Origin of the sequence: uncultured Dokdonia sp., from assembly GCF_937910895.1 — a bacterium.
In the GTDB taxonomy this organism is placed as follows: Bacteria; Bacteroidota; Bacteroidia; order Flavobacteriales; family Flavobacteriaceae; genus Dokdonia.
Genome location: NZ_CALEMI010000138.1, coordinates 1 through 57,671 on the forward strand (window position 1 = coordinate 1; position 57,671 = coordinate 57,671).

Sequence of the window (57,671 nt, forward strand, 5' to 3'; positions counted from 1 at the left end):
AGAGACACCACGGTTAATACGTTAGGATTTCCCGCAAAAGCTCCTCCTCCTATAGTAGTAACTTGAGCAGGAATGGTAACAGTTTCCAATTGATTAAATCTAAAAGTATTATTGCCGATAGTGGTTACATTATTTCCAATAGAGAGGGTTGTTATATTATTTTCTGCAAAAGAACCGTTACCTATACTGGTGACACTACTAGGAATACTAACCGCTGTTATAGTATTTTCTCTAAAAGCACCGTTACCTATGTGGGTTACCCCATCTGGAATCACAATACTGGTTACAGTATCGTCGCGAAAGGCACCATCACCTATTTCGGTTACAGTATACGTAATACCACCTTCACCTTCATTATCAGTCACTTGAGATGGAATGGTAATAGCACCACTATTTATATTGCCCGTAATTTTTACAGTATTGTTGTTGTTATCTAAGGAGGTTACTTGATAACTAATGCCCTCTATGGTAAATGCATCAATTGCTCCATTTATAGATTTAAAACCTGTCCAGCTTGCATTTAAATACGCCTGTGTAGTACCCGTAGGTACCGTTAACTCTATTTGATCAACTTCACCAAAACTTCCAACGACATCGGGTGTATCCTGGACTATTGATGGAGGTGTGGTAGCCAGAGACACCACGGTTAATACGTTAGGATTTCCCGCAAAAGCTCCTCCTCCTATAGTAGTAACTTGAGCAGGAATGGTGACGGTTTCCAATTGATTACCCCTAAAAGCATTATCTCCAATAGTGGCTACATTATTTCCAATGATAATGCTTGTTAAACTATTTTCTCTAAAAGCATTGTTACCTATACTAGTTACACTAGTAGGAATACTAAGGTCTGTCAGATTATTTTGTCTAAAAGCACCAGTGCCTATACTTGTTACACTAGTAGGAATTACAAGACTCGTTAACTCATTATCATGAAAAGCTTCTCCTCTTATTTGAGTCACACTAGTAGGTATACTGACGCTTGTGATACCATCTCCTTCAAAAGCTTCAACACCTATTTCGGTTACAGAAAATGTAAAGCCAAGATGTTCAATTTGAGATGGAATAACAATAGCACCACTATTTGTATTACCTCTAACTTTCACCTCGTTTGGAGTATTAGAGCCTACCTCATAGGTGATTCCATCTATTTTAAATCTTTTACCAATAGTAGCTACCCCATTTACAGAAAAAAAAGCAGTCCAACCCGCATCTAAATAGGCTTGTACAGTTCCTACAGGAACTGTAAGATTTTTTTTTATATTATTGTTTCCCCCAAAAACAGTAGTTCCTAAAGTGGGCGGTGTCGTATTAATAGAAGTAACCGATACTAAATCGTCAGTCTCTATAAAAGCCTTATTACCAATACTAGTTACATTTTTGGGAATAATTAATACTGGGAGTCTTCTGTTTCTTTCAAAAGCCCTTGATCCTATAGTTACTAACGTATTAGGAAGTGTTAAATTCCTCAATCCTTTTGCAGGTAAGGCATCTTCTCCTATTGCCGTAACTGTATACGTAATTTCATCATTTATTACCGTAGACGGGATTATTAAACCTGTAGTTACATCTCCATCTGTAACTTCCACTTCATTGGTGTCTGTATCGATTACAGTATACGTTAAACCATCTACGGTAAAGGTTTGGGCAAAACTTACTGTCATAAAAAACAGTGTGAGTGTTGTAGCAATAAAAAACTTCTTCATTCGTATTAATTTTAAGAATTGATATGTGTTCAAAACCTCTTCTGAAAATAGGTCTTCTTTTGAATTCAAAACTACTTGGGATTCTCTTTTTTACCTAAAAAAATGGGGTATCAAAACCCCCTCTTAATTTACAAATTACTGATTTACAAATATTTACATTTGTGTTGATTAAAAAACTCAAATACGCAGTGTGAAAAATGAGACCTGAAGCTGAAAAACGCACGCTATCTAAAAGAGAGTTTTTAATTTGACGACTATAAATCAATGTGTATTTGAGCAAAAACGTCAACGATGCGCAGTACGCTTAGGAAATGTTACTCGTATTTGGCATCAATAATAGCTTTAGAAAAGAGAATAGTACGCCTCAAGAAATGAATTTGGGATACGCTTTACCGCTTCGCTCTCCCGTTGGTCGTGGACCTACCTGCAAGTAAGTCTCGCAAGCTCGATTTTGTAAACCTGCCTGTCGGCAGACAGGAGCGCATATCTATTAAACCTACAATATGTAATAGATTTTCTTCACCTCTACCTAAAATACTAATGTAAAGGACATCCAGGGTTTATTTATTAAAAACGTTTACAATACTTGCTATAGTATAGTGCTAATAGATGTGTATTAATTTTAATCGGACACTAGTGATTTTTCAAACAGAAAGTAATGAGAATAGTACGAATTTAAGGTAGTATGTGTTTGTCAACTAACCTTTGTAGTTTTCATAGCGCTATTGCATACTAAGTACTAGAAGAAAGGTCCCTATACTTTCTTTTCGATGTATTCAATAATATCTGTATTGGGGTCAATATTTAGTTTTTTACGGATACGGTATCTTGTGGACTTCACAGATGGAATTGAGGTGTTTAATACTTTACTAATTTCATTGGACGTAAGTCCTAATTTTAAAAGACATACCAATTCTTTTTCCTTAGCACTAAATTGTTGAAAGTTTTGATCTAAATGTATTTTAAAATCTATCTCTACTTTATCTAGATACGATTGTAGACTTGATGTAGAAGTATGTCTGGTTTTCTCTGAAATTAAGGATAATGATAAGGATCTCAGGGCCTTCTTGCGTTCAATTTCATCTTGAAAGGTGACAATTTCTTTTATGTCATCTAGTGTTTTATTCAGGACTTCTTCTGTAATAGAATGTTCTATCACTACTTTCTTTAACTCATTCTCTCGATTAGCCAGCACTAAATCTGACTTTATTTTTTCCATCTCTTTAAGCTCTACAGCATTTTCGGCTAAGGCAATTTTTTGTTTTTTACCTTTTAGAATAAAATATATGGATACTAACGCTAGTAATGCTACTACAAAAAGTAATATGAAATACAAACGCTTCTTTGAAGTTTCATTTTCCAATTGACTTGCCGTAAGCTCCCTTTCATTTTTATACTGATAGGAAAATTCCAGATCTGCAAAACGTTTTGTAGTATCTTCTTGTACTATAGAATCCTTATATTTATCTTGGATTAAAAAAGCTTCATAAGATTCTGTAAATTTTTTGTCATTATGGGCTATTCCAACTTTAGCGTGGTACGCAGCTTGTATTAAAAACAAGGCGTTAATCTTTTCTGCAAAGAAAATAGCACTATCTACATGTGCATTTGCTTTGCTATGCTCTTTATATTTGTCATATATTCTCGCTAGACTTAAATGGTTCTGTGCTCTGACATTATACGCAGTTGGATCTAACAGTTGTAAATTTTCTAGATAGATGCTAGCAGCTAGATCGTATTTTTCTGCTTTTGCATAGACACCCGCTAAGTTTCCCTTTATCTGTAGTCTATGCGTTTTAGAGGTATCAACTTCTATTGCCATTTTGTAGTAATATGCAGCAGAATCCATCATTTTCTGTCTACTAAATACTCTTCCTATTCGATTTAAAGTAAGTGCTTGTCCATACGTTGAGTTTGCCTTTTTTTGGATTGCTAATGCACGTTTATGAAATTGTTTTGCTTTCTCAAAATCCATTTGTCTTGAGTAAATATTACCCAGGTTACTTATAGATCTACCTATAATCATATCATACTCAATCTCTGTAGCAATAGCTAATGCCTCACGTGCATACTTCAAGGCTTCTGCAGTATCCTGCAGGTTTAAGGATACACTTGACAGACTATACAATAATTCTGCTTCTAGCTTTTGATAATGATCACTCTTATAGCCTTTATCTTTAATAATTTTTTGAACATCTAGAAAGATTTCTTTAGCAATATTCCCATCAAAATACGATAATTGACCTGCTAGTTCTGTTCTAAGAGGCAACTTTAAAGAATCTGAGTCTGCCTTCTCGATTTCTAATTTTATCTTCTCTATTCTTTGTACTCGCACATCTGGCTTTTTACCTTGTAATTGAGCATGGGCAGGACAAATTTTTATATAAAAGAATAAGGAGATTAAAAACGTTTTAATACTACAGGGGGCGAAGTGTCTCAAATGGTTAAATTAAAATAAGTGAATACATTAATTTGTAATTCGTAATTCAAGATAAAGATACTAAGATTTTGTAAAGAAGTGCTATTTACTATTTTTAACGTATGCGTATTTAACACTTTCGCGAAAGCACAACCAGAAACTTTACAATTCATAGCTCCCGCTAGATACTGAAACGAGTTCAGCAAACAGCCGGATTCCCGCCTGCCGGATGGACAGGAGTTCAACTACCTATTTTGTATGCGTCTTTCAGACTTTACAAAACAGCGTTTCACTAATCAAACTGCTGCACCGTACCAGAATTTGCAAGCACCAGTAGTTGTATATCACTGTTCAATATAAAGCCATTCATATCTGCATCTGCATTGGAGTAGCTTTCTCCTCCTCCAGCAAGGCTTAAGGCTTCTGTAATATCTGTATTGAGAATCTGGCTACTGCCGTCTGCGTCACCGGCAATCATGGCAAAGGTGCCATTGACTTGGGTAAGGGCGAGGTTTTCCCCTTTCGCGAAAGCGGCATCTTGTGTAAAATCTAAGCTAATCACCGTGCTACTCAATGAAACAGGTACAGCTGCCATCACACCAATATGATTGCGGTGTCTAATGGCTATGAAATAGTCTCCATTTTCTTCTGTAAAAGTGATCGTTGATGTTCCATCTAGTCCTACAATATCGCCGTCACGTTGTAGGAATGCAGACGTACTGTTTACAACAGTCGTATTTTCATTATCAGCTCCAGTGCGCAGTTCAACCAGTATCCAATCTACAATGGCATTGGCGCCCGTAGTAGTAAAAACAGTTGGGTCTACGGTTGCGCCATCACCATAGGGGGAAATTGTTAGGAGTACATTATTTGCCCGTAAATCATCGCGCATTAAGTCTTCTTCTCCAGTAATAGGATTTGTCGCAGCGCCTTGTAAGAACACTTTGGGAGCTACGGTAATGTTTACATCTATTTCTATAATGGAATTAAAATTAATCCAACCTCTTTCTAGATAATCTTGTGTAGTTCCTGTGGGTATCGTTAAATCTATATTTGATCGATTGCTAAACGTATCGTTATTTCCTGTTGTGATACTAGCTGGTGAACTGCCTAGTGCCGTAACTTCGGATAATGGATTTCCTTCAAAAGCACGAAAAGCTATATGAGTAACATTGGCTGGAATTGTAATACTTGTTAATTGGTTATTACGAAAGCCTTGCCCACCTATAGACACCAAATTATTGGGTAATATAACACTCGTTAATTGGTTATTGCGAAAACTACTTGCTCCAATACTCACTATCGTATTAGGAAGGATCACACTTGTTAAATCGCTAGCATCAAACGCGCTACCTCCTATTGCGGTGACTGTAAAATCTGAATCACCACTACTAACCATAGCATCAATAACAAGGTCCTGAGGAACAGCGATTCCTCCTGTAATCGTCACTTCATTAGGGGATATTGATGAAACCGTGTAGTTCAAATTATTTTCAGTAAAGATGTCTCCCTCTTCAAAATTAATCACTCCATTTACCGAATTAAAATTTACCCAACCCACAGCTTCATAAGCTGCTTCTGTGCCTTCTGGGACTGTTAAGTCTATGTTATTTTCGTTACTAAAAGAATCGTTACTAGTTCCTAAAACAACACTAGGTGGTGTTGGATTTAAAGAGTTAATACTATTTAAAGTCGAATTATTAAAAGCAAGTTGACCAATACTTACTACATTTTCTGGCAGTAGAAGACTTGCCAATTCATTATTTTCGAAAGACCTAAAACCTATTGTTTCCAAGCTACTTGGAAATGTAACACTCGTTAAATCATTGCTGGAAAAACACCTGTTAGGTACGTCTGTAACCCCTTCTGGTATAACTACAGAAGTAAGTGCATTAAATCGAAATGCCTCAGTACCTATAGCGCGGATCGTAGTAGGAAAAGTTACACTTGTCAAACCAGAAGATTCAAAAGCTCCATCGCCAATACCCACGACAGTAAAGCTAACATCTTGGATTAATACGGCTTCAGGAATTATTAAATTGGTTGGTATGGTAGTTCCTCCCGCTGCTTCAACTTCTGTAGGATCTAAGGCTGTAACCGTGTAGGAAAATCCACCAACCTCTAATGTATTTCCTACTTCTAGTGGTAATTCTCCATTGATCGTTGCAAATCCTGTCCATCCATTATTAAGATAGTCTAGTTGTGTGCCTGATGGTATGGTTAAATCGATATTACTTCGTACCCCAAAAGAATCGGTAGTTACGTCTGTCGTGATATTTGCAGGAGTGCTTCCCAAAGCAGTAACCGCAACGAGCGGATTACCTAGAAATGCTCGAAAAGCGACAAGGCTTACATTCTCTGGAATAGTAATACTCGTTAATTGATTATTACGAAATGCCTGCCCTTCTATCGTTGTGATTGTATTAGGCAACGAAACACTTGTTAAACCATTAGAAATAAACGCACTACTTCCTACAGCAGTAACTACAAAATCTGATCCTCCGTTGCTCACAGTTTCATTGATTGTGAGATTTTGAGGAACTGAATTCCCCCCTGTAACGCTCACTTCATTAGGAGATAATGAGGTTACCGTGTAATTCAAATTATTTTCGATAAAGGTATCACCTACTTCAAAGTTAACCACTCCATTCACTGAATTAAAACCTACCCAACCTGCTGCTTCATAAGCCGCTTCTGTGCTATCTGGTACAGTTAAATCTATATTTCCTTCATTAGCAAAAGAGTCATTGCTTCCTCCTATAGCAATACTTGGCGGCATAGGATTTAAAGAGTTAATAGCATTTAATGGAGAACTTTTAAAAGCTAATTGTGAAATGTTCGTAATATTTTCTGGTAAAACAAGATTTGTAAGGTCATTATTTTCAAAAGATCTAAAACCAATCGTTTCAAGGCTATTAGGTAAGGTAACACTTGTTAAATCATTATTAGAGAAACAACGTTGTGGGATATCAGTTATTCCCTCTGGTATAACCACTGTCGTTAAAGCGTTAAAACGAAATGTTACTTGACCCAAATCCCGTAGTGTACTGGGAAAGCTCACACTCGTTAAGCCTACGCTTTCAAAGGCAGCATTTGCTATAGCTACTACCGTAAAAGTATCTACCCCATCTGATACGGTTGCAGGTATGATTAAACTGGAAATAGCAGTAGTACTTCCTGTGAGTGTTACCTCGTTAGGGTTGATAGCTATTACCTCGTAGTTTAACCCATCTGCTGTAAAGGTGGTTTGCGCAAAACTCGTTGCAGCTACTAAAAAAAAAACGAAATTTAATAAGTGTTGTTTCATGTTATAATGCTTTGTTATGTATGTGATGCAATACTAAGGTCTAGGTGCTTTTATATAAAAAAAATATAACTGAAGATGAAAAAACGACCCTAAACAGGAATATTAGAACTTGGCAATTCTTCTTCTTGATTGTATCTATTTAATGTGTGTTAAAACAGGGGTAAAAATACTTTTAGCTACGATATAAGGCTGTCACAATACCGCACAATGCTAGTACAAAACCGACATATTACATACAGTTTTGCATTTTTAATACGTTTGTATCTGTGTGTACTTTTTAAGAATATGTATTAGGAAATAGCGATGCCTGTTGGCGTAAAGCCAAACTCTTTTTTAAAGCATTTTGTGAAATAGGAAGGGCTAGAAAATCCACATAAAAATGCGATTTCAGCTACTGTATACCTATGATGTGTCAATGCCTCTTTGGCTTTACTCAAACGTGTACACGTAATCAGTTGTCCTGGTGATTTGCCTGTTGCTTCTTTTACCTTGCGCTGTAACTGGCGCTCACTCATCCCAAGACTTTTCGTGAGCATTTCTACACCAAAAGAAGAATTATCAATGTGCTGATGTATAATCGTGATGAGGTCTTCTAAGAACGAATCATATTTAGAAAAACTACTTGAGTGTGCTAACAATGATACATTCTCAACGCTATCTGTATTACTTACTTGGTAGAGCTTACACAAGGCTCCAAAAGTATAGTGTAATATAGACGTTTCTTCTGTAAAGTGAAATTTTGATCCCGATAGCAAGTGCTTAATGGTTTGTGTTATGATGAGGTTATGAGATACAGAATGAGGAAGTATTGTGTTATACATATACACATCCCTCCTATCTATACTGTATCCATCTGCTAAACAGTCTTCTTTAGCATAGAGTCCTAAATTTAAGTAGTTATTTTCATGTTGAAAACTATCTAGTATATCGAGACCACTCTGTACGGCTTTTCCCGGAACCTTAAAACCTGCGATAAAACGTTCATCATCTATATCTAATAGGATCCCAGAATGTTTAGCAATACATTGTTTTATAGCTGTAGATTTTGTTCTTCCCAATGAGGTAGCGATCACTTTACCAAATAGTATCGTGATGAGTCCTTTTTTAGGTGTTGCACTGGGTGTTAGTCCTTTAATAAAATCTTTTAGTTCATCCAACACTTCTCGTGTATTTCCTGCCCAAAAAAGGTGGTCATTCCCATCAAACTCCACAAATTTTGCCCCTTTAATATGTTTTGCAATAAACCGACCTTCTTCAATTTTTACATCAATGTCATGGGTGCGTTGCATGAGAAGGGTAGGTACTTTTATATACTCTAAAATATCGATGATATTTACTTGTGTATTCATCTTGGTAAGCTGCATCGCTGCTTGAGGGCTTGCGCCAGATCTAAAATAACTCGCTAACCAACCCATAAATTGTGGGTCATTGGCTTTAGAAGGTGCTAGCGTTTCTAGATTCATTTGACCACTCCCCCAACTATTCTCAATCATGTCATATACTTTCTGACGCTCGGCATCTGTGGGTGCCCAAGGGTAGTCTGCAGAATAGCGTCGCTTCGCAAAAATTCCAAAAGCTGTCAATGCCAAGACCCGATTAGGATAGGTAGCACTAAATAAGGCAGACACACTCCCGCCTTCAGAGTGTCCAAATAGCACAGCTTTTTCAGATCTTGTAGCATCCATGACTGCCTTGATATCTTCCATGCGTTCTTCTAAGGTAGAGATCTCCACAACACGATCTGAAAGTCCCGTACCTCGCTTATCAAAAAGGATCACTCTGGCTACCTTCCCTAATTCTTGGAAAAAATTGACTAACTCAGGACACGCCCACATCCAATCAATATTAGAAACCCATCCTGGGATATACACCAAATCGATAGGTCCTGAACCAAAAACTTGGTAGGCAATATTAATGTTTCCGCTTTTTGTGTATTGTATAGAGGGTTTCATAAAAGTGCCTTTTGCTCGTTTGTGCCCCTTATTTTATTCTTCTACATCCATTAAAAATAAATGTAAAATATAAGTGTTTCGGACTTTTTTAAGACAATAACAAAGTAACTGTAGTTGAGCTTACAAGTCAAACAAACTAGGGTAGCAAAAAGGTAGCAACATCTTTAAATCGCTTATAACCAGCGGTATATAACTATTCAGTCCAATCGCAATATAAAAACCTTGCTATAGGTATTCAGGTTTGGTGCGCTTTCGCGAAAGCGTATAAAAACACTATTCTCTTAAGATCATTAAGAAGTAGCGTCTTGATGATCAGAAAATAATCCTCGAGGCAAGTCCATGAGGCATTCAATAGAATATTTTTTTTAGTTTCCGAAGCATGCTTCAAAGTATTAGATCCCTCTATTTACTGAAACAAGTTCAGTAAATAGAGGGATCAGTTCAACGAGCCATTTTAAATTTGTTGCTTCACAACTTTTTAAAACGGCGTCTCACTAATAAAAGCAATAATATCTTGCTTAGAATCTAACCCGATTTTTTTACGAATACGATATCTAGAAGACTTTATAGCGGCTATCGTATTATTTTGAAGTTTACTAATTTCTGTTGTATTCAGTCCCATTTTCATCAAACACAACAATTCTTTTTCATTCGCTTTTAACTGTGGAAAATGCGTATCTAATACTACTTTAAAGTCGATACTTATCTCATCGAGATACGCTTGAAGTGTAGAGGATGTTTTTTGAGATACTTTCTCTGAAAGTAGTGAGGCAGACAGGGACCGTAATGTTGCCTGGCGTTCTTTCTCATTTTCTAACGAGATCACCTGTTTGATCTCATCCAATGTATTTTTTATAATTTCTTCGCGTACAGAATTTTCTACCACCACTTTTTTTAGCTCACGTTCCCGATTTACTAGGGCAAGATCTGCTTTTAATTTTTCGACTCCTGCCTCTTATGTCTCATTTGCGGCGGGATTCTAATAGAATCTGAACTAGCTTATTGTACTTGTAACTTAAATGCAATGGCGATACTATCGTTTTCCTGTGTAGATGCAGAAAAAGAAATGATAAAAAATACGATGATTATGATACGCTTTACTAGCTTTTAAATACCTTATTCTTACTTTTTATAACCTATGTATAGCTATTCTTATTAGCTATAAAAGTATTAAAGCCATTTTCTCTTTTTAAAATAAAATAACATGGCTAAGGTTAGGAAAAACATCACTCCCCACATGACAAAATAGCTGTATTTATATTTTAATTCTGGAACAAAATCAAAGTTGGTTCCATAAATACCTGCAATAAAGGTTAATGGTATAAAAATTACAGAAAATACCGTCAATAATTTCATGACATCATTCAGCTTAGAGCTTATGGTTGTATGATAAATATTTAATTGATCCGAAAGAATTTCTCGGTAACTATCTGAAGATTCTATCGCTTGATCAATATTTCCTACAAGCTCTTTAAAATGTACTAAACTTGCTTCATTTATAAAATCGGACTCTATCTTAGAAAGCGCTAATATCATTTCCTTAGCAGGATTAATATTCTTTCTTAAAAAGTTAAGTTCTTTTTTTAACGAATTAATATTTTCTAATATATCTCGGCTAGGATTGTCTAATAACTCATCTTCTAAGTCTTCTATTTTCTCCCCAAGATTACTGATAATAAAGATGTAGTTGTCTATTACTATATCTAATAAAGCATACATTAAATAATCTGTTCCAGATTTTCTAATACGTCTTTTTTCATTTCTAATGCGCTCTCTTACAGGATCAAATACATCTCCATCACGCTCTTGAAATGATAATAATACTGATTTTGTAAGAATGATACTTAAGTTTTCTACTGTAATTTCATAGGATGTCTCATCTTGTCTGAGCATTTTTATAGATAATGCTACGCAATTATCATAATTATGCACTTTGGGACGTGCTTGCGTATCCATTACATCTGCTAGAATTAAATTATCTAACTTGAAGGTCATCGCAATATTCTTTAGGGCATCTGCATTGTGTAACCCATCAATATTAAACCAAGTAACTGAATTACTATCTCTATATTTAATAACTTCTTTGGTTTTTGATAATTTTACCTCTTCATAGTTACTAGCGTCAAAATCAATGATTTTTAATCTTACACTAGCTATTTTCTTTTCTCCACGAAAGAATAACTCATCAGGGGGTCTTCCTATTTCGTCTCTTTTCTTTTTTGTAAATCTTGCCATTAACTATTTATTATTTTGTTTCTGTTCTTCTACAAGATAATTTGTTTTATGAAACTATTCAAAACTGTTGGTAGAAAAGTAATTAAAAGTAACTATGTAAAAGAAAAATTACACATTAAAAAAGCTGAACAATATGATCATTATTCAGCTTTAATATAAAGTTTGCTATTTAGAATTTACAACAAAAATAGGTTATAATTGTTTTAAAGATATAATCGTGTTTACACTTGTAAGGATGTCTTCATCATCTTCATCTGGTACGTTTTCTGTAGAAAAAGTAAGCTCAAATGTTTTACCTACCAAAGCTTTTGTTGTAAGATCATACATCTTTTTTACTTCATCAGTTATTTTATCAAAGGTCATTTTATCTTCCACTCCGTCTTCATCCTTGTAGCTAAATGTATATACATCACCTACCATACCTAAATAAACGGCTTTTACAGTAGTAAGTGAGCTTTCTTCTTCAAATTCGTCATCGTCTTCTTGAGCTACAGCGCTGTAGTTACAAAATAAGAATGCAATTAAAAATAACGGTACTAATTTTAATGTTTTCATGATGTATAGGTATTTATGTTATTTTATTTTTCTTCCCAAAATCGTCTATTGCTATTGGGCTACATTTTTAAGACACTAAAAGTAGTATAAGGTCACATTTTTTTTTTGCTTTCGCGAAAGCGTACCCAGCATAAACCCCAAATCATCTAGTGATACTCGTAAACCTATTTTCATAGGATTACTTATAACAACCATACTCTAGGATGTTTTTGCTTTATACTTTTTGTTAGCTTTTTATTTTGAGCGCCTTTTTCTTGTTATTCAATTGAAGACACTTTTCTGTAATAACAATCCAGAAAGGACTAATGACGAGTGTAAGCGATATCAAACTAATCGTAAACTTATAGCCATAATCAGCAATGATACCTAAACTTAACGCTGTAGAGCTTAATAAAAAACTAAGTTCTCCTATCTGAGCTAGTAAAGCACCTCCTAACAAGGCTTCTTCCCAAGTACAGGAAAAGAAGCGTAAAATGACAGAATTCAAAAAATGGTTTGTTACATACACAACCACTAAGACGAGTAAAATTGTAGACAAATGCTCTTCTAGAAAAACAAGGTCAATTTGTAAGCCTACACTTATAAAAAAGAAGGATACAAATAATACTCTAAAGGAATGTAATGTATCATGAATCCAATCTGTTTCTTTTGCCGCATTGATAATCATACCTCCTACAAAAGCACCAAGCGCTCCAGACAAGCCAAAGAGTAACGTGAATAAAGCACCTCCAAAACAGAGAAAAATTGCCATAAACACCTGTAGCTCATAATCACTTTCAATATGCTTTGCAAATGGAATATGCAGGCGTCCTTTTACATATATATAAATAAGCGTTGCCACAACCATAGTTGCCCCAATAATCATCAAAACAAGACTTTGAGTAGACTGTTCTTTTCCTCCCAATTGAGAGATGATAATTAACAAGGGGACTAAAGCTACATCTTGAGCTAATAAAATGCTCAATACGTTTTTACCTACTTTAGTCGTAATAAGCTGTTTGTCTTGAAGCAGTTTTATAACTACAGCAGAGCTGCTTAAGGCGATTACAAAACCTAGCACTATAGAACGTGCATAGGTCCAATCTATAAAATAACCGATAGTTAAAACGATAATGACACTAAAAGATATTTGTGCTAATGTGCCTAAGACAGCAACCCTCCATCGTTTTACAAAATCAATAATATTAATTTCCATCCCTATAAAAAAGAGAAGGAGTATAATACCTAGTTCGCCTAATAAGTAAATAGATTCTTTATCTTCTATAAAACCAGCTCCATGCTCACCTAAAAGTACTCCTGTAATTATATACCCTATAATGTAGGTTTGATTGAATTTACGCAACACCATACTTAAACCAATAACGACTAACGCAAGGATAGATACCAAAATGATAATCCCATCAATAGCAGTAGAAGAAGTTAAAAGTGTTAAGAAGTATAAATTCATTGGTTTTTAAAATAGTATCTTTTTTGAGATTTGGCTATTAAAAAGCTATAGATCTAACTTAAATATAATTAATCAATACTAATTTCATCTTTATGTGTTGTCGCCTCAAAAGATTCAATAAATTTTAAATCATGAAACCAGTATAAAGATGAAATGACTTCAAAAGTGATCGTATTGCCTTCTGATCCTATTTTTCTGATTTGCCAGATAATGTCTTTTGCCTCTGTAAATGTTTCTCCCTCTAACTCCTCTTTAAAAAGTCGATGAATAAGAGTGTTTACTGGCATCCCTTTAATAAGCAATCTTAAGATAGCCGCTTCATTTTCTCCTTCAAAAACAGCTAATTCATTGGCGTTTTTTGCTGTAATAGTTACTTGAAATTGTACAGCTTCTGGATGAGGAAATTTCCCATTATATGCTTGATATAGAAACTGTCCAACATTAAAGAATTCTTCATGCATGGAAAGGTCTGCGTATTCTTCCCAGATTTTTTCTTCAATCATCTCGTGAGAGAGATTGTTCTTTTGCCCCTCATTTAATCGATCACCAAAAACATAGTCTAGCATTATTTTTGCAGCTTCATCTGGCTCATTATCTGTGAGCGCCATCATGCACATTTCTTTTAAATCTGATGGTGCAATTTCTGAAGTATCACCATATTCCATTTGATCTAGAAGAGCTATATACTTCTGGTCCGTCCAAGCATTTTGTAGTTCATGAATGGTTTTAAATTTAGTGATATCGACGTTAAATAGTGTTTTCATTTTCTATAATACTATAAATAGGTTACTGATTGTTATGACACATCACTTTTAGAAAAGTCACAATGGGATAGTTTCTATAATTTTAAAATACAATTTACTCTTGAAGTAGTGAAAGCTGTGTACGATCCTACCTGCTGGCAGACAGGAGCGCGAAATCGAACTTGTGAGATTCACGACTATAGGGAGAACGAAGCGTTAAAGCGTATAAATAATTTTTGGAAAAAGCTGACTAGGTATTCAACCAAATATATGTTCTTAATCTCCAAAGCAAGTGATATAGGAGATGCTAATTTAAAATCCTTAAAAACCTTCGCGCCCACTGAATCGCAAGATTCATTCAACTAGCTATATTGAATTTATTACTTCGTAACGCTTTCGCGAAAGCGCACTATGAAAAATACGCATACGATTATGGGGTATCTTTTGATATATGTATGATCGCATCTCCTTGATTTACAATTGGATATTGATTAATACATATCACATAACCCGCATAAAGTGCTTTCACAGGTTTTTCAAAATCTCCAAAAGGGTCTGAAATACTACCTAGTTTATCGCCTTTATGAATGTGTGCACCTAGCTGCACGTGAGAATGAAACATTCCAGAATATTTTGCTCTGATCCAAGAAGAATGATTAATTATGGTAGGCTTTATGGTTGGACTTTCCATTGTCTCTAACTCCTTTGTAAAATCTCTCATTCCGAGATGTTGCATCACTCTAAGTGCTCCAGAAACTCCTGATTTTGTAACGTCGTCATCTAAAAACAACGTTTTCCCTCCTTCAAATAACAATACTTTTTTACCTAATTTACGTAGAGTTTCTCTGAAGGATTTTTCTTTATTTTTTGATTGTAATATAAAAGGACATCCAAATACTTCTGCCAATTTCATACTCTCATCATCTCCTTGACTTACTCTTATTTGAGGAGCGTTAAAACGGCTATCTCCTCCAGTATGATAATCAATACAATACTCGGCTAATGGAGATATTTCTTTAATGATATGATAAGCAAACCTACTTGCTAGTGAACCACGCAGACTGCCTGGAAAGACTCTGTTTAAATCACGTCCATCTGGAAACTCACGTGTTTTATTGAGAAAACCAAAAATATTGACCACAGGAATACAGATAACCATGCCTCGCTGAGGTTTATTATATCCTTTGGACACCAGCTGCCTAACGATCTCGATACCATTTACCTCATTGCCGTGAATCCCTCCTGTTATTAATAAGGTAGGCCCATCTTCCTTTGCCCTCTCTACAATAATGGGCACTTCGATCTTGGTGCGTGTGTGCAACTTTGCAATATCAAGATTTATTTGTACTCCCTTTCCATTAGATATGGCACGGCCTAATATTTCGATTTTTTTATTCTGCATTTCTTTCGACATATTTAATAATTTGCCCAGCGATATCTTTACCTGTAGCAGCTTCAATACCTTCTAATCCTGGTGATGAGTTCACCTCCAATATTAAAGGACCGCGCTCAGATTGTAACATATCTACCCCTGCGATACCCAGTCCCAATACTTTTGCTGCTTTTAATGCTGCATTCTCTTCTTCATCTGTAAGTGTTATAATATCGGCAGAACCTCCACGATGCAGGTTGGATCTAAACTCCCCTTCTTTTCCTTGTCGCTTCATAGCTCCTACTACAACCCCATCTACAACAAATACTCTTAAATCTGCTCCTTTTGCTTCTTTGATAAATTCTTGAACAATTACACGGGCTTGAAGACCATTAAAAGCTTCTAGCATAGACTCCGCAGAATTTTGATTATCGGCTAATACGACCCCAATCCCTTGGGTACCTTCCAACAGCTTTATGACTAGAGGCGCACCGCCTACTTTAGCGACAACACTGCCCACATCTTTTGAATAATTACTAAAGACTGTTTTGGGTAAATCCAAACCTGCTCTTGATAATATTTGCAAGCTTCTAAGTTTATCTCTAGATCTTACCAACGCTTGTGACTCGGTAGCACTAAAAACTTTCATCATCTCAAACTGTCTTACTACGGCGGTTCCAAAAAACGTAACAGAAGCACCTATTCTAGGAATTACTCCATCAATACCTGTAATTTCAGTTCCTCTATAAATGATTCCTGGCTTCTTTTTTTCGATAACTAAATCACACTTTGTATGATCAATGACCAACATTTCATGACCTTTTTTTTCGCCAGCTTCCACCAACCTCTTAGTTGAATATAGATTTGGATTTGCAGACAGTATTACTAATTTCATATTTTAAATTATTTAAACATTAAAAACGCTCTTGGAGATGTATGGTAAAAACCACAAAAGACTTCCAAATAAAATCAATCCAGAACTATTAAAGTCGATGAAGTATATTCGATTTTGATAAACCTCTATATAGTAGCGCGTGTTTAGCACTATTACAGACACTCAGAAAATAGAAAAGTCACTCATTTTAGATCGTATTACAAAATTACTGCTATTTAAAATAAAATGTGACCTAATCATAATTTAGTGTCTCAACTATTGAATAAAACGATAATACCAAACATATATACTCAAAAAGAGATTTTCTTAAACACCATAGTATAATCCCATGATAAAAACATTAAAAATAGGAGTCCTCGCCTTTATTTGCATGGCTTTTACGCTTCCTGTAAATGATACGGTCTATCCAATAGACGGGTATCAATATTCAGGAATCAAACGTTTAAAGCATTTACAGCTTAGTATTTCTGGCGATCTGCCTGATGCTAAATTGCCTGCTGGTGCTTATAAAAGCATTAATGATATCAAGCTAAATTTGCTTTCGCGAAAGCAAAATACAACAGAAAGTATTTTAGTAGAAGATGCCGCATTACAAAAGAAAATCGATGCACTTTTCCCTCGTTTAGACAATAGCTACTCGGTGACTGTATTGGATATTTCTAAGCCTGACAGTTTACGATATGCACAGCAAAATGAGAGCAGAGGATATCAGCCTGGGAGCGTTGGCAAATTAGTAGTAGTGACCGCTTTGTTTGATCAATTAGCAAAAATATATCCTACTGATTATGACAAACGTGTATCTCTTTTAAAAACGAAAATAGTAAAAGGTGGAAACTGGGTGTTAACAGATGAGCATACCATTCCAGTATTTAATATAGAAACCAATAAATTGGTAAAACGTCAAGCTGTAGCTAGTGACGTTTTTTCACTCTTTGAATGGGCAGATCACGCGCTATCTGTAAGTAATAATGGGGCAGCAAGTGTGGTATGGAGAGAGGCTTTATTAATGGCTGCTTTTGGAGATAAATATCCAACTATGACTCAAGAAGATGCTGATGCATACTTTAAAGCAGGACCTAAAAATGAGATTACAGACCTAGCCGTTTCTATTGTAAACCAACCCTTAAGAGATTTGGGTATTACAGAAGAGGAGTGGCGTTTAGGAACTTTTTTTACAAGAGGCGTAAACCCGTACGTGGGTAGTAAAGGAGGAAGCATAGGCTCTCCATTAGGTCTCATGAAATGGATGCTGCAACTAGAACAAGGCAAGATTGTAGACGAAAAATCAAGTCTTGAAATAAAGCGTTTAATGTATATGACCGATAGAAGAATACGCTATGCACAAGCCCCAGAATTGCGTGATGCTGCTGTCTATTTTAAATCAGGGAGTTTGTATAAATGTGATAAAACTAAGGGCGAGGGGTGTGGTAAATACAAAGGAAATGTTTTTAACTATATGAACTCTGTTGCCATTATAGAGCATACAGATGGTTCAAAATACATGGTCTGCTTAATGACTAACGTATTGCGTAAAAACTCAGCGGGAGATCACTTAGCATTAGCGAGTAGAATAGATAAAGTTATACGAAATTAAAGCATGGTAGTATGGATCATTTTTATTAGCATTATTCTAGTATTTCTGGCATTAGATTTAGGAGTGTTTAATAAAGTTCCTCATGTAATTAGTACCAGAGAAGCTTCTATATGGACAGGTATTTGGGTAAGTATTGGATTACTTTTTTCATTTGTTATCTTTTTTATCTTTAAAAATAATTGGGTAGCAAATCCTAATCACTTAGCACCATGGGATGCATCTGTTACGTACGTGACAGGATATTTAGTAGAGTTATCTCTAAGTTTGGACAATATTTTTGTAATCTCTGTCATTTTTAGCTCTTTTAAAATTCCGCTAAAATTTCAGCATAGAGTTCTTTTTTGGGGAATTTTGGGAGCGCTGTTTTTTAGAGCACTCATGATATTTTTTGGGGTATTACTTATTCAAAAAATTAGTTGGATTACTTATATTTTTGGAGCTTTCTTGATTTTTACAGCATTGAAAATGCTTTTTTCTAAAGAAGAAAAAGAATATGATCCACAGCAATCTTTTGTTTTTAAAATGGTACGTAAAGTATTCCCGATAACTTCCGAAATTAAAGATGAACGCTTTTTTGTAAAGAAGAAATATCTGCGAGTGGCAACTCCTTTATTTTTAGTACTTATTATTGTTGAATTTACAGATGTGCTTTTTGCATTAGATAGTATTCCAGCTATTTTAGCGATTACATCAGATTCCTTTTTAGTGTTTACATCCAATATATTAGCCATCATGGGATTACGATCTATGTACTTTTTTCTAAGCAATATGACAACAAAATTTCATTACTTAAAATATAGTCTTGTAGCCATTTTAGTATTTGTGGGAATCAAACTAATAATGACTCATCTTTTTCATTTTCCTGAATGGGTATCTCTAAGTTTTATTATTTTATCCTTAAGTATAGGTGTTCTGGCATCTCTTAAATCAAAACAGGATATTTCTTAAGTAAGATAGAAAATGGAAGAAAAATATATTTTAATTGTCAATCAGGATATTATTGTTTCTTCTATAATGCAAAGATACTTGGTAGCTGATACCTTAACTTTTAGTTTAGCACAACGCTTTTTTGAAGTAGAGGAATTACTTAAAAAACAGAACGTTGATTTGGTAATTACAGATCTTATTATAGACGGCTTATCTACAAACGAATACATTGCTTTTTTAAATAAGAAGTTACCTAATGTGCCTATTATTGTGACATGTCACATGGATCATACATCTATAAAAGCAGAAATTGAATTATTAGGAGCAACCACGTCTATACCATTCCCTTTAAAGTTAAGCAAATTGAAGGCTACACTAAAACATTATTTATGATGCAGGAACAATTATTATACACTATAGCCTTAGGTTTAGTTATTTTCTTAGTTTTTTTATGGGTCGTAATTGGGTATTCTATTATTATCAGACAATCGAGATATGTAACTCGCTCCAAAATAGATGCATTCTTTATACAAAAACTATCCATGGAATACGCAGAAAGCAATGCACTGAACGTGCCAACGCACTTACATAATGATCAAACTATTGCTATCAAACTAAATAATGGGAGAAAACTACAATATGCATCAAGTATACTTATAAGAGTTCAGGATACATTTTATTCTGAAAATGACAACATGATCGAACAAGTTTGTAAAGAAAGTGGTATTTATAAAGAGATAAATAAAAAGATAAAAAAGCAGAATTGGTATCCAAAAGCGATGGCTATTTGGTTGTCTTATGAACTGGATTTGAAGAGCCATCTAACGTGTATCAAACCACTAATAAGCCATAAGAATGTTCTGGTACGACGAGAAGCTCAAATAGGATTGGTTCGGTTTTGGGGCTGGAAAAGCCTCAAAATACTACCACAATTAAAATATCCCATCTCTTTATGGCAACAAATACGCATTATTGAAAACCTAATGGATTATTTTCCTATTCCAGACCTAACGTATATGAATAAAGCGTTGGAAACTCAAAATCCGTTTGGTATTGAACTTTTAATACGTCTTATACGGCGATTTGAAATGCATGCATATAAAAATTATGTGATTGAACAATTAGCGCACCCTAATAAAAATGTATCAGAAACAGCTATAGAAGTACTTGAAACGTTTGATTTAAATGCAGACCAACTCTATAAAATAGAAAATCTATTAACATTACTACCAACAGCAAATCAACCCATAAGAATCTCACAATTGATAGCTTTGCAACAAGTACCTACAAATAAAGAAAAGCAGCATGGAAATAATTAAAAACGGGATTGACTATTTTTTTCTCGTATATGGAATCGCACTATTTATATGCTATTTCTTTTTAATTTTATTTGCAATAGCTGCCATTCATAAAAATAAGAAAAGAAGCTTATTTTTAAATGAAAATGATATGAAAGGAGCTATTGACTTACCTAGTATAAGTCTCATTGCACCTGCCTATAATGAAGGGAAATCCATTATTATTAACGTATACTCATTACTATCTATCCAATATCCCTATTATGAACTCATTATTGTAAATGATGGAAGTAAAGACGATTCATTACAACAACTTATCGCAGAGTTTAAACTTGAAATAGCCCCTTTTTATCAAAGTGACCAACATATTCAACACGCTACTGTTATTGGTATTTATAAAAGTACTGATCCGAAATACAAGCATCTTACCATTATAAATAAACAAAATGGGGGTCGAGCAGATGCTCTTAATTGTGGTATTGCTTACGCGAAAACGAACTTAGTCCTCTGTACAGATGCCGACTGTATTATTGAACAAGATGCCTTACTTAAAATGGTACGCCCTTATCTTGAAGAATTAGACAAAGAGATTATTGCCTGCGGAGGTGCCATAGGTATCGCTAATGATTCAATTATAGAAAATGGAATATTGAAAGAATTAAAAATACCTAAGAGTATTCTTGCCAGAATTCAAGTTGTAGAATATATAAGAGCCTTTTTATTAGGAAGAATGGCTTGGCATCACATAGATGGATTGATGCTGGTTTCTGGCGCTTTTGGATTATATCCTAGGTCAAGAGTTCTAGAAGTAGGTGGTTTCGATAAAAATACAGTAGGAGAAGATCTAGAACTATGCATCAGATTGCGTAGTCATATGGAACAATTACGTGAACCTTATGAAGTGGTTTACATTCCCGAAACACTATGTTGGACAGAAGCTCCTTCTACACGTAAAGTGTATATCACTCAACGGGATCGTTGGGCCCGAGGTTTGTGGGAAACTATCAAAAAACATCGTCAGCTCTTTTTTAATCCAAAATACCGTACTATGGGAATGCTTTTCTTTCCATATTGGGTCTTTTTTGAATTAGGTGCTCCCATTGTAGAGTTTTTGGGGCTTATTTGCTTGATTGTACTTACGGTATTCGGATTAATTAATTGGCCTGTTGCTATTGCGTTATTTGTAGTAGTATATTTAATAGGCTGTATATTTTCTACCGCAGCTATATTATTATATACCGTTAATTTTAAACATTATGCAAAAGGCTCCATGGTTATAAAATTACTTCTAGCAGCATATCTAGAATCTTTTATATCTCACCCTATAATGCTCTATGCAGAAATAAAGGGCTATTTTAAAAAGATATTTGGTATTAAATCTACTTGGGGAACAATGACAAGAAAAGGGTTCACAACTAAGTGATATAATTTTTGTTTGAGATTTGTTTAGTATTATGCTTTAAAATCTATAATTAATCCCAAGATTAAAAGCGATTTGATTGCCATTACGATTGTTTGATAGATCTTCCGTAAGATAACTTACACTTGTCTGAAAACTATATTTTTTTATACTCTTCTGTATTCCTAAAGAAGCATATCTAGCGGTAAGATCAGGGTTTGCTGCAATTTGTGTGAATCTGGTTCTATCATCAGGAGAAATCCCTACTCCTAATCTTACAAAAAGATAGTCTTCTGGATTCTCTAAATAATAGCGTATATTAAATTGATAATTCTGTATAAAGGTATCTTCTTTTTTTGGTCCTAAAAAAGCCCTCCCATTAAGGTAGAATTTGCCTGTATATTTTGTGACACCAATAACCATTGAGAAAAAATCATTTGTATCAAAATCAAAGTATCGAAATCCTCCTTCCCCCTCAAAACCCTTTCCTAATGCATGAAATGACGACATACTCACCCCGTAGTTTTGATAAAAATCAGTATTAGAAGCATTAAGATTTATAAAACCATACCATTTTTCAGAAAAAACAGGGTATGCTTCTAGTTCATAAAGCGCTCCTTCATTTGTAAATCTATCACTATAATTTATACGAGCAATCACTGCATGGTGTCCAAAATAATGCTGGTATTGAACACTTGTAGTATTCCAAGATTTTTGAACAGGATTATCTTTTAGAAAAGACAAGACCTCATGATTAACTCCTAGTTGATTAGAGTATGTTTTTTTAATCAATAATTGTAATCTGTATTTTTGGTCACTTGTTAGATTCTTTAAGTTCAAAATCTCACTGATAGTTTCTTTAGCGAGCTGTGTACTTTTCAACGTAATTAGTTGCTCAGCTTTAACGATTAAAAACGTTACATCATTCACAAAAAAAGGCTGTGTTAAATAGCTAAAGCGCTCGAGTTCTTTAGCATCATTTATAAGTGTTAGCTGCTCAAGAACTCGATTTTTTGAGTCTTGTAAACTATCTGTTTTTAAAAGTATAAGAATGTCCTCTTCTGCTTTTTTCAAATACCTTAACTGCTGTAGCACGCGAATTCTAAGTTGTCTTATTTCTACATACTCAGGAGCTATTAATAAGCTTTGATTTAGTCTATCTAAAGCGATGGTAAATTCTTCTTGATTATATAAATCACGAGCCTGTTTATAAAGTGCATCTACATCTACAGTACTAGTCTGAGCAGATATAGTAGCGCATCCTAAAGTAGCAATACTCAAAAAAACAATTACCTTTTTACGAATTCCTTTCATTACAAATGTATTATGATATTATCGCATGAAATGCGTTTTCAGCAAAACTTTTTATTTTTTCATTATCATCATCTAGTGATTTTTCTACAAGTAATAAGTAGGAGTTATCTGCCAATTGCTCAATTAAAAAAAGTACTGCTAGCTTAAGTTTTAAATCTCTACCTTTTAATATAGTTTCAAAACATTCAAATTCTGTATACCTATTTTTACTTATAGCTGCAATCACTTCCTCTGACGAGGTATCCAAGATGGTTAACTCTACGATAGGAATTAATCTATTTTTAAGATTAGGGTTTAGTATGATATCTAAAAACTCTATAGCGTTGGTTCTCTTTTCTTGACTATCACTTAAAATCCCTTTATACGCTATCTGAATATCTTTTTCAGAATACTTGAGTTCCAAGAGTTTAAATATTCGTTCTAAACCAGCATCTACTCTACGTTCTAATAGCTCCATTAAACTTTCCCGTGCATTCAGTTCTTTATCAGATATGGATTGCTTACTCTTTTTACGCTTTAAATAATGCACAATAATCTGTGTATGCATAGAAACAAGAGTTTGATCATAAATCTTACATTCGTCAAGAATGAGTTGTGCTAATTTATTTTTATCAAAATACAGTATGGGATTACTCGCTTTGAGTCTTAAAAGCCCCTGGATACATTTTAAACGGATGGTTAAATCGTCAGAAACCATAAAAACATCAAATAAGGTATCTACTGCTTTTTGAGATTTAAAAGCTTCTATAACACTAGGGACGTTGCGTTTTATATCTATAGAAATATCTTTTTGATAGATTCTTTGATGAAGCACCGCAATCATAGATGGACCGTAATTAACCAAAGCTTCTTGTACTGTTTCTCTGAGTATTTTGTTAGGAAGCAATTGTAATAAATGATTTGTAAAAAAATCATTTAAGGTATTCCCAGCCGCCTTTATAGCTGTTTTTTGGAGTATTAAATTTGATGAATCCATACCTCTTAGGATATATTCATATCTTTTTTTATAGTCTGCCCATCCAATAATAGTAACCAATTCAATAAATTCTTTCTCTTGTTCTGTTTTAGGTAACGCTTCTATTTGGAAAGCTTTTTTTTCTATTCTTTTATAAAGTTCATAGCGAGTTCTAAGAAGAGAGTTATCCCTAGATTCTTTGGCTAAGCAAATGAGAGCAGCACCAGATATGTATTCACTAGTGTCATCTAGATAGCTATCAAAGACAATAGACTCATCCCTATCTGCATGCAATAGTAAATATTCAAGGGCAGCCATGACAACATCATCATCTTTGGTTTTTAGCAAGGCTTGTACTTCAATAGCGATACTGCCTTCATTAAGATAAAATAAGTTTTGTAAAACTGCAGTTTTCACCACATTGGATGGGTGCTGTAATAAAGCACATATAGGTTCAATGAGTCTTTTATCATTTACTTCTCGAGCTTTTGTAAGCATAAAAAGAATTTCTTTCTCTTTGCCTTCGCGAAAAACACGTTCCATGCCTTTCAGAAAAGATTCCTTAGATATCGTTTTTTCTCTCTTTACAGGAATAGGATTGATTTGATCTAAATTTCTTCTGAAGGATAAAAAATACTCTTTCCGTACCTTTAAAATATAATAGCCCCAAATACAACTGAGCGCTATGATTAATAGCATAATGTAGTTTTCTGAAACATCTAATCCTTTGATTAGAAAAATAAGAATACAACCCGCTATTCCAGTCGCAATACTATCTACTACAACATCAATAAATGATTTTGTTTTTTTCTTAAGTTGAAAAGGTAATGGCAATGCGATCAGTTCCATTGCAGATTTATGTACCGATTGTTTTAGGCTTCCATCTATAGCTTTCAATATAATAATGACCCATAATTCAGGAAAGGATAGAAACAAAAGTCCACCAAAAAAGATAAGAATAGGCAATAGTAAGAGGGAGAAACCAACACCCCAAATTCCAACAATTTTACGAGTTAAAAATAACTGTAGTGCTAATGAAATCACATTAAAAGTTGATAACCAAAACCCAAAAAAAGCGGTTAAATCATCACTATCTGTAATTCTATTAGACGCAATAAAACTAAATTGATAATCTACTAGTTTCGCAATAACAACACCCACGGCAATAATAATCGCTAAATAGCTGAGGTGCTTTGATTTTCTTATAAGTCGTATTGGATTATCTGTGACGATATCTGTACGTTTTTTTCGTTTAAAACTGTTAAGTTGAGAAACGCGTACGTTCCAAAGTTTATTCAAAATTGGAAAGCATAATAAGAGTAAAAAAGCTGCTACAAAAATAAGGTTCTCATTTCCTATATATGGAGCCAGAAGTGATGTGAGATATCCTCCAAAAATACCTCCCATAATAGCACCAGCACCAATAAAACTAAATAATCGTTTTGCCTCTCTAATATTAAAAACCAGATTTGCTAATACCCAAAATTGAGAAGTTGCTAGGACCGCATAGATCGCGACTCCTATATAAAATCCGTACAAAATCCATCCTTCAATGAGATTCAAATGTAGTAACGTGCCTAATATAAGTAAGGCGATAAGTGAAAATATAAGTGTAAACTTAATAATGGGCAGAAGCGAAAAACGTTCCGTTATTCTTGCATAAAAATAAGAAGTAATCACTGCTGCAACAGCAACCATTAAATAACCAAACGGAAGATTTTCAACACCTAAGTCTGAAATAAAAAGTGCATTAACCGTAGGTTTAATAATGAGTAGTGTAGCAATAACCAAAAAAATATAGCCCTGCATTAAGAAAGCTACAGGAAGCTCACCTTCTCTAATGTCAAAAACCTTTTTAATTGTATTTTTTAGCATTTATCTATTGGTCTAACAGATTCTTTATTGATTGTTCCATAGCTAGGTGCTGCATATCAGCTACAACATCAACCTCATCTATGATTTCAACTTTTAATATTTCTTCTATAACATCTTCAAGAGTAACAATTCCAATAAATGTACTGTATAGATCATATACAAAAGCGATGTGTACTTTTTGGGTAATAAAATGATTCATTAAACCATCTAGTAACATGGTGTCTTTTATAGTAATAGGTTTAGATTTACTTAAAAAATCTTCTACTGTTTTATTTTTATCAACGATGCCTATGAGATCTTTAGAATAGAGTATTCCTATCAACTTGTCTTCAACACCGCTATACACCGGGATTCGTGTAAATCCTTTATCTCTGATCTCTAATAACTTCTCTTGGGTTAGGATGGTGCTTTTTTCTAAGGTGTATAAAACGGGTTTTGGAGTCATTACTTTTTTCACACTCACCTCAGAAAAAGAAAGTGCTCCTATGAGAATACGCTCTTCATCTTTATCAATATCTGAGTTTTCATTGTTCTCGTGGTGCTTAATGATTTCTTTGATTTCTCTTTTACTCCAGATGGTTTGTATTTCTTCTCCAAGTAACTTATCTAAAATCCAAGATAAGGGATATGCAATAGGATACATTAAAAAAATAAAAGTCTTCACCAGCCAAACTGATTTGGCTCCTAAAGTCAACGCATATCTTGAGAAAAAAGCTTGCGGTAAGATTTCTCCAAATATCACAATAAGTACTGTAGACACAATACCAGCGACTAATCCACTCGCTATTTCTCCAAGAAATATAGCAGCCGCAGCATTTACTGCTACATTTCCTATAAGTAGTGTACATAATAGTAAATTTCCACGTTTACGAATGGGATATACCTTTGCTGCTCTGGCATCACCCAATTTCATTTTTCGCTCTAAAGAAGTCACATTAAGGCTAAAAAAACCTAATGTGAGTCCACTAAAACAAGCTGATAAAATGATTAAACTGGTTACTATTATGTATTGCATATTAAATTAAATTATAACTCTTTTCTTGCTTAGAACTTCTTCTATAGGTTGTACAAGATTTCTAATAATCTGTTCTCCATTACCGTTATCTATCAAAGCAACTAAAATATATCTTCTTGAAGGATTTCCCCATACCAATACAGAATCTGAATGATAGGTACTCCAAGAACCTGATTTTCTGAACAAACGTGCATTAGGCGCAATTTTATCCAATGTATTTACAAATTTATGATGTAATGCCGGATCTTCCATAATATCTAGCATTTGTTGTGAACGATCTTCTGTTACTAGTTTCCCTTGTGCTAACAAATAGTAAAATCTACATACCTGCGTTACTGTTGCTGCATGGCTTAAATTTTTTAAAGGATCTCTATTCACAGCTCCTCCAGAGCCATATCGTTTTCCTACCCATAAACCACCTCCTAACTCCTCATCATAGAGGCTATAGCGATCACTTGTTAAAACAGCTTCTATTTTATCATACCCCAAACGATCAATCATTCTCGTTGTAGCTTGATTATTAGATTTACTGATCATTAACTTCATATCATTTTTTATTTCTGAAGTTTCTACAAGTTCCCCTTTTTCTATAGCATCCATCGCAGCGAGTAATACTGCAATTTTTGGTAAACTAGCCGCATACATCATGTGATTACCATTAACTCGGGCAAATCGAATATTATTTACATCCGATAAATCAACAACACCTATCGCCATCTTTTTTTGATCAACGAGCTTTTTCCATTTTGGATTGTTACGTACCATACGTGTTAAATCCTTCTGAAGAGAAACATCTATAAGCTCTCTTAAAGGCGTGTTATCATTGGGAATAACCACTGGCAAATCTTGCGCATGATTAAGTTGATAAAAAAAGAATGCAAAAACAAAAACACAAATTTTTTTCATAAATTTTAGGATTAAATAGTATCATATTAAGACCCATACAACAGAAATACGTCACTATTATTATATAATTATTTTAAAATATTTTATATAATTATGCTTTTGATTATCAGCATTTTAAATTGATTATTTTATAAATCTACACGAGTATGGTTCTTATGTTGCTACATACGCTTTCGCGAAAGCGGAATTACCCCTACTAAAATTTGAAATATTAAAAAAATAACTCAAACAAATGAATTATTAAAATGAGCTAACATATCTCTAAAAAAGAAATGTATACTATGTTTATCTCACTCTTTTATAAACTGAATGATGTAGGCGATAAGAATACTTACAACGAGACCAATATTTACTTTTGCGAGATCTTTAATAATTACTTTATACGAATATTTGAGTTGGTCAGATTTTAAAAGATAATTAATCGCGAGTTCACGACCTGCTAAAATGCCTATAAACGTCCAAGTAGTACTCATAGGAATTGAACTCAGTGTACCCAAAAAATATAATAAGATTCCATAGATAAAGTCAATAATGGTAGCCGATCGTATGTTGGTTGTATTGGATTTTTTGGTTACGATATCTTGAATTTTACCTCCTTTATTTTTGAAGATATACATCATAATAAGAAGTATAATCCCTAATGAAACAAGTAATTCTTGAAGTGATAAAGCTCTAGGTAAAAACACATAAATATTTGCAAAATCTTGGATCAACCACTGAGACCACAAAAAGCCTGTAGAGACCCATTGTGCTACTAACCAATACTTTTTTTGATCCTTTTTTTCATTTTCAAGACGTTCCAAGCTTCGTTTAGATTCAAATTTTCTAGCGATGATATAGTATATAATAATTGCTGATGTAAAAGCTAATGCGTATCCCAATACTGATTTTAAAATCATTTTTTCAATAATAACACTTGAGGAGAATAAGCTCAATATCATAAATGTAGTACTTACAGGAATTCCTAATCTCGTAATAATTAATAATGATAATGGCGCTAGTAAATACCACCATTGGAGGTTTTCTGGGAGCGGTATTTTACCGAGTCTTCCGTAGGAAACATCGCCCCCATTATGATACCAACCATAGAATAATGTTGCTGTAAGAATCGTAGCTGCAAACGCCCAGAGCACCCACCATTTCTTTTTACTATTTGAGGCTAGAAAAGTCCCTAAGGTTTGTATCACATCATTTGCAATAACAGCATAAGCAGTAATAATAAATCCTAGGTATATAATTATATTGCTCATTATGATTCTGCTATGGCTCCTAAGCCAGCTGCTTCACTTGGATATAAAATACCTTTGTCTAATTTGAACAAGCCCTTAAAAGGATCTGCGATCATATCTAAATGACCATCTAGGTCTGCAAACTTGATGTTTTGTCTTGATAATGCAAAGTGTAAGCCTGCAGAAATTCCTAATCTACACTCATCTATACAGCCTACCATCACCTCTAGTCCCGCAGATTGTGCCACAGAGTTAATGTGCATGGCTTCTCGAATACCGCCTACTTTCATAATTTTTATATTGATCATATCAATACGTTCATTTTGAGCCAAGCGGAAAGTATCTTTTAATGTTTTAATACTTTCGTCTGCCATTACAGGAATATCTGTTCCTTCGGTTACTTGCCCTAAAAGTTCATCCATTCCTTCTTTGGTAGGTTGTTCAAAAATCTCAATACCTACCTTTTTTGTTCGCTCAAAAAAAGAAATTGCTTCCTTTACGTTGTATCCTTGATTTCCGTCAAAACGTAATTGCGTGCTTGGGAACATTTCGCGTAAGCGTACCATCTTTTCTACATCTTCATCCAGAGACAGTCCGCCTTTTATTTTTAGAATAAAAAAGCCTTCTTTTACATAGCCTTGTGCGATACGTAATGTTTCTTCTATAGGCAAAATACCTATCGTAATACTGGTAGGAATGCTATGACGATAACCACCCAAGAACTTATACATAGGTGTTTCTAGCTTTCTAGCAACAAGATCTAGAAGCGCGATGTCTACCATTGCCAATGCAGAAGATTTCCTTTTTAACAACAACTTCAGGCCTTGCAATATTTCTGAACTCATATAGGCATTTCTTCCTTTTAAAAAAGGAATGATAATATCTTTGATATCTTTTTCTACCTCATCTGGCAACTCTCCCGTAACTACTAGATCTGGTGCCGCACACCCATAGCCCACAAATCCTGTAGCTGTTTCAATTTTAAGAATAAAATTGACTGCCTTATCAATGGTTTCATAAGCAATAGTATACGGATCAGATAGTTTTAAATCAAGACGTTCATAAGAGACGTTTGTAATATGCATCATAGTTTTGCATCTATTAATTTCACCAATTTATCTGCTCCGTGTGCTAGCACATCAAAAGCAGGTAATCCTGTGAGCTCAGTAATAGCTTTACATGCAGGTAAAATCTCTTCTGTTTTCATCCCCTCGTGATTTATGGTAATCGCCATGACCTTCACTCCCGAAATAGTTTCAATCGCTTGAATTTGCTTTTTTAACGAGTGTAGTTTATAGCCAGGGAAACCATCATATTCTTTACGCATAGGTGCGTGTTGTAATATCACAAAGTCAGGACGACCCGCAGCAAGAATTTCAAAACCACCTGGATAGGCAGGATTCATTAAACTCCCCTGTCCCTCAATTACAATCACATCTGGTTCTTCATGTTTGTAGGCACTTACTACGGCATGCTCAATCTCTCCAGACACAAAATCATTAATACAACTATCCATAATCATACTGTATTTTGCACCTTGCATCCATGCCGTTTGTCCTGTGCCAATCATCTCTGCACGACGACTAATCTTTTCTAAACCTTGCACTATCAGCCAAGCTGTTGTACGTTTCCCAATAGCAGAATCTGTACCTAAGACAGCCAATTTTAAGCAGTCTACGCTTTCTATATCTCCAGAAAAAAAGTGTAAGGTGTCTCTATCTGGTGTTTTACGAACGTCACGAATACGGCAACCATGCTTTTTGGCTAGATCGACTAATGCGTCATCATTTGTTAAAAAATCGTGCAAGCCACTATCTACATTCCATCCTAATGTGAGCGCTTTCTTTATAGAAACTTTTGCAGTATCAGGTAGTCTTCCACCATCTGGCGCTAAACCTATCACTAGAGATTTTGGCATACTTCCTATCTCTTTTAATTCTTTGACAGCAACTTCTATACTTTTAAATATGGGAATTCCATTATTTTTTCCATCAAGAACTTTTCCTGCATCTTTTCCTTCATAAGTAGCATCTATCACGCCTACAATATCGTAACGACCCGTAAAGCGTACAAGTCCGTGTGCTGTTTTTCCGTTAGGAGTATTAAAGGCACCGTCACAATATACTAATGCTTTCCCGTCTATCTTTTTTTTCATGTTGTTTAATTTTTTGCTGTTAGGATCGCTACAAAGCGATCTGCTTCAAAGTTGAGTTTTTCATCAAGCTCTAAGAGCCCGATAAGTCCTGCGGTGGAGGCAGGTAATATTTTAAGCCCCTCTTTTTTAAGGAGGAAGGCTGCCATTTCTTTTAATTTTTTATCACTTACGTGAAAGGCTTCTCCGTCAGATTCCCGAATGGCGTAAAGTGCGTCGTCCCCATCAAAGCTATGCCAGTTAATGAGTGGCTCATTGTATTTTGTCTCTTTGATATCTTCTGGGTTAAGGTCTTTACATTTTTTTAATCCTTCCTTAAAAGAGCTTATGATTGGGTTTTTACGTGTAGAAGATGCTGCAATCATTTTAGGAATACGTGAAGTCTTCCCTCGTTTGTAAAGAGATACAAAACCTCTGTAAACTCCTGCAAATAAAGTTCCATTAGAAACAGGGATGGCACAGTATTTAGGTGCATCTCCAAGATCTTCTACAATCTCATTTGCTATTTGAGAGTAGGCACTAATTTGCAAAGGCGTATTCGCACCTCCAGGATTGGCATCATACCAGTCATACTCAAAGGCATAGTCTGTACTTGACTTAACCACATCTTCATAACTTCCTTCTAATCGGATGATCTCTGCTTGAAGTGCTTCCATCTCCTTGATACGTTCTGTATGGTACGATTCAGGTATGAAAATTTTACACTGTAACCCTGCAAGATTTGCGGCAAGCGCTACAGCCACACCATAATTACCACACGTAGCAAGGGATACAGTATCATAATCTCTACGCAAGGCATCATATACTTGTGCAAAGGCAATACGGTCTTTTTGAGTTCCTGTTGGGTTATCTCCTTCATACTTAATATATAGTTGGCGGATATCAAATTCACGCTCTATGGTTTTAGCACGTGTTAATCCTGTATCCCCCACTTCTATATTAATAATATCTTCAAAACTTTCTAAACGATCATTAAGCGACTTCGTTTTATCTTTTACAAAATCACTTAATATTCTTGTTTCTGATGATACTTTAATCTCAGCATTCTTTACTCCATCTCGTAATAACATAGTGGCATATCGAGATTATTAATTCTCTCTTAACATTAAGACACATAAAAAAAAATAGGTCACATTCATTTTTCTATAAACTCTTTCTAAATTCAATAATGATCATCAGCATGTTTTATCTATCTTCTGTCTGCCTTGTAAAAGATACAACGAGAACTTATATATTTTGTAAAACAAGGCTTTACTACTAGAATCCTTACTATCTCCTATGCCTCTTTTAAAAAGTGTAGACATTATATTGTATAACTTTTACGACTGTAAAAATATCTGTTGTGTATACTGAATTTAAATACCTTTGATATGATAAATCTTTATATATTATACAATGTTATACTTTGTGCAAAAAACTAGGGTACTAATTCTCAAAAACGTTACTGTTGATTCATTATATAGAAAAATTTAAAAATGGGTGGCTTTGGGTAAAGAAAAAACCACTTAGAGCACTTATATATAGCTTACTCACTTTTTTAGCATTGGTGTTGGTATTGTTGTTTAGTATTTATATAGGATTATTTGGAAAGTTACCCACAAAAGCAGCACTAAAAAAACTTAAGAACCCTGTAACGTCTACCCTATTCGATTCAAAAAATCAAGCCATAGGCTATTATTTCTTACAAAACCGATCTAATGTAAATAGCAATCAAATTACAGAATTCTTAAAAAATGCCCTTGTTTCTACCGAAGATGTACGTTTTTATGAGCACAAAGGAATTGACTACAAAAGCTATGGACGTGTTTTTGTGAAATCTATTTTAATGGGAGAAAACGCTGGAGGTGGTAGTACCATTACACAGCAGGTAGCAAAAAATCTCTTTGGAAGAAAAAAACAATTTTTTTTAAGTACCCCCATTAATAAGTTTAGAGAAATGTTTATTGCAAGGCGACTTGAATCTGTTTATACCAAAGATGAAATCTTACTACTGTATTTTAATACGGTTTCTTTTGGTGAAAATCTGTACGGTATAGAAAAAGCATCTCATCGATTTTTTAATAAGCTCCCAGAAAGTTTATCCTTGGCAGAAAGTGCTACACTTGTAGGGGTATTAAAAGCCCCTAGTTATTATAGTCCGCGTAACCATCCAGAAAGAGCAGAACGCAGGAGAAATGTTGTTCTATCACAAATGGAAAAATATGGCGTTTTAACAGAAGAAGAAAAAAAGAAAGCAAAAATCCCTTTGGTCATCAACTATCAACCCCCTAAAAAAACATCTTCATTTTCTACCTACTACAAAGATTATGTAGAAACCGAATTTAATGAATGGGCCAAAAATAATCCTGCAGCAGATGGTCATACCTATAATCTTCATAGCGATGGCTTACAAGTCTACACCACACTCAATAAGTCTATTCAAAACAGTTCTGAGAAAGCATTACAAAGACAGGTAGAAAACTTACAAAAGCTTATGGATACCTATTGGGCAGCGACTACAACAGAAGGAGGAAAAGAAGCGCTCCTAGATAAACTCGTAGCTGATTTGCCCTCTGTAAAAGTATTAAAATCTAAAGGTACCAGTGAAGCTGATGTTACTACATTTACTACAACTCCAAAAGAAAGAAAGTTTTGGAAAATTGGTCAAGGGTATGAACCAAGAGTACAATCATTACGAGACTCTATTGCGACAAGCCTTACAAGATTACACGCTGCCATTATTGCCATAAATAGCAGGTCTGGTGCTATCATGGGTTATGTTGGAGGTATTGATTATGGTTTTAGTCAGATAGATAATATCACAAACCCAAAACAAGTAGGGTCTACATTTAAACCCATCACCTATTTGGCAGCATTAGAAACAGGAGAAGATCCATGTAAATATTATGACAATACTTTACAAACCTACACAAAGTATGAAAATTGGAGACCAAAAAATTCAAATGGTCGCTATGGGGGAAGTTATAGCATGCACGGCGCATTGGCAAATTCGGTAAATACCGTATCGGTACAATTACAGTTAAAAGTGGGTGTTGAACGTGTGAAAGTGCAGGCAAAAAAAATGGGGATAACCACCTCATTGCCAAATGTCCCTAGTATGGTATTAGGAACTTCATATTTAACACCTCTTGAAATGGTGACGGCTTATGCTAGTATTTCTAATGGAGGGACACGCATAAACCCCTATGCCATTGAACGTATAGAAGATGAAAATGGTACAATAATCTATCAACGTAAAACAAAAAATGAAGGCCGAGTAGCAAGTCTTAAAAATATCAAAAACCTTCAAAAAATGATGGAAGAGGTTATTACAGATGGGACTGCATCAGGAATAAAAGCGTATGACATCAACTTCAATATTATTGGAAAAACGGGTACTACACAAAATAATGGTGACGGCTGGTTTATAGGAGCCTCTCCAGAAATTGTGATAGGTGCATGGGTGGGAACCCGAGATAAACGAGTACATTTTGAAAGAACGTATATGGGCTCTGGTGCAAATACAGCTATGCCTATGGTGGCATCTGTTTTTAAAGGACTTAGTTTATGGAAATCTCCAATACTGACGAATTTTGAATATGATTTTGATTATTTTCCTTGTGCATCTTTTTTAGAAATGCCATCACAAGAAGCTACACTATTTACACAAACAGATACTACCTATGTATACCATTTAAAAAGAAAAGATTCTATTTTAATAAATAATAAAGCTCCTGTAACAAAAGACTCTATAGTCGTTGATACTGTCTCAAAACCTATACAAATTAATAAGTAATAAGCACTTTTTTTAAGGGTTTTCTACTTTTTATCAACTATTTTTTGATAAGCTTCGACTAGCTTGCTACGAGCTCTTTTCAATCGCATTTTTACAGTATTTTACTAATATTTGATAATCTTTTTAATTGTCCTTAGAGTAGTATCATCTTGATATTTTAATAGTTAAATAGCTTTTTCTTGAAGTGGTATTATATCTAATACCTTTTTAAGTAAGTCAATTCAAAGTTCAAAGAGATTTTTATCTGTAACATCTTCTATTCCAGATATACGATACATATGAAAATCTATTAAATAGGTTATTTTAGATTTTTTTCTTGTGATCTCTATTTAACGTGAGTTCGATATAAGCTTTTCTTCTTTTTCTCCAGTATACGACAGAATGTAAGTTCTGGGCGAGATGAGGCGGGGCAATTTCCGTTAAAAAATTTTTGAAGCCTTGGAAACGACAAAGTGTTAGCTTTGGGCGAGGAGAAGCGATGGCAGAAACTTCTTGTGGTTTTTCGCTTCAAGCGAAAAAATACCTAAGAAATCGAAGATTCATAAGTTCCAAAATTTAAGATAGAAATCACACGCATAAAAAGCGTCTTTTCTTTTGGTTCGGTTTTCTTTGAACGAGCAAAGAAAATGAAAAAATAACCTGAATTTAAGCTGATTACATTAAATTTTAACGTAATCACTTTAAAAGACTTACTAATTTTTTAAGTCGAACTCACGTTATTCACATAGTTTACACAAAAGTTATACATAAAACCAAGTAGAAAATTTAGACTCTCCCTGAAAAGTAGATAGCTTAATTATTTTTTTTTAAACATCATGAATAAGGTCTTCTGCTTCTGATTGGTTTTTTGAAAAATAGTAGCATTGATTGTATATTTTTTTTGAATAGCGATCGTAAAGAATAGAAAAAGGAATCTGTATTATTAGAACCTCTAAGACTAGCGTGAGATATCTTCATTTTTTTACATCAAGTGAGGCTGGGTCCTGTAAGTCAGATAATGTACTATCTGAATTCCCTTCTAGAGATAGCTATGTAGAATCGGTGAGTATTACTGTTGTAGAAACCGCTATGACACTCCCTTAAAATCTGATCTACCACTCATAGAAATTACGGTGTTCTCCGTACGGGCTTTTAGTTTACCCCCTGAATTATCTTGCATAGTCACTGTCATCCTATCTGCTTTGACATCTAACTCAAACATATTAGATTAATATACTTGAATATCCAATTGTTCAGACTCGACGAGACTTTTACCTTCTACACGAGCATCATTATGAAGAGTACTGTACTCAAGATTTATAAAATCAAGAGTAATCGCTAATTTTCTTTCACTACTTGTAATTTTATAAGAACTATAAATTGTAAGAATGTTTGTTTTTATAACAACCGAATAATCCACAGGTTTTAAAGAAGTGAACTTTTATATGTCTTATTTTAGAAAATACAAGTGCTATAAATGCCTAGCTATTATCTTGCTCTATCGCAGGTGCTTTCCATTTGATTGTTTTTACCTCATTTTGGTTTGCTATGTTCAACGCTTTAGAGCTTCGTTTTTTGTCAAAAATCATAGCGCCTGTCATAATCAAGCTAGTTCCTATAATCACAAATAATAAGATTCCAGGTTCAAAAGCGGCTATTTGTGCTTCTACAGGAATGGCATAAAAAAGTAATACGGTAATCAAACCTCTTGGTGCTATAAATAACTGTGGCAAAATATCCTTTCCTACAAATATTCTAAGTATAATAAAACGTATAGCATAAATAGAAGCAATAATTAACGTACTTATAATCGCAACATCAAAATTAAAAAGGGAAGATACCACGATCGTAATTCCAAAAACAACAAAGAAAAACGTACGCACAACAAAAGCGGTTTCTGCTGTGATTGTATGTAACTCGTGATAGATATAATGTGCTTTTTCAAAATGTAAAAACTTCTTTAACTTTCCAGCAAAAAATAATTTCATATTAGCAATCACCAATCCAAAGATTAAAATGATAAGAAGTGATGACAAGTGCATTTTTTTACCTAATGCATACAGTAAGAGTAGTACTGCAATTAGTAGGAATAATTTAACATGACTTTTTATTTTCTGAAAAATAAGAATCAAAGCATAGCTAGCTACTAAAGAAATCACAATAGTCAATATAATGTTACCTGTAAAACCAATCACCCCTGAGTCTTCTGCAGGGTTTAATTTGCCCGTCAGGAAGTAAAACATCATGATGCCAACGATATCTGAAAAGGTACTTTCATAGATATGAAATTCCTTTTTTGCTACTTTAAGACCACTCACACTTGGAATAATAATCGCACTAGAAAGTATAGATAATGGGGTGGCATATAGCCAAGCTGACTCCATTGTCATTCCGGGAATAAAGTTATAGAGAATCAATGCTGCAATCCATGCAGAAACGATAAGTCCTATAATAGCAATAGCAAACGACTTTAGGATAGGCATTAACTTCTCTCGTTTAAGCTCTAATTCTAATGCAGCTTCTAACACAATCATAATCAGACCTACAATACCAAGTACCTCTAGAATAGGTAAAAACTTTATTTCTCCAGCATTAAAATATTTTAATAAATATTGTAATCCTACCCCAAATATAATAAGCATCAATACAGCAGGAATATTCGTTTTTTTAGAAATACTATTGAATAAAAATGAAACAATAATAATGACAGACACCTCAATGATGAGGTTATAGGATGATAATACTTCCATTAGTTGGTTGTGTTGAGTGTTTTGTTAGAAATAATATTTTTTTCTTCAAGGAAGGCGATGAGATCTTCTGAAGAGGCTCCTTTTTCTAATGAATACTGAAGCTTGTATACGTGATCTTGACCTGAAGATTTTATCGTAGGAAACTCTTCATTATTTAATATCGGGTTGTCAAATAAAATATCTAGAATCGTATCTTTAGGTAGCTGTGATTCTATATATAAGGTTTGCCTTAGAAGGCTATTTTCAATTGATTTTACTAAGAATCCTTTTTGCTCAATCTCTGAATAGTTCATGTAACGTTCACCACTTTCCGTATTCATGACAATACCAAAAGCAAGCATCCGTTTGATTTCTCCTTGAAATGTATTGGACTCTAATACAGCTCTTTCTTTAATTAAAGGATTGGTTTTTAAAACAATCCCATTTATATAGTTATTAATATGCTTAAAGCCAAAAACTCCGATGACCACCAGAAATATGGTATGGTTTAAGGGATTAATAGAGATAAGGTCTAGTAATAATAAGAGTACGGCAAAAGGCTTAAAAAACAAAAGCGCTCTTTTCAATTGATCTGTAATTTTTCTATTGGTAGCGTTTTTCTTTGTAAAACGCTTCACAGCATACACAAACGCTTTTAGTAACCAATAGCAGAGTATCAGCAAGATAAGTAATGCAAAAAAGCCCTCCCAGGTATTTATGGTATCCATTGTTTCCATTAGTTTAAGGTTCCTCTATAGATTAAAATATCTTTTACATCATTTATGATGACTGGATTAATATAGAGTTGTGATCTTTGATTTCTAAGAAGTACTTTGAGATTTGTCAATCGTTTTAAACTTGATTTGTAGTTACTCTCAAAGTGCGTTTCTACATAGGTTTTTAACCGTAGTTCGTGCATCTCTTTATGAAGAAATACAAACTTTAAAACAATAACCTCTTCAAGTGTAAAGAAGTCATAAAAAGAGTATCCTTTAGGGTTGTAAATAACTTGGTTGTCTTCTATCAGCGTAGTTCCGTAGGTCCATGATTGAAGTACTTCACCTATATTATAGTGACAGTCTCTAGCAAGTTTTAATACCTGCGATTCTATTTGTTTTTTTGAAAGTATTTCTTTTTTTTCTGAAACAAGCACTTTATGTGAGGCACCATGTCGTATTAAAAATGCTTTATGAATTTCTTCAAAAGAAGCTTTTTCTAAGGTAATGTGTGTACTAAAACTATCTGTAAATGATAAACGCTGATCTAATAGTTTTCGCATTTGTCTGGAAATACTAACAATGATCAGTACCCTATCTGATTCAGATTCTACAAAACGTAATAACGCTCTCATATTTTCGAGCAATGAATGCGTGTCATCTTGCCAAAACTCTAAATCATCAATCACTAATAATGGTCGGATACCTGACAGATTTTTTTTGATGTTTCGGAGTGCTTCCCTAATATTTTTTGTGGTCTGTATTTTTCTTCCTTCAAAAGGGATACTACTGTCTACCTTTAAGAAAATGGTATGTCTTTTAAAGTGTTTCTGTGAGATATTTTCTAAGAATGTAGACTTCCCACTTAACGGACTTCCTTCTAACAAAACCGCTTTATTAAAACCGTTGTCCCAATCTGTTTTAGCTTTCGCGAAAGCGGACTCTTGCGATTCTCTACTAACAATAAATTGGTCTCCTATAAAATTCTTATTTAAAAATAAGGTGTCATAGTGTGCATTTGCTTCTTTAAACATCCTGTAAGAAACACAACTGATGGATTGATCTATGAGACTCTGATTTGAAAATAATGTACCGCTTTCATATTTAGAATTCAGTGCATTTATTCGTTTTGTGATACTATTTTTTACAGCTGTAAAAATAGATCCTTGACTACTTGCAAATTGCGATAATGAAGATTGTATAGAAACATCTAAAAAATCTTCATCACTGTATATAAGTGTTGCTTGAAATTGCTCCTCAATCTTACCTGTGATTTCTTCAATAGTTTTATGTAACTCTTCATCCTGAATAGTAAGCGTTTGATGCACGTTTTTTAATGCTTGTAATTGAGAAGGCATCGCACCAAGTGTATCATGGCCTTTCTCTACAAGAAGACTACTTTTAAGATTTAATAAGCTATGATTAAAAAGCGTCTCCATCGTATTTTTTTGTTCCCACAAATCCATAAATAAGGGAATGATCTCAAAATCAAACCATTTTTTTACGGCTTTGTTAAAATCAATATGTCTCGTAAGTAACAGACCATTTTCTGTAGCGACGGGTAGCGTTATTGTGGTGAGTACTTTTACCTTTTCTTCTAAGTTTTTTGTATACTCGGTTTGTACAAGGTCTTTTGGGTTTTCTATAATGGCATGAGTTATCCAAGTGATCCGTTTAGGAATATCACTTGTGGTCGTCATATCATTGATAGACCCAATGGTCTCTCCAAGCAATTTAATTACTTTTTTAGACGTATCACTAGTATACAAAGCAGTATCTATAGTATATTGCCCAATTTTTTTAAATGAAGTAATCGTCCTCGTCATTGGACCATGACTTTGTATGATTTCTTTAATTTGCTGGGTAGTTTTTATAAACTGTTCGCTGTAGACAGGCCAAGCATTTTTTTGATGCCTAATGTTATCACGTAATTTTTCATTCGTTTTTTGAGAATCATATATGGCTGCTCGTTCTTCTTTGAGATGTTGTATTGCATATTGCGTTGCTTCTGTGATGATCTGTACAGAAGCGACTACATGATTGTTTACGCTAACGTTATCTATACCTCCTTCAAGTTCTTTAAGTTCAGCAATTTCTAACTGAAGCATCACATCTCTATGCAATAAGAATACGTCTTTATATATTTTGGAAAAAGCATAGTGTAGCAAGTACACTTCATTTGTAGGAACATCATGAGATGCGTTTATACGATCAAATTCTTGATTTCCTATTGCTAAGTAATCACTAGAAAGTTGTAAAAAATCTTCTTTGATGTACTGTTGTAATGCTTCGCTGGAACCTATTGTAGATAAGGTGGCTACGTAGTGTTCCATTTTTTTGAGAAACATTTCTGAAGCAACTATATCATCTACTTCTAATGATTGATTTTCCTGCATAGTGTGGGTTCCTATTTGTACAACATTTTCTTTAAAGATAAAACCTATATTTGAATGAGACCCTTATTTTTTAAAAAAGTCACTTCTCACTAAATTTTCAAAGAAAAACGTTTATATTATTGAATTAAGAAATAGCTTTGCATAAAATATGCATCAACTAAAATGAGCCCTTATCAAGAGAAACTACTGTACACCTTTATACTTCTAATTGCAGTACTTGTGGTTATACTTATCACAAAAAAAGCAATTAGTAGGTTTGGTCTTGTTCGATCTATTGAAGTGAACCGAAGAAAGGTTATTTACTACCTAAGCTACATGATTATTTACCTTATTGCTGGTTCTGCTTTGGCATTTATTTGGGGGTTTGAATTTAGACAAATTGTCATTGCACTTTCTTCTGTGTTGGCCGTTTTGGGCGTTGGCTTTTTTGCACAATGGTCTATCCTATCTAATTTAACAGCAAGTGTTATTCTCTTTTTCAATCACCCTATTCGTATTGGAGATAGAATAACAATTATAGATAAGGACTATAACTATACTGGTATTATTATTGACATTACAGGATTTTTCTTATTTATGAGAACAGATACAGGAAAAAACATCACGATCCCCACTTCTATAGTCATGCAAAAAGGGATTGAGATTTTAGATAAACTGGAAACTGGCGATGAAGAAGATCACGATTAAATACTAATTTTCAACTAGTTATCTTTTTACAGAAAGTTCTAATACACAGTAATCCTATACTGTTTTATAAAAAAAGAGCCTTCAAATTTGAAGGCTCCCGAAGAGATATACTTTTAGAATTACCAAAGATACCCGCTCCTATTTTTTTATGATTTTTGATTTATCTGTTAATCCTTTCACTTCAATTTTAGGATCTCCATACACATAAATATTACTTTTCCCCTCTGCAAATAATTCTAGATCCTTTCCTGCATATACATACACATCTGCATTATTTGAAGCATATAAGTTTACAGATGAAACTTTCATTTTCTTAGCATCAAGTTCTGCTCCATCTTTCAAATTAAAAGCAGCACTGTCTGAATCTCCTTCTAACTTTAACTGTGCTGTATCTGTTAAATTAACTGTTGTTTCTTCTCCAACAATCGCCGCCTTAAGATCAGTCCTATCATTCATTGTAATTATTGCATTTGTAGCTCTTGCCTTTAATTTACCACCAGCATTGCGTTGCATCATAATGATTAATTCTTCTACTTCAATATCTATTTCAAATACACTAGAATCAAAGGCATTAATATATAATACTTCAGATTCAATTCGTCCTTCCCCTTCAATCTTAGCATCATTTTTTAGGGTAATGTGTTCTATATTCATAAAATCTAAGCTTATTTCAAGTTTCCTACTGCTTGTAATTTCGTTAGATGTATAAATTCTTAAAACACTATCTATTACTTTAAACTGAACAATATCTTGAAGATTTTTATCTGTCGTTAATGTATACCCATTTTGCTCACCTTGCACTAAGGTTACTTCAAGTGCATCATCAATTTCTAAAGAATTAAAACTAGCCATTATGGTGTTTGTCATAGTGACCACATCTTTATCACCTTTTATTTTAGGTTTCTTTTGTGCGTATATACTTGTTGATATGATAAGAAATACGATAAGTATTATTGATTTTTTCATGTTCATTTTAATTATTAAAAACCATATTAGGGTCTATACACATCTAAGACACCATATATTTTAAAAAGTCACTTTCTAGTTTGGTTTTTTTGCTTTCGCGAAAGCAAAACCCTTCTCTTTATAAGTAATCGCCTTAAAATCGAATAATCAAGTGGTAATACACTATAAAAGAAATGAGGTGTTTTTGTTTGATACGGTCTATTATTTTTTACCTTTAGATCATTAAATAACACGACGCTCCAACCAATATCATGGGTTTTTTAAACAAAAATTTTCTGGTTCTTTTCAGCACAACCACTAGTGTTTTAAAGAAGTCTAAAGAACTTTCTGATGCCGAGTTAGTCGCTCAAATTGTCGCTACAAACAACACGTTACTATTTAGTACGCTCTACGATCGCTATAGTAAGAAAGTGTATAATAAATGTTACAGTTTTGCTCGTAATGAAGACGAAGCAGAAGATTTAACGCAGGATGTTTTTCTAAAATTATTTACAAAGCTGAATACGTTTAAAGGAACTGCAAAATTTTCTACTTGGCTATATGCATTTACCTATAATTTTTGTGCTAACTACGTAAATAGAGATAAGGAGCATAAACTGAGTAAGGAATCTGATACGATGGATGACCACGAGTATCACTTATCTCATATAGAAGACATTCAGGAAGAGGAACTTTTTGATTTAAAAGCATCTAAGCTAGAAAAAGCACTTAATCGTATTGATCCTGAAGACAAAGCGATCTTATTACTAAAATATCAGGATGATAGTTCTGTAAAAGAAATTCAAGCAGTATTAAAAATTGGAGAAAGTGCTGTTAAAATGCGTCTTAAAAGAGCACGCATACGTGTAGTAGAAGAACATAATAAAATAGAATAAACTTGAAAAAAAATCCATTTAAAGAAATAGCTACTCACAAAGAGACACCTCCTGAACTTAAAAAAAAGGTGCTGGGAGAGATTGCGTCTATAGGTTTGCTAAGTGATATGGTAGATCTTTTTTCAATAAAATTTGCTGCTGTTATCGAAAGTGCCTTAAAACCATCAAAAGAAGCTGTTACTAAGAAAAAATAAATATAAGTGACTTACATTATTTTTCTGTGTCTCAATAGATATTCCAAATATCTATGCTGTATGGGAAGAAAAAATCCTTTTAAAGAAATAGGCTATCCTAAAAAAGAAGTTCCAAAGGAACTCCGTAAGAAAGTCTTGAATGATGTGGCTGCGGTTAAACTGCTTATAGATATGAACTCCTTATTTACTGCAAATTATAAAAACACATTCTCTAGTATCTTCTTCACTGAAAAGAGATCTAACCAAACCAATTAAAGCATATACTTATGGATAGAGTTGCCAAATTCTCAGACCTTACATTTCAATCATTAAAAGCAATGGGAGAAAAGATAGTAACTGCACTGCCTGATATTCTTGGAGCCATCATCATCCTTTTTTTAGGATGGCTGATTACTAAATTTATAGTCTATCTGATTAAAAAAGTATTGAAGATTGCACGTGTAGACAAACTCACCCAAAAACTCAATGACTTAAAAGTTTTTGGGAATTCAAAAATCAAGTTCAATATTACAAAAATAGTTACCGTCTTTGTAAAATGGATTATGATGTTAGTCTTCCTTATTATTGCTGCAGATATTATGAATTGGGAGATCGTCTCTTTGGAAATAGGGAATCTTCTTCGATATTTGCCAAGATTATTCAGTGCGATAGCCTTATTTATGGTAGGTATCTATATCGCTAAATTTGTCAAGAAAGCCATACAAGGGTTTTATGAAACATTTGATCTAGCAGGATCAAAAATTATAAGCACACTTGTGTTTTATATTATAGCCATCATCATTACCATTACCTCCTTAAATCAAGCAGGAATTGATACCACTGTGATTACAAATAATGTGACGGTTATTCTAGGTGCTTTTTTACTTGCAATAGCTATTGGATTTGGGTTAGGATCCAGAGAGATTATTAGTGACTTGTTACGTACATTTTATACAAGAAAAAATTTCGAAGTTGGTGACGTTATTAAAATAGAGAACCTTAAAGGCACTGTCGTTTCTATAGACAATATATGTATGATATTAGCTACAAACACAGGTAATGTAGTGATTCCTATAAGAGATATTGTTGAAACCAAAATAGAAATCATAAAAGAGTAAATTTAAACGTATATAGGCACCCGTTATTTATTACTTTTATATCTCATTTGAGTTTTACATACTATAAACAATTTAAATAAAGAAAAATGTCAATTTCAGAATTATACGAATCTGGAGGTCAAAAGAATAATATAGCCCATTTTGCTGCTATTGCAAACGTTGCTATTGTAGATGGTGAAGCTAATGAACAAGAAAAAGCATTACTGCTTAAATTTGCGCATAAGTTATCGATCCCTTCAGATACCTTTGATAAAGTAATAAAAAATCCAGGAAAATATCCTATAAATCCTCCTAGCGTAAAAGAAGAACGCTTAGAATACTTATATGATCTCTTTAAAATGATATTTGTAGATCATAATATTGATGAACACGAGATGAAGATCATACATAGATATGCTATTGGTTTAGGTTCTTCCTCAGAAGCTGCTGACGAATTAATCAAAAAATCTATTAAGATTTTTAGCGGTAATATTGATTTTGAAGATTATCAATATTTGATTACTAAGAAAAACTAAATATACTACCTCGACATAAGTATCTGGAAGATATACATAGAAAAACCTGATTACATTTATGTGTAATCAGGTTTTTCTATGTATACGATTTATTGGATTGAGAATCTCTTATTCCTTCAGAAATTAAAGTCTCAATACTATTTCTTAAACTTAAGTTTTTTCTCAATGGCTTCTATCATAATATTTGCGATATCAAGTCCTGTTGCCGCTTCAATCCCTTCTAAGCCTGGAGATGAATTTACTTCCAATAATAAAGGTCCTTTATTAGAACGTATGATATCTACGCCTGCTACAGGAAGTCCTAAAATCTTTGCTGCTTTTACAGCAAGTTTGCGCTCTTCTAGTGTTACCTTAATTTTTGAAGCAGATCCGCCTTGGTGTATGTTTGCCCTAAACTCTCCTTTTGCAGCTTGTCGTTGCATAGAGGCTACAACCTTCCCGTTTACAACAAAACAACGTATGTCCTGACCGTTTGCTTCTTTAATGAACTCTTGTACCAAGATGTTTGTCTTTACGCTCTTAAAAGCGTTGATTACACTCTCTGCTGCCTTTGAGGTTTCGGCTAGAACAACTCCTTTCCCTTGGGTACTTTCTAATAATTTAACAATGAGTGGCGCCCCATTGACCATTTTTATAAGATCTTTTGTATCTAAAGGAGAATTTGCAAAACCTGTAATAGGGATATGAATATCGTTTTTGGCAAATAACTGTGTTGCTTGTAATTTATCTCTTGATTGTGTGATGGCATCGGCAGAGTTAAGACAATAGGTACCCATGGCATCAAACTGACGAATAAGAGCACAGGCATAAAACGTAACAGAGGGTTTAATACGAGGAATAATCGCATCAAATTCATCAATCACGTTACCTCCTCGATATCGTATTTGAGGTTCTCTTGCATCAAACTTCATATATGCCTGCTCTACATTAAGAAATATCATCTCATGACCTCGCATACGACCAGCCTCCATCAAACGTTTATTACTAAACAAATCTGGGTTACTTGCTAGTAAAGCAATTTTTAAACCTGTTTTCTCACTATGAATCATAGTGTACATATTTTCCAAATCTTCTTCTGAAATTTCAGAAACCAGATATGTAGCAGAGGGGTTTACCAAATAACGGTTTTGTAATGCCTCACGTCCTAGCAACATTCTAAATTCCATAGAGTCACGGTTTGCCAGGGTTAACTCTATCTCAAAGGTATCTTTTCCAAAGGTAATTGGAGCCTTAATCACAATTCGTTCTTCAGAAATTCCCATCGAACTTTTTACAGATCGCTTTGCGTGTACTTTTGCCTCACAGGTAATACTTATGCTTCTATTCACTTGTAAAGGATTCACCTCAAAGCTTACCCATTCTTGATTCTCCTTAAAGAATGTTTTGATAGCATTCGCTTGTATAGACGAGGTTTTAGCACCTGAATCTACACGCGCTTTTATTGCTGGTATCCCAAAGGTTTCAAAAGAGCACCACTCTTCACTTCCTATTATTTTTAAGTTTTCCAAACTAATATTTTATAAATGAATTTTAATATGATACAAATAAACATCCAAATGGTTATTTATATATGTATTTGATTTTATTTTTTTCTAAGTTCAAACAAATCTTTTCGTCTATCTCTAAGGTTTTTTACAGCCCCAAACTGATTTAATTCTCTAAGCAAATCTATATCTACATCTGCGATAAGGATCATTTCTGTATTTGGGGTAGCTTCGGCTTTGATCCCATTTGTTGGAAATGAAAAATCACAAGGTGTAAAGACCATCGATTGCGCAAACTGAATGTCCATATTTTCTACATTAGGTAGATTACCTACACTTCCTGCAATGGCAACGTAGCATTCATTTTCTATAGCTCTTGCTTGAGAACAATGACGCACACGAGAATATCCGTTTTGAGTGTCGGTTAAGAAGGGAACAAATAAGATATCCATTCCTTCGTCTGCAAGTAATCTGCTTAGTTCTGGAAATTCAGAATCATAGCAAATAAGAACACCTATTTTACCACAGTCTGTGTCAAATGCTTTGATCTGACTTCCTCCCTGCATTCCCCATACTTTTGCTTCATCTGGTGTTACATGTAGTTTTTCATATCGATCTACACTACCATCTCGACGACATAAATAGCCTACATTATATAAGCGACCATCTTTCATTTCTGGCATACTCCCTGAAATAATATTGATGTTATAGGAGATTGAGAATTCTGAAAATTTCTGTACGATTGCTGCCGTATGTTTTGCTAGTTCTCTAATAGCGTCTGGTGTACTTAAATGGTTGTCTTTTGCCATTAAGGGTGCATTGAAGAACTCTGGAAACAAGACAAAGTCTGATCGATATCCAGCGACAGCATCTATAAAGTACTCAGCTTGATTCAATAATTCATCTAAATCCTTATAGGGACGCATCTGCCATTGTATCAACCCAAGACGAACATTTTTTTTCTTTGTCGCTGCTTTTTTACTCGGCTTCTTGTAGTAGATATTATCCCATTCCATTAATATCGCAAAATCACCTGAGTCTCTATCACCTTCTAAGTAGCCATTCATCACTCTAGTAGGATGAAAATCATTAGATATTTGGAAGTTTAATACGGGATCATTAATTTCTTTACGCTTTACTTTTTCTATATATTCTTTAGGTGAAATATTTTCTGAATATTTGCTATAATTAGGCATTCTTCCTCCAAAAGCAATTCCCTTTAAGTTCAATTTTTCACATACTTCTTTGCGATAATCATAAAGTCTTCTTCCTAAACGCAATCCTCTAAACTCAGGTTTGATAAATACATCAACGCCATATAGAACGTCACCATCATTTGTATGCGTGTTAAAAGAGTAGTTACCTGTAATGTCTACATAGGTATGATTTTCTTTAAAATCATCATAATTTACAATAATAGACAACGCACAACCAGCTAGCTGTCCGTTAATTTTTATGACTACTTGTCCTTCTGGAAATTTATGAATAAGCGATTTTATGTGATGTTCTTTCCAATACGAATCTGGCATATTTGTATATGCAGAAATCATTGTAGTTTTAAGCTCTTGATAATCATCTAAATCAAGAAATTTTAATTCGATATTTTCTATATCTTTTGTTTTCATATATTTTAGTTGCCAAAGATACCTTTAGCTTTCTTTTAACTTGTTTTATAGTATATACTCTTTGGAAGTATAGAAGCATATTGATTTCTATAGAGGTCTATATAGATTTGTAAATCAACACGTTTTACGTATTTCGCGTAAGCGTATTTATATAGAACTTTAGTTACTTTCTAGATTCCTTAGGGTCAAACTGCTCAATAGGCGGCTGCTTTAATAAGACACCTATTAATTTGCTTTTTTTCTAAATTGATCACAATACAACGCAACAGCACTACGATCTTCTTTGTCTAAAAATTCTAAAGCGTCATACCACGATACCCAAATTGCGTTTTTGAACTTTTCAGGTTCTAATACTTCGATATTTACAATAGGTTTTGTTGTGATAAAGTAGTGCTTGTAGACGACTCTTTTTTCTTTCGTAATATTCCTTATAGAAATAAAATAAGTAAGCTCTTTCTTTTTTAGTTTGACACCTATTTCTTCACGGGTTTCTCTTATAAGCGATCTATAATCTGATTCCTGTTTCTTTTGAATTCCTCCTGCTAAGGTGTACTTTTTCTTGGCATCTATTTTTTCAAGCACCAAGATATTGTCCTCTTTAAAGGCTATAAGACGTGATTTATGAATTGCTTTAAAAGTTTTCAAGAATGGTTTACGTTACATTGCGTAAAATCTAATCCTTATTCAAAAGGATCTTGAACTGCGTCTGGATCAGTTGCATCAAGGTCTTCATACTCTTCCTCATCATAATCTTCCATTACTTTTTCAAGCTTAGCACTTACTTTTACCAAATATTTTGTGTCTTCTGTCACAATCTCAATAGCTTCTATTAAATCATAGTTTGCATTTCTAAACCTAATAACATCTGCATCATCATAGCCGTCAGGATATTTTTGCACTACAAGAGCTAAAATTTCTGGCGTTAGCTTTTTAAAATCTACGATAACTCTTTTAAGGTTAGGGTTTTGATTCTTTTTCATAATTACATATCTAATAGGTAAGCAAATATTAAGGGTGCTACGATAGTAGCATCAGATTCTATAATGAATTTTGGTGTATTCATATCCAATTTTCCCCACGTGATTTTTTCATTAGGTACAGCACCACTATAAGACCCATAACTTGTTGTAGAGTCACTTATCTGACAAAAATAACTCCAGAAAGGGGTATCGGTACGTTCCATATCTTGATATAACATAGGTACTACGCAAATAGGAAAATCACCAGCTATCCCTCCTCCTATTTGAAAAAAGCCAATTCCATTAGTAGAATTATCTGTATACCAATCTGCCAGGTAAGTCATATATTCTATCCCTGACTTCATGGTACTTGCTTTAAGTTCTCCTTTCATCACGTAGCTAGCAAAAATATTACCCATCGTACTATCTTCCCAACCAGGAACAATAATCGGTAGGTTTGCTTTTGCAGCGGCATACATCCAAGAGTCTTTTATATCTATCTCGTAATGTTTTTCTAATACTCCAGAAAGTAATAGCTTGTACATAAACTCATGAGGGAAATAACGCTCACCAGCAGCTTCAGCATCTTTCCATATTTTGACAATATGCTCTTGAATCCTTCTAAAGGCCTCTTCTTCAGGAATACAAGTATCTGTCACACGGTTTAAACCACGTTCTAACAAATCCCATTCGTCTTGAGGAGTTAAATCGCGATAGTTAGGTACACGCTCATAGTGACTGTGTGCGACAAGATTCATAATATCTTCTTCTAGGTTTGCCCCAGTACAAGAGATAATATGTACTTTATCTTGACGAATAATTTCTGCAAATATCTTCCCTAACTCTGCTGTACTCATAGCGCCTGCTAGAGATACTAACATTTTAGAACCTTTTGCGAGTTGATCTTCATATCCTTTGGCAGCATCTACCAGAGAGGCTGCATTAAAATGCAAATAGTATGTAGACAAAAATTGAGAAATAGCTCCTTTAGTCTTCATCTTGATCGTATTTTAACTTATTGATATTATTTTCTTCTTGAAAACTATAAAGATTGTCATTTTCTTGATCCTGATCTTGCTCTTTGAATTTGTAGCTCAACATTTTGTAATAAAGTTTTGCGGCAAGAAAATCTGAAGACTTATCTACTTCATTAGGACATAGTTCTACAATATCAAATCCAACTACATTTTTTTGTTCGAATATACTTTTAAGGAATTCTAAGGTTTCGTACCAGAATAATCCTCCTGGCTCTGGTGTTCCTGTGCTTGGCATAATTGAAGGATCGAGTGCATCCAAGTCAAAAGTGATATATACGTTGTCACCTAATGATTCTACAACCTTGTCCACCCAATAATCATCTACTGCCATCTCATGTGCAAAAAACACATTATCTGGACGCATTACAGACTTTTCTGAGATATCCATACTACGAATCCCTACTTGTATTAGGTTTGTAGTTTCGTTTGCTTCGTGTAAAGCGCACGCATGGTTATAAGGTGAACCTTCGTATTCTTTTCTTAAATCTGCATGTGCATCTATGTGCAGTACTGTAAGATCTTGATAGCATTCATTAAAAGCACGTATAGCTCCTATAGACACAGAATGTTCTCCACCAAACATAGTGACAAACTTGTTGCGTTTTATATGATCCTTGATCATTTCATGTACTGTATTCACCATAGCCTCTGGAGAGCTACTTTCTGTGATAGCATCTGCTAGGTGGATTCCTTGTTTGTATACTTGAGTATCGGTTTCTATATCGTAAAGCTCCATATTTTCCGAAGCGTGTAAAAATGCTTCTGGACCTTTATCAGCTCCTTTACCCCAAGTACTTGTTCCATCATAAGGAACGGGAATTAATACTATTTTTGAAGCATCAAGGCTTGCATATTTTTCTGGAATCCCTGCGTATGTATTAAACGTTTTCATTGTATTTTGTTCTAATTTGTTTTGACTTAGTAAGAGGTTTAAATAGGCTCACTAACTTCAGGTATGGTTTTTTTTGCTTTCGCGAAAGCGTTATTAATATCATAATCATATCCAAGAATAGACAGTAATTGCTCCGAGGTTTGCTGGTTTGCAAACACCGAAGTTGTGATCTCTCCATCTTCATTGCGATCTATTAAAATATGTTTAGGTGTTGGGATCAAGCAATGCTGCAATCCACCAAAACCTCCGATGGTCTCTTGATAAGCACCGGTATTGAAAAAGCCGATATAGAGTGGTTTTTCTTGAGTAAATTTAGGTAAATAGATTGCATTCATGTGTTGCTCACTGTTGTAATAATCATCACTGTCACAGGTAAGACCTCCTAATAAAACGCGTTCATATTCTTTATCCCACCCAGAAATAGGCAACATCACAAACCGTTTATTAATTGCCCAAGTATCTGGCATTGTGGTGATAAATGAAGAATTAATCATATTCCACTTTTCTCGATCATTTTGTTTTTTCTGATAGAGCACTTCATAAATAGCGCCTCCTGCTTCACCTACCGTAAAGCTACCAAATTCTGTAAAGATATTAGGTACATCAACGCCAGCCTCATCACAGGTTTGCTTAATCTGTCGGATGATCTCATCAATCATGTACGCATAATCATACTCAAAAGCGAGCGAATTTTTTATAGGAAAACCACCGCCTATATTGAGACTATCAAGCTTTGGATTTTCTTTTTTAAGAGCTACGTACACCTTCAAACACTTAGAAAGTTCATTCCAGTAATAAGCTGTATCACGTATCCCTGTATTAATAAAAAAATGTAGCATCTTAAGCGTTACCTTAGGATTGTCCTTAATCTCACTGTTGTAAAAAGGTACAATATTTCTATATCCTATCCCAAGTCTGGACGTATAAAATTCAAACTTAGGCTCTTCTTCTGATGCAATTCGGATTCCTATAGTATAGGTGCCGTCTATGACTTCGCTAAGTAAGTTAATTTCTTCATAGTTATCAATAATAGGTATGCAGTTTTTATGTCCGTTATTGATAAGTCTTGCAATATTTTGTATGTATTGATCACGTTTAAAACCATTGCTTATAACATAAGTTTCATTCGTTATTTTTCCTTGTGCTTTCAGGTTTTCAACAATATCCATATCAAAAGCAGATGAGGTTTCAATATGAATATCATTTTTAAGAGCCTCGTCTAACACGTGTTTAAAGTGTGAGCTCTTGGTGCAATAGCAGTAATTATATGAGCCTTTATAGTCATTTTCTTTAATTGCATTTGCAAACCATCCTTTTGCTCTGTTTATATTTTCAGATATTTTAGGGAGATATGTAAACTTTAATGGCGTACCATATTTTGCTGTAAGCGCCATGAGATCAATCCCATGAAAATTGAGTGTATTATTTTTAAGTGTGAACTCCTCTTGTGGGAAATCAAAAGTTTGATCTATAAGATCAATATATTTTGTTTTCATTATAGTGTATGTTTGAAAAATTAGAATGTGTTAGATGTTGCTTGTAAAGCAATTGAAGATATATTTCTAATAACTCAAATACGAAAGATAAAAATAGTAGAAGGATCAAAGCTTTTTTGCTCCAACAGACGATACATCGTTTTAATTTCAGAAGTCAACCTGATAATTCGGTTCCCTATCCCTAGGGTAGCTTTTGGAGTAGACTTCTTTATACTCCTGAGCCCAAATCTGAAAAAATCTTTCATTTAATTAAAGGCAATTCGTTCTTTAATGTGAACTCATTATCATAACAAACATACTAAAAAAATGTATTGATTATTTTTTTTTGAAATTTATTTTAATAAAGTAATGATTTATTAACGATAAAAATACAACTATCTAATTAGCAACGCTTAGAGACTTTTTAGAGTAAAAAATACATATTCTTCACGAATCATTATTTATGGCTATACCCGAAGAGTATGTTTTATAATTTTCTTATCAAGATATTTGGAGTAATTTATAGGCTCATATTAAAATTGCATATAAGTACATCTTCAAAATTAATAGGTTAACAACCATTTGCTTGATCGGTCTGAGGACAAATTGGACGATCATACGTTTTGGCTGGAGGACAACCCATAGGCCGATCACTTATATCACATATTCCCGATCCTCCCATAATAGCTTCTGAATCTGTGAGCTTAGAAATTGTCAACTTGTCTAAGGATAATTTTTTTAAAGATTCTTTTCTCATCTTTTATTTTTTAGGGTTTAAGATACAAAAAATACATAGCAAACCAAGTTAAAATGAATCTTAAGCGATGTATGAATCAACTATTACGCACTAAAACATGTAAGGTTTTTATTATTTTATGCAGATTTTTTTAAATTTTTTATATAGTATGAAGGAGTGATGCCTGTTTTTTTCTTGAAAGCTGCTGTAAACGACTCGGCAGAGTTAAAACTTGCTTCTTTGGCAACTCCTAAAATCGTATAACGATGTAGTGTTGGATTCACTTTTAACTCATTAAGAATATACTCAATACGTAAATCATTAATGTAGTGAATAAATGTCTTTCCCTTATACGTATTAATGATTTTAGAAAGGTATTTCGTATTTGTTGACAGCTTCCTTGCCAAAGAACTAATAGTTATAGTACTCTTTAAAAATCCATTCTTAGATTCAAAAACAAGCAATTTATCTAAGATCACAGCGACTACGTCTGGATCAATATTAAGGCTTTGAGAAGATGTTTTTAATGACGCCGATTCTTTGCTACTTTTCGTGGGTTTTTCATTTAACGCAGCAATAATAGTATCAAATCGCTCTCTGTATATTTTATGTTTCCTGATTTGAAGAAAAAACAAGAATGTTATAATAACAAACAGAATAAGCAGGGAGAGTACTTTTGTGCTAAGACTTTGATTTTTATTCTTTAATTTTTGAATTAAAAGCTCTTTACTTTTAACTAATTCAGGAGTATCAAACTCTGAATTTAATGTATTTGTTGTATGAATTTTCCTAGCGTTCGTAATACTATCAAATCTTATTAATTTATTAATTGTACTTAAGTGTTCTTTGTAATTATTACTTGCTTTATAATCCTTAATGAGAGAAACATACGCATCTCTTACTTCTGGAAGTATCAAATCCGTTTTTGTAAGCAAAGAGTCAACTTTTAAAAAATAACCTGTATCGTCTTTTTCATTAGAAATTAGAGATATTTTACCTAAATAAAATTGAGCAATGATATAATATTTCAAATCGTACTGAGAAGTAAGATTTGCTAAAGATGCCCCCTTCTGTAAAAAAGAATATGCTTTATCTATGTTTTTTTTATAGAACAAATTAACCCCTTCATTAATCATAGCAACGCTTAATGCATAGGTATGATCTTTATAAATCTTATCAATTACCAAATCGTAGTAATAAGAAGCCGAGTCATATTTTTTTTCATTCCTATATGATTCTGATAAGTTTAAAGAGATTTGAACTATCACACTAGAATTTGGAAATTTCCTTTTTTGTTCAAGGTCAAGACACGTTTTATATAATATCAATGCCTCTTTATAATTTCCAATATCCTTTTTAATATCTGCTATATTATTAAGACCAATAATTTCATAATCTTTATCATTCTTCTTTTTTGAAAGTCTCAACACCTTAAGATATTGCTGTAGCGCATTTTCATAATCATACGCATTTTGATAATACAACCCCAACCTATTATATGCGGCTATAGAGTATAAAGAATCGACACTATTACTCTCTGTTAATGACTGATTGACAAGATCAAACTGTCTTTCTCTATCGTCTGTATAATAAGAAAGATAATTCAACGCAATAGATCGTTTTATTCTATCATTGGCCGCAGTCGCTTTATGTAGATATGCATTAAGATATTGTATAGAAGAGGTCGTATCCTCTGCGTGTTGCGCATATTTTTTGTATAGATACTCATAACTTTCGTTTGCCAATGAATCTGGTATTATAGAAGCGCTCTTCTGCCCTAACAAAAGAGAATTGAAACTAAAAATTAACCAAAATAAGAAATAGAACTTTGTATTTGAACGCATATTTAATTTTGAGACTTAGGGGTGCAAACAATTTTGCATCTAAAATAGTTAAATCAAAAGTATCTATTTGCTATGACGCCTGAATAGTCACATTTCACATCACTTAATGATGGTTTTAATAGTACGCTTTTGCGAAAGCGTACACAACATAGACTCCTTCAATTCGATAGTTAAGATTTAAAAACCAATTCGTATAAGACAAAAAATAAAAATTCCTACTAGAAAATCTGTAACATAGTATCGTACCGACACGAACTTACCACAGTTATTACATTCTAATCAAAAACACTTCAAATTACTAAATTTCAAATATTTGTATTTAAAATTAAGTACTTGAATTCGCCGAATTCCTGTAAATTTTTATTGTATCTCCCTAAAAAAAAAGTGAAGTTTGAATATATGAGATCGTACAAAAATAATAGCATTTTAGTTTAAAGATATACACACAGTAAACAGACAGACCCCTTGAATGTCTCTAAACGATCAAGGTATTTTAGTAATCATAAATAATTAAATTATGAGAGATTTATTAAAAATTGGAAGAAGTTTAAACAGTGTTGAATTAAAAGGAATTACCGCAGGTAGAAATCCTTTTATTTCTGACGGCTCAGATCAGTGTCAAGTAGGACAGTGCCCTAATGGATTGGTTTGTAACATTGTAAATGGAGAATGCATCATGCCCGGCGGTGGCGGCGGTGGTGGCGGTGGTGGAATCTGCCCAGAGAATGTTGGACAAAACTGCGATTCTCCAGTTTAAAAATATAATATTAAACTTTATAGTTGGGTTGGCTTTTAAAAGCTACCTGCTACTTTATAAGTAAGTAAATTATAGAGGGTTTAGTGAAATAAGAACATCATTCAGATATGTGCAAGTTACTACATATCTGGATGATTTTTTTAGCCTCATCTCCGTCTGTCATAGCTAAACCATAAGATCCAAACAACTCTTTTGTGAATCTTCTAAAAACTTCATATGTCGTTCTTTAGTACCTTATCTCGTTACTCTTTATCTCTATGTGTTTAACAAGGCTTGATTTTGAAATATTGTTAATAATATGTCTTCATAAAGCGCTTCTTATTTGTTTCTTGCACACTACAGCAAAACCTATAAATTTCGGAATCTAAATTTTAGATATGATTAAGGATTTGTAAAATTTCAAGTTAAGATTCTGTAAAATCAGTAACATAAAATCAACCTTTTTATAAACTAGAATATATACTAACGTAACAAGCTTTCAAGACTTTGAAATTAATTTTATGAGCATTAATAATCAACTTTATTAAATCAAAAAACTCATGAAAACTTTCAAATTACTTTTTTTTAAAATACTACTGTTAGTAGTTGTAGGAACCCACATAACGAGCTGTGAAGACGGTGAAGATGGACTTAATGGTATAAACGGTCAAGATGGCGTAGATGGACAGGATGGTGTCGATGGACAAGACGGACAGGATGGCGACGACTTTGTTATGGAAGAAACTATTTTTGCTGACAAATCCCCTACTCCTCCGTTGGTAGCAATTACACCTCAATTTAATTATGTGCAAGCGTATTCTTTAATTTCTACTCCAGATGTAATTGGGGAGAATTTCCAACTTGCAGGATCTGCCGATGGTGCTGGTTTTTTAGTAGATGGAGATGAATATATATACGTTACAAACTGTGAGGATAGTTATGCTGTGGCTCGTATCCGTTTAGATCAAAACCTTATTCCTATTTCTGGCGACTATTTATTAGACTCTGGTGTTGCCGATTTTGCAAGACAATGTTCTGCAACAATGTGGGAAGCTGATATCCATGGAGGCTCTGAAGATATTTTTTTATCTGCTTCAGAAAGCATTAGTCACGACGTAAAAGCAATTAATCCCCGTGTAACAACACCTACACCACAAGCTGACTTTGGTTTAGATGCTTTAGGAGAATTTTCTTGGGAAAATGCAGTCCCACTTCCTCAAAATGCATATCCTAATGCCACTGTAATTATAGGAGGAGACGATGATTCTAGTGGTTCAGAAGGTCAAATAACGATGTATTACTCTACAAATGGAGATGCTGATTTTAATAACGGTAGTATCTATGTATTACGTTACAAACAAATATCTGATGGCGCTGGAGGCGTAGAAGATGTTGTAGCAAATACGCAATACAATGAGTCGTCATTAGATTTTGGGAGCTCATACGATGTTGAGTTTGTAGAAATTCCAAACGGTGCTTCTCTTACTAAAAATGAAATGGAAACTGCCTGTAATGATGTATTTGCTTCACAATTTATGCGTGTAGAAGATATTGATTATCAAAAAGGAAGTGACTCAAATGCAAGAAATCTATTTGTAGCTGTTACCGGTAGGGGACCTGGACAAGGAACATACAACGATTGGGGAACCGTTTATAAATTGA

Annotated in this window: 48 protein-coding genes (1 of these 48 running past the window's edge); 14 read left to right on the forward strand and 34 right to left on the reverse strand. The window is 33.9% G+C overall.

Annotated elements, in window-relative coordinates; translation table 11 throughout:
* The 11 genes from Q0505_RS16075 to rimK (Q0505_RS16125) form a co-directional block, all read right to left on the reverse strand.
* A partial coding sequence (locus Q0505_RS16075) for a leucine-rich repeat domain-containing protein (RefSeq protein ID WP_299215045.1) occupies positions 1–1,703 on the reverse strand: 1,703 nt, incomplete at its 3' end.
* A gap of 754 nt (positions 1,704–2,457) precedes the next feature.
* Positions 2,458–4,038 carry a tetratricopeptide repeat protein gene (locus Q0505_RS16080; RefSeq protein WP_299215048.1) on the reverse strand — a complete coding sequence of 527 codons (1,581 nt, stop codon included), beginning with the start codon at positions 4,036–4,038 and terminating at the stop codon, positions 2,458–2,460.
* Positions 4,039–4,414: 376 nt separating this feature from the next.
* The gene (locus tag Q0505_RS16085) at positions 4,415–7,429 is read right to left on the reverse strand and encodes a leucine-rich repeat domain-containing protein (protein ID WP_299215051.1); all 3,015 of its coding nucleotides are present in this window, start codon (positions 7,427–7,429) and stop codon (positions 4,415–4,417) included.
* Between the two features lie 290 nt (positions 7,430–7,719).
* Entirely contained in the window at positions 7,720–9,381 is a 1,662-nt protein-coding gene (locus tag Q0505_RS16090) for an alpha/beta fold hydrolase (protein ID WP_299215054.1), read from the reverse strand.
* A gap of 478 nt (positions 9,382–9,859) precedes the next feature.
* Entirely contained in the window at positions 9,860–10,270 is a 411-nt protein-coding gene (locus Q0505_RS16095; protein WP_299215056.1) for a hypothetical protein, read from the reverse strand.
* Between the two features lie 281 nt (positions 10,271–10,551).
* Positions 10,552–11,616, reverse strand: coding sequence for a magnesium/cobalt transporter CorA (gene corA / locus Q0505_RS16100; RefSeq protein ID WP_299215059.1), 1,065 nt, complete (start codon positions 11,614–11,616; stop codon positions 10,552–10,554).
* Positions 11,617–11,808: 192 nt separating this feature from the next.
* Complete coding sequence (locus tag Q0505_RS16105; RefSeq protein ID WP_299215062.1) at positions 11,809–12,171, reverse strand: hypothetical protein; 363 nt, start codon at positions 12,169–12,171, stop codon at positions 11,809–11,811.
* A gap of 226 nt (positions 12,172–12,397) precedes the next feature.
* Positions 12,398–13,618: a cation:proton antiporter gene (locus Q0505_RS16110; protein ID WP_299215065.1), complete on the reverse strand. Its 1,221-nt coding sequence runs from the start codon at positions 13,616–13,618 to the stop codon at positions 12,398–12,400.
* A 68-nt stretch (positions 13,619–13,686) separates the two neighbouring features.
* Positions 13,687–14,382 (reverse strand): hypothetical protein, encoded by a 696-nt coding sequence (locus Q0505_RS16115; RefSeq protein ID WP_299215068.1) that lies wholly within the window; start codon positions 14,380–14,382, stop codon positions 13,687–13,689.
* A gap of 409 nt (positions 14,383–14,791) precedes the next feature.
* A complete protein-coding gene (locus tag Q0505_RS16120; protein ID WP_299215071.1) occupies positions 14,792–15,763 on the reverse strand; it encodes a succinylglutamate desuccinylase/aspartoacylase family protein in 972 nt (323 codons plus the stop codon).
* Positions 15,753–16,628, reverse strand: a complete 876-nt coding sequence (gene rimK / locus Q0505_RS16125) for a 30S ribosomal protein S6--L-glutamate ligase (RefSeq protein ID WP_299215074.1) — start codon at positions 16,626–16,628, stop codon at positions 15,753–15,755. Before rimK (Q0505_RS16125) ends, Q0505_RS16120 begins: the two co-directional genes overlap by 11 nt.
* 328 nt (positions 16,629–16,956) lie before the next feature.
* Here rimK (Q0505_RS16125) and Q0505_RS16130 point away from each other — a divergent pair, with 328 nt between their 5' ends.
* From Q0505_RS16130 to Q0505_RS16150, 5 genes are read left to right on the forward strand one after another with little or no spacing between them, the layout of a single operon-like run.
* The gene (locus Q0505_RS16130; protein WP_299215077.1) at positions 16,957–18,222 is read left to right on the forward strand and encodes a serine hydrolase; all 1,266 of its coding nucleotides are present in this window, start codon (positions 16,957–16,959) and stop codon (positions 18,220–18,222) included.
* A gap of 3 nt (positions 18,223–18,225) precedes the next feature.
* Complete coding sequence (locus Q0505_RS16135; protein ID WP_299215079.1) at positions 18,226–19,170, forward strand: TerC family protein; 945 nt, start codon at positions 18,226–18,228, stop codon at positions 19,168–19,170.
* 12 nt (positions 19,171–19,182) lie between these two features.
* A complete protein-coding gene (locus Q0505_RS16140) occupies positions 19,183–19,542 on the forward strand; it encodes a response regulator (RefSeq protein WP_299215081.1) in 360 nt (119 codons plus the stop codon).
* Positions 19,539–20,468: a hypothetical protein gene (locus Q0505_RS16145; RefSeq protein WP_299215083.1), complete on the forward strand. Its 930-nt coding sequence runs from the start codon at positions 19,539–19,541 to the stop codon at positions 20,466–20,468. Before Q0505_RS16140 ends, Q0505_RS16145 begins: the two co-directional genes overlap by 4 nt.
* Entirely contained in the window at positions 20,455–21,870 is a 1,416-nt protein-coding gene (locus Q0505_RS16150; RefSeq protein WP_299215085.1) for a glycosyltransferase, read from the forward strand. The genes Q0505_RS16145 and Q0505_RS16150 overlap by 14 nt, the downstream gene beginning before the upstream one ends.
* A gap of 36 nt (positions 21,871–21,906) precedes the next feature.
* On the opposite strand, the gene Q0505_RS16155 is transcribed toward Q0505_RS16150, so the two are convergent.
* The 8 genes from Q0505_RS16155 to Q0505_RS16190 all read right to left on the reverse strand — a co-directional run bounded on the left by Q0505_RS16155 (position 21,907) and on the right by Q0505_RS16190 (position 32,362).
* Positions 21,907–23,160, reverse strand: coding sequence for a YaiO family outer membrane beta-barrel protein (locus Q0505_RS16155; RefSeq protein WP_299215088.1), 1,254 nt, complete (start codon positions 23,158–23,160; stop codon positions 21,907–21,909).
* Positions 23,161–23,170: 10 nt separating this feature from the next.
* Positions 23,171–25,990, reverse strand: a complete 2,820-nt coding sequence (locus tag Q0505_RS16160; RefSeq protein WP_299215091.1) for an Npt1/Npt2 family nucleotide transporter — start codon at positions 25,988–25,990, stop codon at positions 23,171–23,173.
* A 4-nt stretch (positions 25,991–25,994) separates the two neighbouring features.
* A complete protein-coding gene (locus Q0505_RS16165) occupies positions 25,995–27,005 on the reverse strand; it encodes a CNNM domain-containing protein (RefSeq protein WP_299215093.1) in 1,011 nt (336 codons plus the stop codon).
* Positions 27,006–27,011: 6 nt separating this feature from the next.
* Positions 27,012–27,911, reverse strand: a complete 900-nt coding sequence (locus tag Q0505_RS16170) for a serine hydrolase (protein ID WP_299215096.1) — start codon at positions 27,909–27,911, stop codon at positions 27,012–27,014.
* Between the two features lie 290 nt (positions 27,912–28,201).
* Positions 28,202–29,161, reverse strand: coding sequence for a hypothetical protein (locus Q0505_RS16175; protein ID WP_299215098.1), 960 nt, complete (start codon positions 29,159–29,161; stop codon positions 28,202–28,204).
* A complete protein-coding gene (locus Q0505_RS16180; RefSeq protein WP_299215101.1) occupies positions 29,161–30,228 on the reverse strand; it encodes a mandelate racemase/muconate lactonizing enzyme family protein in 1,068 nt (355 codons plus the stop codon). The genes Q0505_RS16175 and Q0505_RS16180 overlap by 1 nt, the downstream gene beginning before the upstream one ends.
* Entirely contained in the window at positions 30,225–31,295 is a 1,071-nt protein-coding gene (locus tag Q0505_RS16185) for a DUF1611 domain-containing protein (protein WP_299215104.1), read from the reverse strand. The genes Q0505_RS16180 and Q0505_RS16185 overlap by 4 nt, the downstream gene beginning before the upstream one ends.
* Before the next feature lie 5 nt (positions 31,296–31,300).
* Positions 31,301–32,362: a pyridoxal-phosphate dependent enzyme gene (locus Q0505_RS16190; RefSeq protein ID WP_299215106.1), complete on the reverse strand. Its 1,062-nt coding sequence runs from the start codon at positions 32,360–32,362 to the stop codon at positions 31,301–31,303.
* Positions 32,363–32,739: 377 nt separating this feature from the next.
* Between Q0505_RS16190 and Q0505_RS16195 the strand changes: the two genes are divergently transcribed.
* Positions 32,740–35,067 (forward strand): transglycosylase domain-containing protein, encoded by a 2,328-nt coding sequence (locus Q0505_RS16195; RefSeq protein WP_299215109.1) that lies wholly within the window; start codon positions 32,740–32,742, stop codon positions 35,065–35,067.
* A 1,066-nt stretch (positions 35,068–36,133) separates the two neighbouring features.
* Here Q0505_RS16195 and Q0505_RS16200 read toward each other — a convergent pair.
* The 5 genes from Q0505_RS16200 to Q0505_RS16220 all read right to left on the reverse strand — a co-directional run bounded on the left by Q0505_RS16200 (position 36,134) and on the right by Q0505_RS16220 (position 40,887).
* Entirely contained in the window at positions 36,134–36,268 is a 135-nt protein-coding gene (locus tag Q0505_RS16200) for a hypothetical protein (RefSeq protein ID WP_299215112.1), read from the reverse strand.
* Between the two features lie 6 nt (positions 36,269–36,274).
* Positions 36,275–36,466: a hypothetical protein gene (locus tag Q0505_RS16205; RefSeq protein WP_299215114.1), complete on the reverse strand. Its 192-nt coding sequence runs from the start codon at positions 36,464–36,466 to the stop codon at positions 36,275–36,277.
* A gap of 61 nt (positions 36,467–36,527) precedes the next feature.
* Positions 36,528–37,796: a cation:proton antiporter gene (locus Q0505_RS16210; protein ID WP_299215116.1), complete on the reverse strand. Its 1,269-nt coding sequence runs from the start codon at positions 37,794–37,796 to the stop codon at positions 36,528–36,530.
* A complete protein-coding gene (locus Q0505_RS16215) occupies positions 37,796–38,512 on the reverse strand; it encodes a hypothetical protein (RefSeq protein ID WP_299215119.1) in 717 nt (238 codons plus the stop codon). Before Q0505_RS16215 ends, Q0505_RS16210 begins: the two co-directional genes overlap by 1 nt.
* A complete protein-coding gene (locus Q0505_RS16220; RefSeq protein WP_299215122.1) occupies positions 38,512–40,887 on the reverse strand; it encodes a hypothetical protein in 2,376 nt (791 codons plus the stop codon). The genes Q0505_RS16215 and Q0505_RS16220 overlap by 1 nt, the downstream gene beginning before the upstream one ends.
* 162 nt (positions 40,888–41,049) lie before the next feature.
* On the opposite strand from Q0505_RS16220, the gene Q0505_RS16225 reads away from it, so the two are divergent.
* The gene (locus Q0505_RS16225; protein ID WP_299215124.1) at positions 41,050–41,574 is read left to right on the forward strand and encodes a mechanosensitive ion channel domain-containing protein; all 525 of its coding nucleotides are present in this window, start codon (positions 41,050–41,052) and stop codon (positions 41,572–41,574) included.
* 138 nt (positions 41,575–41,712) lie between these two features.
* On the opposite strand, the gene Q0505_RS16230 is transcribed toward Q0505_RS16225, so the two are convergent.
* The gene (locus Q0505_RS16230; RefSeq protein ID WP_299215127.1) at positions 41,713–42,441 is read right to left on the reverse strand and encodes a DUF2807 domain-containing protein; all 729 of its coding nucleotides are present in this window, start codon (positions 42,439–42,441) and stop codon (positions 41,713–41,715) included.
* 350 nt (positions 42,442–42,791) lie between these two features.
* Here Q0505_RS16230 and Q0505_RS16235 point away from each other — a divergent pair, with 350 nt between their 5' ends.
* The 5 genes from Q0505_RS16235 to Q0505_RS16255 all read left to right on the forward strand — a co-directional run bounded on the left by Q0505_RS16235 (position 42,792) and on the right by Q0505_RS16255 (position 45,221).
* Entirely contained in the window at positions 42,792–43,415 is a 624-nt protein-coding gene (locus tag Q0505_RS16235) for an RNA polymerase sigma factor (protein ID WP_299215129.1), read from the forward strand.
* Positions 43,416–43,417: 2 nt separating this feature from the next.
* Entirely contained in the window at positions 43,418–43,609 is a 192-nt protein-coding gene (locus tag Q0505_RS16240; protein WP_299215132.1) for a hypothetical protein, read from the forward strand.
* Positions 43,610–43,669: 60 nt separating this feature from the next.
* Positions 43,670–43,864, forward strand: coding sequence for a hypothetical protein (locus Q0505_RS16245; RefSeq protein ID WP_299215135.1), 195 nt, complete (start codon positions 43,670–43,672; stop codon positions 43,862–43,864).
* A gap of 11 nt (positions 43,865–43,875) precedes the next feature.
* Positions 43,876–44,706 (forward strand): mechanosensitive ion channel domain-containing protein, encoded by an 831-nt coding sequence (locus Q0505_RS16250; RefSeq protein ID WP_299215138.1) that lies wholly within the window; start codon positions 43,876–43,878, stop codon positions 44,704–44,706.
* A gap of 86 nt (positions 44,707–44,792) precedes the next feature.
* A complete protein-coding gene (locus tag Q0505_RS16255) occupies positions 44,793–45,221 on the forward strand; it encodes a TerB family tellurite resistance protein (protein ID WP_299215141.1) in 429 nt (142 codons plus the stop codon).
* Between the two features lie 137 nt (positions 45,222–45,358).
* Here the strand turns inward: Q0505_RS16255 and rimK (Q0505_RS16260) are convergent, their stop codons facing one another.
* The 9 genes from rimK (Q0505_RS16260) to Q0505_RS16300 form a co-directional block, all read right to left on the reverse strand.
* Positions 45,359–46,729 (reverse strand): 30S ribosomal protein S6--L-glutamate ligase, encoded by a 1,371-nt coding sequence (rimK, locus tag Q0505_RS16260; protein ID WP_299215143.1) that lies wholly within the window; start codon positions 46,727–46,729, stop codon positions 45,359–45,361.
* A 74-nt stretch (positions 46,730–46,803) separates the two neighbouring features.
* A complete protein-coding gene (locus Q0505_RS16265; protein ID WP_299215146.1) occupies positions 46,804–48,330 on the reverse strand; it encodes a bifunctional GNAT family N-acetyltransferase/carbon-nitrogen hydrolase family protein in 1,527 nt (508 codons plus the stop codon).
* A gap of 225 nt (positions 48,331–48,555) precedes the next feature.
* Complete coding sequence (locus tag Q0505_RS16270; protein ID WP_299215148.1) at positions 48,556–48,975, reverse strand: NUDIX hydrolase; 420 nt, start codon at positions 48,973–48,975, stop codon at positions 48,556–48,558.
* A gap of 35 nt (positions 48,976–49,010) precedes the next feature.
* A complete protein-coding gene (locus tag Q0505_RS16275) occupies positions 49,011–49,310 on the reverse strand; it encodes a hypothetical protein (RefSeq protein ID WP_299215151.1) in 300 nt (99 codons plus the stop codon).
* Between the two features lie 2 nt (positions 49,311–49,312).
* Positions 49,313–50,287 (reverse strand): deoxyhypusine synthase family protein, encoded by a 975-nt coding sequence (locus Q0505_RS16280; RefSeq protein WP_299215154.1) that lies wholly within the window; start codon positions 50,285–50,287, stop codon positions 49,313–49,315.
* Positions 50,277–51,218, reverse strand: a complete 942-nt coding sequence (gene speB, locus Q0505_RS16285) for an agmatinase (RefSeq protein WP_299215157.1) — start codon at positions 51,216–51,218, stop codon at positions 50,277–50,279. The genes Q0505_RS16280 and speB overlap by 11 nt, the downstream gene beginning before the upstream one ends.
* Positions 51,219–51,256: 38 nt before the next feature.
* Positions 51,257–52,714 (reverse strand): arginine decarboxylase, encoded by a 1,458-nt coding sequence (locus Q0505_RS16290; protein ID WP_299215160.1) that lies wholly within the window; start codon positions 52,712–52,714, stop codon positions 51,257–51,259.
* A gap of 550 nt (positions 52,715–53,264) precedes the next feature.
* Complete coding sequence (locus Q0505_RS16295; protein ID WP_299215162.1) at positions 53,265–53,450, reverse strand: class I lanthipeptide; 186 nt, start codon at positions 53,448–53,450, stop codon at positions 53,265–53,267.
* A gap of 116 nt (positions 53,451–53,566) precedes the next feature.
* Positions 53,567–55,174 carry an AraC family transcriptional regulator gene (locus Q0505_RS16300; RefSeq protein ID WP_299215165.1) on the reverse strand — a complete coding sequence of 536 codons (1,608 nt, stop codon included), beginning with the start codon at positions 55,172–55,174 and terminating at the stop codon, positions 53,567–53,569.
* Positions 55,175–55,790: 616 nt separating this feature from the next.
* Here Q0505_RS16300 and Q0505_RS16305 point away from each other — a divergent pair.
* A complete protein-coding gene (locus Q0505_RS16305; RefSeq protein ID WP_299215168.1) occupies positions 55,791–56,030 on the forward strand; it encodes a hypothetical protein in 240 nt (79 codons plus the stop codon).
* A gap of 539 nt (positions 56,031–56,569) precedes the next feature.
* Positions 56,570–57,671: the 5' portion of a hypothetical protein gene (locus Q0505_RS16310; RefSeq protein WP_299215170.1), read on the forward strand. It continues 461 nt past the right edge of the window; only the first 1,102 of its 1,563 coding nucleotides appear in the window; it begins with the start codon at positions 56,570–56,572; its stop codon lies off the right edge, out of view.

Bases quoted from the DNA above. Each gene is read 5' to 3' on its own strand.
- Q0505_RS16165 (WP_299215093.1), bottom strand. From the start codon at position 27,005: ATGCAATACATAATAGTAACCAGTTTAATCATTTTATCAGCTTGTTTT.
- Q0505_RS16150 (WP_299215085.1), top strand. From the start codon at position 20,455: ATGGAAATAATTAAAAACGGGATTGACTATTTTTTTCTCGTATATGGA.
- Q0505_RS16230 (WP_299215127.1), bottom strand. From the start codon at position 42,441: ATGACAAACACCATAATGGCTAGTTTTAATTCTTTAGAAATTGATGAT.
- Q0505_RS16115 (WP_299215068.1), bottom strand. From the start codon at position 14,382: ATGAAAACACTATTTAACGTCGATATCACTAAATTTAAAACCATTCAT.
- Q0505_RS16295 (WP_299215162.1), bottom strand. From the start codon at position 53,450: ATGAGAAAAGAATCTTTAAAAAAATTATCCTTAGACAAGTTGACAATT.
- Q0505_RS16220 (WP_299215122.1), bottom strand. From the start codon at position 40,887: ATGCAGGAAAATCAATCATTAGAAGTAGATGATATAGTTGCTTCAGAA.
- Q0505_RS16140 (WP_299215081.1), top strand. From the start codon at position 19,183: ATGGAAGAAAAATATATTTTAATTGTCAATCAGGATATTATTGTTTCT.
- Q0505_RS16210 (WP_299215116.1), bottom strand. From the start codon at position 37,796: ATGGAAGTATTATCATCCTATAACCTCATCATTGAGGTGTCTGTCATT.
- Q0505_RS16250 (WP_299215138.1), top strand. From the start codon at position 43,876: ATGGATAGAGTTGCCAAATTCTCAGACCTTACATTTCAATCATTAAAA.
- Q0505_RS16110 (WP_299215065.1), bottom strand. From the start codon at position 13,618: ATGAATTTATACTTCTTAACACTTTTAACTTCTTCTACTGCTATTGAT.
- Q0505_RS16275 (WP_299215151.1), bottom strand. From the start codon at position 49,310: ATGAAAAAGAATCAAAACCCTAACCTTAAAAGAGTTATCGTAGATTTT.
- Q0505_RS16135 (WP_299215079.1), top strand. From the start codon at position 18,226: ATGGTAGTATGGATCATTTTTATTAGCATTATTCTAGTATTTCTGGCA.
- Q0505_RS16245 (WP_299215135.1), top strand. From the start codon at position 43,670: ATGGGAAGAAAAAATCCTTTTAAAGAAATAGGCTATCCTAAAAAAGAA.
- Q0505_RS16145 (WP_299215083.1), top strand. From the start codon at position 19,539: ATGATGCAGGAACAATTATTATACACTATAGCCTTAGGTTTAGTTATT.
- Q0505_RS16155 (WP_299215088.1), bottom strand. From the start codon at position 23,160: ATGAAAGGAATTCGTAAAAAGGTAATTGTTTTTTTGAGTATTGCTACT.
- Q0505_RS16130 (WP_299215077.1), top strand. From the start codon at position 16,957: ATGATAAAAACATTAAAAATAGGAGTCCTCGCCTTTATTTGCATGGCT.
- Q0505_RS16200 (WP_299215112.1), bottom strand. From the start codon at position 36,268: ATGTTTGAGTTAGATGTCAAAGCAGATAGGATGACAGTGACTATGCAA.
- Q0505_RS16180 (WP_299215101.1), bottom strand. From the start codon at position 30,228: ATGATGCATATTACAAACGTCTCTTATGAACGTCTTGATTTAAAACTA.
- Q0505_RS16190 (WP_299215106.1), bottom strand. From the start codon at position 32,362: ATGTTATTACGAGATGGAGTAAAGAATGCTGAGATTAAAGTATCATCA.
- Q0505_RS16120 (WP_299215071.1), bottom strand. From the start codon at position 15,763: ATGCAGAATAAAAAAATCGAAATATTAGGCCGTGCCATATCTAATGGA.
- Q0505_RS16265 (WP_299215146.1), bottom strand. From the start codon at position 48,330: ATGAAAACAAAAGATATAGAAAATATCGAATTAAAATTTCTTGATTTA.
- Q0505_RS16305 (WP_299215168.1), top strand. From the start codon at position 55,791: ATGAGAGATTTATTAAAAATTGGAAGAAGTTTAAACAGTGTTGAATTA.
- corA (WP_299215059.1), bottom strand. From the start codon at position 11,616: ATGGCAAGATTTACAAAAAAGAAAAGAGACGAAATAGGAAGACCCCCT.
- Q0505_RS16235 (WP_299215129.1), top strand. From the start codon at position 42,792: ATGGGTTTTTTAAACAAAAATTTTCTGGTTCTTTTCAGCACAACCACT.
- Q0505_RS16175 (WP_299215098.1), bottom strand. From the start codon at position 29,161: ATGAGCAATATAATTATATACCTAGGATTTATTATTACTGCTTATGCT.
- Q0505_RS16290 (WP_299215160.1), bottom strand. From the start codon at position 52,714: ATGAAAACAAAATATATTGATCTTATAGATCAAACTTTTGATTTCCCA.
- speB (WP_299215157.1), bottom strand. From the start codon at position 51,218: ATGAAAACGTTTAATACATACGCAGGGATTCCAGAAAAATATGCAAGC.
- Q0505_RS16225 (WP_299215124.1), top strand. From the start codon at position 41,050: ATGAGCCCTTATCAAGAGAAACTACTGTACACCTTTATACTTCTAATT.
- Q0505_RS16160 (WP_299215091.1), bottom strand. From the start codon at position 25,990: ATGCTAAAAAATACAATTAAAAAGGTTTTTGACATTAGAGAAGGTGAG.
- Q0505_RS16105 (WP_299215062.1), bottom strand. From the start codon at position 12,171: ATGAAAACATTAAAATTAGTACCGTTATTTTTAATTGCATTCTTATTT.
- Q0505_RS16185 (WP_299215104.1), bottom strand. From the start codon at position 31,295: ATGAAAAAAAAGATAGACGGGAAAGCATTAGTATATTGTGACGGTGCC.
- Q0505_RS16280 (WP_299215154.1), bottom strand. From the start codon at position 50,287: ATGAAGACTAAAGGAGCTATTTCTCAATTTTTGTCTACATACTATTTG.
- Q0505_RS16085 (WP_299215051.1), bottom strand. From the start codon at position 7,429: ATGAAACAACACTTATTAAATTTCGTTTTTTTTTTAGTAGCTGCAACG.
- rimK (WP_299215074.1), bottom strand. From the start codon at position 16,628: ATGAAATTAGTAATACTGTCTGCAAATCCAAATCTATATTCAACTAAG.
- Q0505_RS16170 (WP_299215096.1), bottom strand. From the start codon at position 27,911: ATGAAAAAAATTTGTGTTTTTGTTTTTGCATTCTTTTTTTATCAACTT.
- Q0505_RS16215 (WP_299215119.1), bottom strand. From the start codon at position 38,512: ATGGAAACAATGGATACCATAAATACCTGGGAGGGCTTTTTTGCATTA.
- Q0505_RS16255 (WP_299215141.1), top strand. From the start codon at position 44,793: ATGTCAATTTCAGAATTATACGAATCTGGAGGTCAAAAGAATAATATA.
- Q0505_RS16090 (WP_299215054.1), bottom strand. From the start codon at position 9,381: ATGAAACCCTCTATACAATACACAAAAAGCGGAAACATTAATATTGCC.